The 57,671-nt window shown below is 38.4% G+C and carries 59 protein-coding genes, 1 rRNA gene and 1 riboswitch; of the genes, 22 read left to right on the forward strand and 38 right to left on the reverse strand.

The genetic code is table 11. The features are described from left to right. Positions 1–279 (reverse strand): 16S ribosomal RNA (locus AC1ECF_RS05580); the annotation flags it as partial. Positions 280–796: 517 nt separating this feature from the next. Here AC1ECF_RS05580 and AC1ECF_RS05585 point away from each other — a divergent pair. Both AC1ECF_RS05585 and AC1ECF_RS05590 read left to right on the forward strand, forming a co-directional pair. Then, positions 797–1,519, forward strand: coding sequence for an MgtC/SapB family protein (locus AC1ECF_RS05585; protein WP_480388424.1), 723 nt, complete (start codon positions 797–799; stop codon positions 1,517–1,519). A 27-nt stretch (positions 1,520–1,546) separates the two neighbouring features. After that, positions 1,547–2,545: a cation diffusion facilitator family transporter gene (locus AC1ECF_RS05590; RefSeq protein WP_480388425.1), complete on the forward strand. Its 999-nt coding sequence runs from the start codon at positions 1,547–1,549 to the stop codon at positions 2,543–2,545. A 307-nt stretch (positions 2,546–2,852) separates the two neighbouring features. Here AC1ECF_RS05590 and AC1ECF_RS05595 read toward each other — a convergent pair whose 3' ends face one another. The 4 genes from AC1ECF_RS05595 to pruA form a co-directional block, all read right to left on the reverse strand. Continuing rightward, positions 2,853–4,016 carry an iron-containing alcohol dehydrogenase gene (locus AC1ECF_RS05595; protein ID WP_480388426.1) on the reverse strand — a complete coding sequence of 388 codons (1,164 nt, stop codon included), beginning with the start codon at positions 4,014–4,016 and terminating at the stop codon, positions 2,853–2,855. Between the two features lie 72 nt (positions 4,017–4,088). Further along, positions 4,089–5,333: a Glu/Leu/Phe/Val family dehydrogenase gene (locus AC1ECF_RS05600; protein ID WP_480388427.1), complete on the reverse strand. Its 1,245-nt coding sequence runs from the start codon at positions 5,331–5,333 to the stop codon at positions 4,089–4,091. Between the two features lie 82 nt (positions 5,334–5,415). After that, positions 5,416–6,609: an ornithine--oxo-acid transaminase gene (locus AC1ECF_RS05605; protein WP_480388428.1), complete on the reverse strand. Its 1,194-nt coding sequence runs from the start codon at positions 6,607–6,609 to the stop codon at positions 5,416–5,418. A gap of 63 nt (positions 6,610–6,672) precedes the next feature. After that, on the reverse strand, positions 6,673–8,217 hold the full coding sequence (gene pruA, locus AC1ECF_RS05610) for an L-glutamate gamma-semialdehyde dehydrogenase (protein WP_480388429.1): 1,545 nt from the start codon (positions 8,215–8,217) through the stop codon (positions 6,673–6,675). Between the two features lie 133 nt (positions 8,218–8,350). Here pruA and AC1ECF_RS05615 point away from each other — a divergent pair, with 133 nt between their 5' ends. Continuing rightward, complete coding sequence (locus AC1ECF_RS05615; protein WP_480388430.1) at positions 8,351–9,646, forward strand: AAA-type ATPase lid domain-containing protein; 1,296 nt, start codon at positions 8,351–8,353, stop codon at positions 9,644–9,646. 724 nt (positions 9,647–10,370) lie between these two features. On the opposite strand, the gene AC1ECF_RS05620 is transcribed toward AC1ECF_RS05615, so the two are convergent. From AC1ECF_RS05620 to AC1ECF_RS05635, 4 genes are all read right to left on the reverse strand, one after another. Further along, positions 10,371–11,033 carry a hypothetical protein gene (locus AC1ECF_RS05620; protein WP_480388431.1) on the reverse strand — a complete coding sequence of 221 codons (663 nt, stop codon included), beginning with the start codon at positions 11,031–11,033 and terminating at the stop codon, positions 10,371–10,373. Between the two features lie 120 nt (positions 11,034–11,153). Continuing rightward, positions 11,154–11,525, reverse strand: a complete 372-nt coding sequence (gene yugI, locus AC1ECF_RS05625) for a S1 domain-containing post-transcriptional regulator GSP13 (protein ID WP_480388432.1) — start codon at positions 11,523–11,525, stop codon at positions 11,154–11,156. Between the two features lie 75 nt (positions 11,526–11,600). Beyond that, positions 11,601–13,292, reverse strand: a complete 1,692-nt coding sequence (locus tag AC1ECF_RS05630) for a hypothetical protein (protein ID WP_480388433.1) — start codon at positions 13,290–13,292, stop codon at positions 11,601–11,603. After that, positions 13,282–13,836 carry an RNA polymerase sigma factor gene (locus tag AC1ECF_RS05635; protein ID WP_480388688.1) on the reverse strand — a complete coding sequence of 185 codons (555 nt, stop codon included), beginning with the start codon at positions 13,834–13,836 and terminating at the stop codon, positions 13,282–13,284. The genes AC1ECF_RS05630 and AC1ECF_RS05635 overlap by 11 nt, the downstream gene beginning before the upstream one ends. A gap of 131 nt (positions 13,837–13,967) precedes the next feature. Here AC1ECF_RS05635 and AC1ECF_RS05640 point away from each other — a divergent pair, with 131 nt between their 5' ends. Then, the gene (locus AC1ECF_RS05640) at positions 13,968–15,305 is read left to right on the forward strand and encodes a sodium-dependent transporter (RefSeq protein ID WP_480388434.1); all 1,338 of its coding nucleotides are present in this window, start codon (positions 13,968–13,970) and stop codon (positions 15,303–15,305) included. A 219-nt stretch (positions 15,306–15,524) separates the two neighbouring features. Further along, complete coding sequence (locus tag AC1ECF_RS05645; protein ID WP_480388435.1) at positions 15,525–15,737, forward strand: helix-turn-helix domain-containing protein; 213 nt, start codon at positions 15,525–15,527, stop codon at positions 15,735–15,737. Positions 15,738–16,014: 277 nt separating this feature from the next. Here AC1ECF_RS05645 and AC1ECF_RS05650 read toward each other — a convergent pair whose 3' ends face one another. Then, the gene (locus AC1ECF_RS05650) at positions 16,015–16,275 is read right to left on the reverse strand and encodes a DUF1871 family protein (RefSeq protein WP_480388436.1); all 261 of its coding nucleotides are present in this window, start codon (positions 16,273–16,275) and stop codon (positions 16,015–16,017) included. Positions 16,276–16,352: 77 nt separating this feature from the next. Here AC1ECF_RS05650 and AC1ECF_RS05655 point away from each other — a divergent pair, with 77 nt between their 5' ends. Together AC1ECF_RS05655 and AC1ECF_RS05660 are read left to right on the forward strand one after the other, a co-directional pair. Continuing rightward, positions 16,353–17,516: a MalY/PatB family protein gene (locus tag AC1ECF_RS05655; protein WP_480388437.1), complete on the forward strand. Its 1,164-nt coding sequence runs from the start codon at positions 16,353–16,355 to the stop codon at positions 17,514–17,516. A gap of 219 nt (positions 17,517–17,735) precedes the next feature. After that, entirely contained in the window at positions 17,736–18,134 is a 399-nt protein-coding gene (locus AC1ECF_RS05660; RefSeq protein WP_480388438.1) for a hypothetical protein, read from the forward strand. Positions 18,135–18,223: 89 nt separating this feature from the next. Here AC1ECF_RS05660 and AC1ECF_RS05665 read toward each other — a convergent pair whose 3' ends face one another. Then, the gene (locus AC1ECF_RS05665; protein ID WP_480388439.1) at positions 18,224–18,454 is read right to left on the reverse strand and encodes a hypothetical protein; all 231 of its coding nucleotides are present in this window, start codon (positions 18,452–18,454) and stop codon (positions 18,224–18,226) included. Positions 18,455–18,469: 15 nt separating this feature from the next. After that, positions 18,470–19,240 carry a peptidylprolyl isomerase gene (locus AC1ECF_RS05670; RefSeq protein WP_480388440.1) on the reverse strand — a complete coding sequence of 257 codons (771 nt, stop codon included), beginning with the start codon at positions 19,238–19,240 and terminating at the stop codon, positions 18,470–18,472. 141 nt (positions 19,241–19,381) lie between these two features. Here AC1ECF_RS05670 and AC1ECF_RS05675 point away from each other — a divergent pair, with 141 nt between their 5' ends. Next, positions 19,382–20,620, forward strand: a complete 1,239-nt coding sequence (locus AC1ECF_RS05675) for an MFS transporter (RefSeq protein ID WP_480388441.1) — start codon at positions 19,382–19,384, stop codon at positions 20,618–20,620. A 34-nt stretch (positions 20,621–20,654) separates the two neighbouring features. Beyond that, positions 20,655–22,544 carry a transglycosylase domain-containing protein gene (locus tag AC1ECF_RS05680; protein ID WP_480388442.1) on the forward strand — a complete coding sequence of 630 codons (1,890 nt, stop codon included), beginning with the start codon at positions 20,655–20,657 and terminating at the stop codon, positions 22,542–22,544. Between the two features lie 294 nt (positions 22,545–22,838). Here the strand turns inward: AC1ECF_RS05680 and AC1ECF_RS05685 are convergent, their stop codons facing one another. Then, positions 22,839–23,399: a DUF5366 family protein gene (locus AC1ECF_RS05685; protein WP_480388443.1), complete on the reverse strand. Its 561-nt coding sequence runs from the start codon at positions 23,397–23,399 to the stop codon at positions 22,839–22,841. 409 nt (positions 23,400–23,808) lie between these two features. On the opposite strand from AC1ECF_RS05685, the gene AC1ECF_RS05690 reads away from it, so the two are divergent. From AC1ECF_RS05690 to mnhG, 7 genes are read left to right on the forward strand one after another with little or no spacing between them, the layout of a single operon-like run. After that, the gene (locus AC1ECF_RS05690; protein ID WP_480388444.1) at positions 23,809–26,238 is read left to right on the forward strand and encodes a Na+/H+ antiporter subunit A; all 2,430 of its coding nucleotides are present in this window, start codon (positions 23,809–23,811) and stop codon (positions 26,236–26,238) included. Next, positions 26,225–26,647: a Na(+)/H(+) antiporter subunit B gene (locus AC1ECF_RS05695; RefSeq protein ID WP_480388445.1), complete on the forward strand. Its 423-nt coding sequence runs from the start codon at positions 26,225–26,227 to the stop codon at positions 26,645–26,647. The genes AC1ECF_RS05690 and AC1ECF_RS05695 overlap by 14 nt, the downstream gene beginning before the upstream one ends. Continuing rightward, positions 26,647–26,988 carry a Na(+)/H(+) antiporter subunit C gene (locus AC1ECF_RS05700; RefSeq protein ID WP_480388446.1) on the forward strand — a complete coding sequence of 114 codons (342 nt, stop codon included), beginning with the start codon at positions 26,647–26,649 and terminating at the stop codon, positions 26,986–26,988. The genes AC1ECF_RS05695 and AC1ECF_RS05700 overlap by 1 nt, the downstream gene beginning before the upstream one ends. Positions 26,989–27,037: 49 nt before the next feature. Further along, the gene (locus AC1ECF_RS05705) at positions 27,038–28,465 is read left to right on the forward strand and encodes a Na+/H+ antiporter subunit D (RefSeq protein WP_480388689.1); all 1,428 of its coding nucleotides are present in this window, start codon (positions 27,038–27,040) and stop codon (positions 28,463–28,465) included. Further along, entirely contained in the window at positions 28,465–28,944 is a 480-nt protein-coding gene (locus AC1ECF_RS05710) for a Na+/H+ antiporter subunit E (protein ID WP_480388447.1), read from the forward strand. Before AC1ECF_RS05705 ends, AC1ECF_RS05710 begins: the two co-directional genes overlap by 1 nt. After that, entirely contained in the window at positions 28,941–29,222 is a 282-nt protein-coding gene (locus tag AC1ECF_RS05715; RefSeq protein WP_480388448.1) for a Na(+)/H(+) antiporter subunit F1, read from the forward strand. The genes AC1ECF_RS05710 and AC1ECF_RS05715 overlap by 4 nt, the downstream gene beginning before the upstream one ends. Beyond that, positions 29,206–29,571 (forward strand): monovalent cation/H(+) antiporter subunit G, encoded by a 366-nt coding sequence (gene mnhG / locus AC1ECF_RS05720; RefSeq protein WP_480388449.1) that lies wholly within the window; start codon positions 29,206–29,208, stop codon positions 29,569–29,571. The genes AC1ECF_RS05715 and mnhG overlap by 17 nt, the downstream gene beginning before the upstream one ends. A gap of 98 nt (positions 29,572–29,669) precedes the next feature. Here the strand turns inward: mnhG and AC1ECF_RS05725 are convergent, their stop codons facing one another. Further along, a complete protein-coding gene (locus AC1ECF_RS05725; protein WP_480388450.1) occupies positions 29,670–29,909 on the reverse strand; it encodes a hypothetical protein in 240 nt (79 codons plus the stop codon). 58 nt (positions 29,910–29,967) lie between these two features. Next, positions 29,968–31,491, reverse strand: a complete 1,524-nt coding sequence (locus AC1ECF_RS05730) for a leucyl aminopeptidase (protein WP_480388451.1) — start codon at positions 31,489–31,491, stop codon at positions 29,968–29,970. Between the two features lie 119 nt (positions 31,492–31,610). Here AC1ECF_RS05730 and AC1ECF_RS05735 point away from each other — a divergent pair, with 119 nt between their 5' ends. Continuing rightward, a complete protein-coding gene (locus tag AC1ECF_RS05735) occupies positions 31,611–32,087 on the forward strand; it encodes a divergent PAP2 family protein (protein WP_480388452.1) in 477 nt (158 codons plus the stop codon). A 99-nt stretch (positions 32,088–32,186) separates the two neighbouring features. Here the strand turns inward: AC1ECF_RS05735 and AC1ECF_RS05740 are convergent, their stop codons facing one another. From AC1ECF_RS05740 to AC1ECF_RS05770, 7 genes are all read right to left on the reverse strand, one after another. Further along, entirely contained in the window at positions 32,187–32,510 is a 324-nt protein-coding gene (locus AC1ECF_RS05740) for a YuiB family protein (RefSeq protein ID WP_480388453.1), read from the reverse strand. Positions 32,511–32,606: 96 nt separating this feature from the next. Continuing rightward, complete coding sequence (locus AC1ECF_RS05745; protein WP_480388454.1) at positions 32,607–32,735, reverse strand: YuiA family protein; 129 nt, start codon at positions 32,733–32,735, stop codon at positions 32,607–32,609. A gap of 113 nt (positions 32,736–32,848) precedes the next feature. Further along, positions 32,849–33,343: an NUDIX domain-containing protein gene (locus AC1ECF_RS05750; protein ID WP_480388455.1), complete on the reverse strand. Its 495-nt coding sequence runs from the start codon at positions 33,341–33,343 to the stop codon at positions 32,849–32,851. Positions 33,344–33,403: 60 nt separating this feature from the next. Further along, the gene (locus AC1ECF_RS05755; protein WP_480388456.1) at positions 33,404–34,609 is read right to left on the reverse strand and encodes an NAD(P)/FAD-dependent oxidoreductase; all 1,206 of its coding nucleotides are present in this window, start codon (positions 34,607–34,609) and stop codon (positions 33,404–33,406) included. Between the two features lie 351 nt (positions 34,610–34,960). Continuing rightward, entirely contained in the window at positions 34,961–36,013 is a 1,053-nt protein-coding gene (locus AC1ECF_RS05760; RefSeq protein ID WP_480388457.1) for an AlbA family DNA-binding domain-containing protein, read from the reverse strand. Positions 36,014–36,352: 339 nt separating this feature from the next. Further along, positions 36,353–36,715 carry a HesB/IscA family protein gene (locus AC1ECF_RS05765; protein ID WP_480388458.1) on the reverse strand — a complete coding sequence of 121 codons (363 nt, stop codon included), beginning with the start codon at positions 36,713–36,715 and terminating at the stop codon, positions 36,353–36,355. Positions 36,716–36,945: 230 nt separating this feature from the next. Then, positions 36,946–37,179, reverse strand: a complete 234-nt coding sequence (locus AC1ECF_RS05770) for a NifU family protein (protein WP_480388459.1) — start codon at positions 37,177–37,179, stop codon at positions 36,946–36,948. Between the two features lie 170 nt (positions 37,180–37,349). Here AC1ECF_RS05770 and AC1ECF_RS05775 point away from each other — a divergent pair, with 170 nt between their 5' ends. Then, positions 37,350–37,676 (forward strand): YuzD family protein, encoded by a 327-nt coding sequence (locus tag AC1ECF_RS05775; protein ID WP_480388460.1) that lies wholly within the window; start codon positions 37,350–37,352, stop codon positions 37,674–37,676. A gap of 137 nt (positions 37,677–37,813) precedes the next feature. Here AC1ECF_RS05775 and AC1ECF_RS05780 read toward each other — a convergent pair whose 3' ends face one another. Then, a complete protein-coding gene (locus tag AC1ECF_RS05780; RefSeq protein WP_480388461.1) occupies positions 37,814–38,881 on the reverse strand; it encodes an NAD(P)/FAD-dependent oxidoreductase in 1,068 nt (355 codons plus the stop codon). Between the two features lie 126 nt (positions 38,882–39,007). On the opposite strand from AC1ECF_RS05780, the gene AC1ECF_RS05785 reads away from it, so the two are divergent. Continuing rightward, the gene (locus AC1ECF_RS05785; protein ID WP_480388462.1) at positions 39,008–39,244 is read left to right on the forward strand and encodes a YuzB family protein; all 237 of its coding nucleotides are present in this window, start codon (positions 39,008–39,010) and stop codon (positions 39,242–39,244) included. Between the two features lie 166 nt (positions 39,245–39,410). On the opposite strand, the gene AC1ECF_RS05790 is transcribed toward AC1ECF_RS05785, so the two are convergent. Together AC1ECF_RS05790 and AC1ECF_RS05795 are read right to left on the reverse strand one after the other, a co-directional pair. Further along, positions 39,411–40,175 (reverse strand): TIGR01457 family HAD-type hydrolase, encoded by a 765-nt coding sequence (locus tag AC1ECF_RS05790; protein ID WP_480388463.1) that lies wholly within the window; start codon positions 40,173–40,175, stop codon positions 39,411–39,413. Continuing rightward, entirely contained in the window at positions 40,162–40,623 is a 462-nt protein-coding gene (locus AC1ECF_RS05795; RefSeq protein WP_480388464.1) for a DUF86 domain-containing protein, read from the reverse strand. Before AC1ECF_RS05795 ends, AC1ECF_RS05790 begins: the two co-directional genes overlap by 14 nt. A 134-nt stretch (positions 40,624–40,757) precedes the next feature. On the opposite strand from AC1ECF_RS05795, the gene AC1ECF_RS05800 reads away from it, so the two are divergent. Beyond that, positions 40,758–41,024, forward strand: a complete 267-nt coding sequence (locus AC1ECF_RS05800; RefSeq protein WP_480388465.1) for a DUF3055 domain-containing protein — start codon at positions 40,758–40,760, stop codon at positions 41,022–41,024. 459 nt (positions 41,025–41,483) lie between these two features. On the opposite strand, the gene AC1ECF_RS05805 is transcribed toward AC1ECF_RS05800, so the two are convergent. The 7 genes from AC1ECF_RS05805 to AC1ECF_RS05835 all read right to left on the reverse strand — a co-directional run bounded on the left by AC1ECF_RS05805 (position 41,484) and on the right by AC1ECF_RS05835 (position 48,681). Continuing rightward, positions 41,484–41,819, reverse strand: a complete 336-nt coding sequence (locus AC1ECF_RS05805; protein ID WP_480388466.1) for a YutD family protein — start codon at positions 41,817–41,819, stop codon at positions 41,484–41,486. Between the two features lie 13 nt (positions 41,820–41,832). Next, positions 41,833–42,765, reverse strand: coding sequence for a lipoyl synthase (lipA, locus tag AC1ECF_RS05810; RefSeq protein WP_480388467.1), 933 nt, complete (start codon positions 42,763–42,765; stop codon positions 41,833–41,835). A 97-nt stretch (positions 42,766–42,862) separates the two neighbouring features. Beyond that, positions 42,863–44,428 carry a Na+/H+ antiporter NhaC family protein gene (locus tag AC1ECF_RS05815; RefSeq protein WP_480388468.1) on the reverse strand — a complete coding sequence of 522 codons (1,566 nt, stop codon included), beginning with the start codon at positions 44,426–44,428 and terminating at the stop codon, positions 42,863–42,865. Between the two features lie 146 nt (positions 44,429–44,574). Next, positions 44,575–44,751: riboswitch (Lysine riboswitch) on the reverse strand. 50 nt (positions 44,752–44,801) lie between these two features. Beyond that, positions 44,802–45,575 carry a sporulation protein YunB gene (gene yunB / locus AC1ECF_RS05820; RefSeq protein ID WP_480388469.1) on the reverse strand — a complete coding sequence of 258 codons (774 nt, stop codon included), beginning with the start codon at positions 45,573–45,575 and terminating at the stop codon, positions 44,802–44,804. Positions 45,576–45,615: 40 nt separating this feature from the next. Next, positions 45,616–46,989 carry a bifunctional metallophosphatase/5'-nucleotidase gene (locus tag AC1ECF_RS05825; RefSeq protein ID WP_480388470.1) on the reverse strand — a complete coding sequence of 458 codons (1,374 nt, stop codon included), beginning with the start codon at positions 46,987–46,989 and terminating at the stop codon, positions 45,616–45,618. 18 nt (positions 46,990–47,007) lie between these two features. Then, positions 47,008–47,826, reverse strand: coding sequence for a sulfite exporter TauE/SafE family protein (locus AC1ECF_RS05830; RefSeq protein WP_480388471.1), 819 nt, complete (start codon positions 47,824–47,826; stop codon positions 47,008–47,010). A 3-nt stretch (positions 47,827–47,829) separates the two neighbouring features. Further along, complete coding sequence (locus AC1ECF_RS05835) at positions 47,830–48,681, reverse strand: DUF72 domain-containing protein (protein WP_480388472.1); 852 nt, start codon at positions 48,679–48,681, stop codon at positions 47,830–47,832. Positions 48,682–49,139: 458 nt separating this feature from the next. Between AC1ECF_RS05835 and AC1ECF_RS05840 the strand changes: the two genes are divergently transcribed. Further along, the gene (locus AC1ECF_RS05840) at positions 49,140–49,808 is read left to right on the forward strand and encodes a hypothetical protein (RefSeq protein ID WP_480388473.1); all 669 of its coding nucleotides are present in this window, start codon (positions 49,140–49,142) and stop codon (positions 49,806–49,808) included. A gap of 130 nt (positions 49,809–49,938) precedes the next feature. Here the strand turns inward: AC1ECF_RS05840 and sufB are convergent, their stop codons facing one another. The 6 genes from sufB to AC1ECF_RS05870 all read right to left on the reverse strand — a co-directional run bounded on the left by sufB (position 49,939) and on the right by AC1ECF_RS05870 (position 55,725). Further along, the gene (gene sufB, locus AC1ECF_RS05845) at positions 49,939–51,336 is read right to left on the reverse strand and encodes a Fe-S cluster assembly protein SufB (protein ID WP_480388474.1); all 1,398 of its coding nucleotides are present in this window, start codon (positions 51,334–51,336) and stop codon (positions 49,939–49,941) included. Between the two features lie 22 nt (positions 51,337–51,358). Further along, positions 51,359–51,793: a Fe-S cluster assembly sulfur transfer protein SufU gene (sufU, locus tag AC1ECF_RS05850; RefSeq protein ID WP_480388475.1), complete on the reverse strand. Its 435-nt coding sequence runs from the start codon at positions 51,791–51,793 to the stop codon at positions 51,359–51,361. Then, on the reverse strand, positions 51,783–53,015 hold the full coding sequence (locus tag AC1ECF_RS05855) for a cysteine desulfurase (protein WP_480388476.1): 1,233 nt from the start codon (positions 53,013–53,015) through the stop codon (positions 51,783–51,785). Before AC1ECF_RS05855 ends, sufU begins: the two co-directional genes overlap by 11 nt. Next, positions 53,015–54,322 (reverse strand): Fe-S cluster assembly protein SufD, encoded by a 1,308-nt coding sequence (sufD, locus tag AC1ECF_RS05860; protein ID WP_480388477.1) that lies wholly within the window; start codon positions 54,320–54,322, stop codon positions 53,015–53,017. The genes AC1ECF_RS05855 and sufD overlap by 1 nt, the downstream gene beginning before the upstream one ends. Before the next feature lie 18 nt (positions 54,323–54,340). After that, the gene (gene sufC, locus AC1ECF_RS05865; protein WP_480388478.1) at positions 54,341–55,120 is read right to left on the reverse strand and encodes a Fe-S cluster assembly ATPase SufC; all 780 of its coding nucleotides are present in this window, start codon (positions 55,118–55,120) and stop codon (positions 54,341–54,343) included. Between the two features lie 428 nt (positions 55,121–55,548). Continuing rightward, a complete protein-coding gene (locus tag AC1ECF_RS05870) occupies positions 55,549–55,725 on the reverse strand; it encodes a YuzK family famiily protein (RefSeq protein WP_480388479.1) in 177 nt (58 codons plus the stop codon). Between the two features lie 253 nt (positions 55,726–55,978). Between AC1ECF_RS05870 and AC1ECF_RS05875 the strand changes: the two genes are divergently transcribed. After that, complete coding sequence (locus tag AC1ECF_RS05875) at positions 55,979–57,280, forward strand: NCS2 family permease (RefSeq protein WP_480388690.1); 1,302 nt, start codon at positions 55,979–55,981, stop codon at positions 57,278–57,280. Positions 57,281–57,671: the final 391 nt, after the last annotated feature.

Raw genomic sequence — 57,671 nt, forward strand, 5'->3', positions numbered from 1 at the left:
GTAGGCCGTTACCCCACCAACTAGCTAATGCGCCGCGGGCCCATCCTGTAGTGACAGCCGAAGCCGCCTTTCAACATCCCCACATGTGTGGAGATGGATTATTCGGTATTAGCACCGGTTTCCCGGAGTTATCCCAATCTACAGGGCAGGTTGCCCACGTGTTACTCACCCGTCCGCCGCTGAATCAGAAGAAGCAAGCTTCTTCATCATCCGCTCGACTTGCATGTATTAGGCACGCCGCCAGCGTTCGTCCTGAGCCAGGATCAAACTCTCCATAAAAGTTGACCTCTATAATAGAAGTCTTCCAAAACAGATAAGCTTTGATAGCTCATAAATTTTGCTGGCATCATCATAAAATGATGTCATGTTTGTTTTGCGATATGTTTCAATCGCTGTATATCTTGACGTTTTGCATGTTCAGTTTTCAATGTTCATTTTCCGTCGCCTTTCAGCAACTTTATCAGTATAACTTCTTTCGGATATTAAGTCAAGCGTTTTTTTATTTCGTTTGAAAGTTTTTTTCGCTTGTTCCGAAGGACAAGTATTAATATACTCCTTCTTCTCTAAAAAAGCAATACCTTTTTTAAAAAAAGTTGTTTAATAGTATAATATCCTTTGTTAAATGCATCTGAGCGTTCCATAACTGCTCTATTTAAGTTCTATTAATATTACTCTGACTTATAAATGCCACTCTTAAAAAAGATATATTTAATTTATTGAAAAGCGGGTATGTGAGAGTATAAGAATCAAAAATAAACATATGGTGAAATATCCAATAAGAAAGGAGGATTAATGAATGGATTGGTTAACAGATTTAGTCCTTCATAAAGAAGTCATGATCAAACTTTCTTTCGCTGCTTTTTTAAGTTTGATAATAGGAATTGAAAGGGAACTCAAAAAAAAGCCAGTGGGTCTTAAAACAAGTGTGGTAATTGCAACTTTCAGCTGCTTACTTACATACATATCTATTGAATCTGCTTATAAAGCACACGAAGGACAAATAGGAGTAAACATTACAATGGATCCTCTCCGCTTAGCTGCCCAGATTGTTAGCGGAATTGGTTTTTTAGGGGCAGGAGTGATACTGCGCAAAGGTAATGATAGTATATCCGGACTAACTACCGCAGCAATGATATGGGGAGCTGGCGGAATTGGTATCGCCGTAGGAGCAGGGTTTTACATAGAAGCAGCTACATCTGTGTTAATTGTTCTTATAGGAATAGAACTGATTCCTCCCCTCCTCACAAAATTCGGTCCAAAAAGATTAAGATCAAAAGAACTTGCTCTAAAAGTAATTGTTCCTCATTTAGAAGATATCCAAAAGGTTCACGACTATCTAATAGAAAATCGCTTCTATATAGATAACATACGTATAAAGGATATTTGGATCGACGAGAAGGAAATTAAACACGAAATTCAACTCCGTTTGTCTATACTAACCAAGAAGAATACGGTAGAATTTTATCAATCTATTATAGAGTTAGATTTTATAGAAACAATTGAACTAGAATCTATTTAAAACTTAAAAGAAGAAGGAGCAACTATTATGGGAGATATTTTTAAACTATTGAAAAGCGGGAACAAACCATCTTTAATTGCAGCAATCGTAAATACTTTCATTGCTATTTTAAAAGGGGTTGCTTTTTTTATTACTGGAAACGTGGCAATGTTCGCTGAAATGATGCACTCTATCGGAGATGCGGCTAACCAATTCTTTGTATATATCGGTTCAGCGCTTTCTAAAAAAGCACCTACTCCTAAGTTTCCAAATGGATTTGGTCGCTTAGTAAACCTTGTATGTCTCGGTGCAGTTATTTTAGTAGGGATTCTTTCCTACGAAACCATAAAGGAAGGCTGGCACCACATTCAACATCCTGCGGAGTCAGAAGGAGTAGCAATAAGTTTAATCGTATTAGGAATAGCCATCCTATTAGAATTTGCTGTTTTGTATAAAGCAGGAAAGGAAATCCTACATGAAGCAGGGATAAAAGGCTCCTTGATGGCCCCTTTAACTACAAGCTTTGCTCATTTAAATAGAGCAAAACCTGCAACTAAACTCGTATTTATGGAGGATCTAGTTGCAACATTAGGAGGTATACTTGCTTTTGTGGCAGTGTTAATCTCCTACTTTACAGGCTTTTTACAAGCTGAGGGTATTGCTTCTATCATCATCGGGGTAATGATGTTCTACGTAGTAGGAAAAGTATTCTTGGATAATGCAAGAGGTGCTCTTGGCGAAACGGATGAACAAATGCTCGTACATATCTCTCATATCGTATCAGAGGTTAACGATATAAGGGATATCCAAGAACTAGAGGTTATTAAAGAAGGAGAATACCTGCATGTAAACCTAAGAGCAGAAGTAGACAAATCACTTTCTTTTGAGCAAGTCGATGATATCCATGACGTGGTAAAAGAGTTGATACTAAATCAACCTGGAGTAACGGATGTCTCCATATCATTCGATGAGGATGACGGAATAAGAACCTGGACGCATCATAAAGACCAGCACACTGTGTTGAAGACAAGTAACAAAGTAGAATAGTAGAAAGATATTACTATTCCTTTCTTATGAATTGTGTTCTTATTGGAATTTATAATCGAACCCATGTTTCAAGTAGGAAACTCTATAGGCTCGTAGCAGTATCGACGCCTCCTATGGGAGCATGGTAGTAGGTATGACAGGACTGCCACGTGCATTAACGATGGGTGCCAGCTTACCATAAGAAGGGAAAAATAAAGTATTAAAACTAAGAAAGCACTTATGATTCTAAAATATAATTAGAATCATAAGTGCTTCTTGTTTATTTTACTTAGCCCCTATCACTTATATAGAGAATTTACTAACGCACTTATAAGCAGGCAGTTAAAATAGCTTTTGTATCTTCTGCATTTAGCTTATTAAAATTACCATATTCCCCTCTTGCCATTGCTTTTTCTACCATTAAATCAAGCTTTGTGTCATCAATCTCATAATCTGCTAGTCTTGATGGCGCGCCTAAGGATGCCCAAAATTCAGCTAAACGATCGATTCCTTCTTGTGCAACCTGCTCTTCTGTCTTGCCAGAAGGATCTACTTCAAACACCTTAATCGCAAGCTTTGCAAATCTAGAAGGATTTACATGTAGGTTATGCCTCATCCAACGAGGGAAAATAATCGCTAAACCACCTGCATGCGGAATATCATATACAGCCGAAACTGCATGCTCTATATTATGACTACCCCAATCTCCGTTGTAGCCCATTTGCAAGAAACCATTTAACCCTAAAGTTCCTGCGAAAAGAATTGTTTCGCGAAGTTCATAATTATGAAGGTCCTTTACAAGCTTTGGTGCAACCTCTATTACCGTTCTAAGCGCCCCTTCTATCATTTCATCCTGAAGAGGAGTGTTAGTTGCATTATTATAATATTGCTCAAACATATGAGACATCATATCTACAATTCCGTATACAGTTTGGTCTAACGGCACTGTAAATGTATTTTCCGGATCTAAGATAGAGAATTTAGGGAATGTTAATGGGCTTCCCCATCCATATTTCTCTAGCGTTTCTTCATTGGTAATTACAGAACCTGAATTCATCTCTGAGCCTGTAGCAGCCAGGGTAAGAACTGTACCAAACGGAAGTGCTTCCTTGACAGGAGACTTACGTAAAACCAAATCCCATGGATCCCCATCATATTTTGCACCAGCGGCAATAAGCTTCGTACAATCAATGACGGAACCACCGCCAACAGCTAGAATAACATCTATGTTTTCTTTCTTACACAGCTCTGCCCCACGTGTAGCTGTGTAAAGTCTAGGATTAGGCTCTACACCTGCCAATTCAAAAATCTCCATATCCGCTTCTTGAAGCAAGTCTATTACCTTATCATATAAGCCATTCTTTTTGATACTTCCTCCACCGTATACTACCAGCACTTTCTTGCCATATGTAGAAAGCTCAGTAGGTAGCTTCTCAATCTGCCCTTTTCCAAAAATTAATTTAACCGGATTATAAAATGTAAATGAATTCAACTAAATTCCTCCCTTACCTGTTAAAGTAATCATAATAAAAACCGCTTGTAAAATACAAGCGGTTCAACTTGGTTATACCCAGCCACGGAAACGAGACGCTTCTGCAGTTCTACGTACACCAACCATATAAGCAGCTAATCGCATATTAATGTTACGCGTTGTTGCTACTTCATAAATATTGTCAAATGCATCCACCATTTTTTTCAATAGCTTCTCATTTACTTCTTCTTCTGTCCAGTAATAGCCTTGATTGTTTTGTACCCATTCAAAATAAGATACCGTTACTCCTCCTGCACTTGCTAATACATCAGGAACTAGTAAAATATCTCTCTCATAAAGAATACGAGTAGCTTCAGATGTGGTAGGTCCATTTGCTGCTTCCACTACAATTTTCGCTTTTATATTATGAGCATTTTCAGAGGTAATTTGATTTTCAATAGCAGCAGGCACTAAAATATCACATTCTAATTCTAATAATTCTTCATTAGATATTGTATTTTCAAATAGAGTTGTAACCGTACCAAAACTATCACGACGATCTAATAAATAGTCAATATCTAAACCGTTTGGATCATACAACGCTCCATAAGCATCAGAGATACCTATCACTTTAGCACCCTGGTCATTTAGGAACTTAGCCAAGAAGCTACCTGCATTACCAAAACCTTGAATCACCACGCGAGCGCCAACCATATCAATTCCACGTTTTTTAGCAGCTTCATTGATAACAATTGTTACTCCTTGTGCAGTCGCACGGTCGCGGCCTTGTGATCCACCAAGAACTAGTGGTTTACCAGTAATAAATCCTGGAGAGTTGAATTGGTCCATACGACTGTATTCATCCATCATCCATGCCATAATCTGCGCATTAGTGAAAACGTCTGGAGCTGGGATATCTTTCGTTGGACCAACAATTTGTCCAATTGCACGAACATAGCCACGGCTAAGTCTTTCAATCTCTCCCATAGACATTTCACGAGGGTCACAGGTTACTCCACCTTTTCCCCCACCATAAGGTAAATCTACAATTCCACACTTCAGTGTCATCCACATTGAAAGCGCTTTAACTTCCTCATCTGTTACGCCTGGATGAAAACGCACTCCACCTTTAGTTGGGCCAACAGCATCATTGTGTTGAGCTCTATATCCAGTGAATACCTTTACTGTGTTGTCATCCATTCTTACCGGGATTCTTACTTCCATCATTCTGATTGGTTCTTTAAGTAATTCATACATCGCTTCATCATAACCAAGTTTTTGCAAAGCCTCTTTAATTACTGCCTGCGTTGAAGTGAACAGGTTTAAATTTTCAGCCATATAATTATTTCGCCTCTTTAATTCATAATTATTTCTTCGCACTCATTGTATCACATGTCCAATGGAATTTGTCTAAGAATTGTTAATTCGTGAATACTTTTTTAATTTTATCCAATGCCCAATCTAATTCTTCTTTGGAAATTACTAGTGGAGGAGCAAATCTGATTACTGTATCATGTGTTTCCTTGCACAATAAGCCAAGGTCTTTTAGTGCTTCACAGTATGGTCTTGCCTGTTCGGTAAGCTCCATTCCTATAAATAATCCACGTCCTCTTACTTCTTTAATGGAAGGATGCTTAATTTCTCTTAGCGCTTCCATAAAGTAGTTCCCGAGCTCTAGTGATTTTTCCGCAAGCTTTTCATCAACTAAAACGTCTAAAGCAGCGTTAGAAACTGCACAAGCCATAGGATTTCCACCAAAAGTTGAACCATGGGATCCAGGGTTGAAAACGCCTAATACATCCTTATTAGCAACGATACAAGAAATCGGGAATACCCCGCCTCCTAGTGCTTTGCCCAGGATATACATATCAGGCTCAATGCCTTCCCATTCACAAGCAAACATCTTACCGGTTCTTCCTAAGCCTGCTTGAATTTCATCAGCGATAAATAGAACGTTATTTTCTTTACACAGGTCTAGAGCAGCTTTCATAAACCCTTCAGGAGGAATAATAATTCCTGCTTCTCCTTGAATCGGTTCAATTAAGAATGCCGCTGTGTTTGGCGTAATCGCTTCTTTTAAAGCCTCAAGATCTCCGTAAGGAATCAGTTTAATCCCTGGAAGCATTGGACCAAATCCTCTTTTATATTCAGGATCAGAAGATAAGGATACTGCTCCCATCGTACGTCCATGGAAATTTCCTGTACAAGCAATTATTTCCGCTTGATTGTCTGGAACACCCTTTACATCATACGCCCATCTTCTAGCAGCCTTGAAAGCTGTTTCAACTGCCTCTGCCCCTGTGTTCATAGGTAAAACCATCTCTTTACCTGTAAGTGAGTTAACTTTCTCATACCATGGTCCTAATTGGTCATTATGAAATGCACGGGAAGTTAAAGTCACTCTATCCGCTTGATCCTTAAGCGCTTGAATAATCTTAGGATGACGATGCCCTTGGTTAACTGCAGAATAGGCTGATAGCATATCCATATACTTATTTCCCTCTGGGTCCTTCACCCAAACCCCTTGTGCTTCAGAAATGACGATTGGAAGCGGATGATAGTTGTTTGCACCGAACTTTTCTGTTAGTTCAATTACTTTACCTGTAACTGTCATTAATAATCCTCCTATAAAAACAGGCAGGACACTTCAAAAATGTGCCTGCCCATTTGTAATTAATTAAAACATTTCAGAAGTAGTTTTTGCTTGCATATGAAGTTGGATGTAATCTGGTCCACCAGCTTTAGAGTCTGTACCAGACATATTAAAGCCTCCGAATGGTTGGTAGCCAACAATTGCACCCGTGCATCCACGGTTAAAGTATAGGTTACCTACGTGGAAATCCTCACGTGCTTTTTCAAGATTCATACGGTTAGTCGAAATAACTGCACCAGTTAGGCCATATTCTGTATTATTTGCAATATCAATTGCCTCATCAAAATCTTTTGCCTTCGTAATTCCTAATACTGGCCCAAAGATTTCCTCCTGCATGATACGTGCTGTTGGAGAGACATCTGCAATAACAGTCGGTTGAATAAAGTAACCTTCTGAATCATCACCAGTACCACCAGTGATTAAACGGCCTTCTCCTTTACCAATTTCAATATAGTCCATAATTTTCTTGTAAGCTGCTGCATCAATTACTGGTCCTACATAATGCTCGTCATTATCAGGAATACCAACAGATAGAGAGTTCGTTACTTCTTCAACTCGCTTCAATACTTCATCGTATACGTCCTTGACAATTACAGCTCTTGAACCAGCTGAACATTTTTGACCGCTGAAGCCAAAAGCAGAACGAACAATAGCTTGTGCAGCTAAATCAAGATCTGCTTCCTTATCAACTACGATTGTATCTTTTCCGCCCATCTCAAGGATTGTACGTTTGATCCAGATTTGACCTTCTGATAACTTAGAAGATTTCTCTACGATTCCTAAACCAACATCACGAGAACCAGTGAAGCTGATTAAGCGAGTACGTGGGTGCTCTACTAAGAAATCCCCAATCTCTGCTCCAGAACCAGGAATAAAGTTAACAACGCCAGCTGGCATTCCCGCTTCCTCTAAAACTTCTATAAATTTATAGGCAATCACAGGAGTTGTAGAAGCTGGTTTAAGAAGAACAGTATTCCCAGCAACCATTGCTGCTACTGTAGTACCCGCCATTATAGCGAACGGGAAGTTCCATGGAGAAATAACAACTGCAACCCCTAAAGGAATGTAGTCATAACGGTTATATTCACCTGGACGACTTTCTACCGGTTGACCGTCTTTCAAACGAAGCATTTGACGACCATAGTATTCTAAGAAGTCAATACCTTCAGCAACCTCTACATCCGCTTCTAGCCACGTTTTCCCTGCTTCTCTAGATAATAATGCAGAAAACTCGAATTTGCGACGGCGAATAATTGTTGCAGCTTTGAATAAAACATCCGCACGAATTTCTGGTTTTACCTTTTTCCAAGTATTAAACGTTTCATCTGCTATTTTAATAGCTTTTTCAGCGATATCTCTGCTAGCCTTCGAAACTTTCCCTACCACTTGTGTCTTTTTAGCAGGATTATATGAAACTATCTTATCTTCTGTCGTAATTCTTTCTCCACCTACAACTAGCGGGAAATCCTGACCAAGATAGGAATCTACAATTTTATATCCATCCTTAATTGCTTTTTTATTTTCTTCTTTAGAAAAATCAGTAAACGGCTCATGCTTATACGGTATCATGAACATCCTCCTTTAGATTAGGTGCAAAAATAATTTGCACTATTAATACATTTCTATATATAATAATGCAAAAGATAATTGCGTTTTTCAAGTAAAATAACTTAAATCTTTCAAATTTCTTGAGGTGACAATAATGGAAGACATCGAAAAAAGGCTGCAGCCATTTTATAAATTTGCAGCAGAACATGTTGGTGTAGGGATTCATGCTGTCGACATACATGGTAAAACGATCATTTATAATGAAAAAATGAGAGAAATTGAAGGATTAAATATAACAGATGTGGAAGATCGCTCTATTTTGGAGCTTTTTCGATTTGAACAACAGGAAAGTACACTTTTAAAGGTTCTACATCAAAAGGAACCCATCCTTCGAGTAAAGCAAACTTACTGGAATCGAAATGGGCAAGAAATTACGACCATTAATGATACTTACCCTGTATTTGAAAAAGAGGAGCTCGTTGGGGCAATTGAATTTTCCAGAGATATTACTACAATGGAGAAGCTTCTTTACCAGCCATTCAAACGACACGATGAAGAGATCTCCCTTTCTACTATTATTGCCAAATCTAATTTAATGAAGGAAGTAAAGGCACAATCCTTAAAAGCATCTGAAATAAGGATGCCTGTTTTGCTCATAGGAGAAGCTGGAACAGCAAAGGATTTCCTAGCAGAGGCTATTCATCGCCAATTATCACCGCCCAATCAATATTTTTTGAGTTTGCACTGTAACATGGCCGATTTTCATTTTATCCAAAAATTTCAGCAAGAAATTTCCGCTGTCTCCGATTGCACCATCTATTGCGAAAGAATTGACTTGTTATCTGTAGAGCTACAGATAACGCTGTATGAAATACTGCAGAAACATAAGACAAGTAACCTTTTTATCGCAAGCATCGGGGAAGATCCAATTGATTTAATTAATAGAGGAAAGCTGATAAAGGAACTGTATTATCATTTCGCTACAATTACTATCCGCATCCCACCTTTAAGAGATCGCCCTGAGGATATTCCCCTTTTTGTGGAAGACTATTTTAAGAGATACCTTAATCGTTATGGCACGTCTATTCAGCATATTGAAGAAGATGTGATGGATGCTTTTCTTTCTTATACATGGCCTGGCAACCTAAAGGAGCTTGAGCTGCTCCTTGATGAAATTTGTTCGATGAGCACTAATGAGACCAAGCTTCGATTTGATATGCTGCCTTTGCACTTTAAATTCAAAATACAAAATGCAGGAAAGCGAGCAGAAGATTTTATTTTAGCTTCTAAAAAGGTTTTCTTACCTCTTGATGAATATCTGAGAGAAGCAGAGAATTATTATTTACAAAAGGCTCTAGAGAAACACGACAACAATATTACGAAAGCTGCAGAGGCTCTAGGTATGAGCAGACAAAACCTACAGTATCGCTTACGAAAAATGAAAAAATAAAGAGAATAGGGAAACTGAATGAGAAGAGGCTGGGACAAAACAAAAAAACAGTACTTGCGATTATATTTTTTAAGAAATCGTAAGTACTTTTTTATTTTTAAAACGTGAGGTTCTTCACTGCGTCGGATGCTTTCCGCGGAGGCCAACAGGATGTTGGTCAGGAAAACGTTGTCACACGATGTGACGTTTTTAGTTTTCCTTCCTTCTCTCCCTCGGTGCTCCTGTCGCTCCGCTTTCGTCGCAAATAAATTTGCTGTTCCCGCAGGAGTCACCGACGCTGTTCCGAACCATTGGGGCTAACTTCTTATAAATAAATCTTGATAATAATCTTGTGAAAAAATGGGTAACAGGTCATAAATAATTTTTGTGTTTTCTCTTTTATTTAAGAATTCACTTTTGTCCAAACCCCTTCTTAATTTTTGTCTCAGGTTCTCCGCTGCGTCGGACGCTTGGAGTGGAGGCCAACAGGATGTTGGTCAGGAAAACGTTGTCACACGATGTGACGTTCTTAGTTTTCCCTCCACAAGGTAAGCCAGCACCCATCGCTCCCCGCATGGCTGTGCTGTCTTACCTACCACCCTGCTCCCGCAGGAGTCGCCGACGCTGCTCCGAACCATTCGTGTTACCTGTTTAAAAATAAATCTTAATAAATAAATATCTTATAGAAGAACATACATAACCCATCAAGAAAAACGTTGAAGTACTCAACAGTCCTCCTATCATTTTACTCATTTTTTAAGTTAGTCACATAAGCTTTTAGTTCTTCTATATGACTCGTTTGAAAAATCAGTCCTTCCTCATCAAAAACAAGCAAGGCAGGGAATTCTTTGATGTCCAGCTCTTTCTGAAAATCTACAATGTAGTCTTTGTCATATTCCATCCATGAAGCGTTGATTTTTGGTTTTAAACTCAACATATCTAGAATAGAAACTTCTTCTTCCACAGATATGATTCCCCCCTTTTGCTGCATCACTACAATTCGGTAGCCATCACTTGGAAGTAAGCCAGCATATTTTTCTTCAAAGGTCATGTCTAATAAGATTAGTTCTTTTGGGGAGCCTTCGATTTCCTTACGCCGTGGTGGATTGACCAACACCTTTTGACCAGTTTTGACATCCTCCATTGTAGCGTTTGTCCCATCCTCAAACCTAATAACTGTCTCATCAGTTATTTTAGCTGTATAAAAGATGCCTTCGTCTGTATTGTAGCTGGACATCCAACCACGCTTCTCCCATTCAGAAATGTCAATGAGAATTGTCTTTTCGTCCTGTATCTCAAGGACATTTCCTATCATTTCATTGTCTTTATAATGCCTGTATGGATTTTCACTATTGCAAGCAGAAAGAAAGAATAAAGTAATTGTGATGAAGAGAATCCACTTCCTCATGTCCACGCCCCCTTTTACCATTAGACATATCCACCCACCTAAAAGTTACCAATATTTATTAGATACAAAAAAAGAGAAGCGATTTTTCCAGTCGCTTCTCCTCCTAAACCTTATTGTTTCTTACCTGATTGACTGTTTAATCCAGTCTGCCAGTTTTTCTTTTAATGTGTTAAAGCCTTCCTCATCATTTTCATCAATACGTGCTTGTAAGGATTTTCGAGGCTTCTCTTCTTTTTTTACTGGTGGTTTTTCTTGCAGTTCTCTGATGGAAAGGCTAATTTTTCCTGCTTCTTCATCAACCTCTAAAACCTTCACTTCTACCTGCTGCCCCACCATCAAAAAATCCCCGACTTCTTTTACATAGCCATACGTGATTTCTGAAATATGCACTAAGCCTTGGGTCTCTTCATCTAGACTAACGAAAGCTCCATATGGTTGAATCCCTGTTACCTTACCAGTTACAACATCTCCTACCTTGTATGTGTTTGTCATGTTGCCTTTCCTACTTTCTTATATACGTATTGGTCATGTTAAATTATAGCATAATAGAAAGTGGACGGGCAAAATTCACTGTGTTGGCATAAACCGGGGTCTCCAGCCATTTTCTGTTTTGTTTAATTGAAAGCCAATGGATTCCTCTTCTTTATACATATTCCCTCCTTTTTGGAGAGTCAACATTACAACCGTTTTATCCTCATTCACCGGCCTAGAAAGAAAGGAAGAAAATTCTTTTCGTATATCCTCTATCTGTACATGGTTTCCTTCCATATACTCATCTTTCGGGATTTGTATAGCACCGTCCTTCAGATAGAGAGAGTATACAGTGTCATAATCCTTTAATTGGATGGAGTAATAGTACAACCCAACTATCTCTTCTGGAGTTGCTTCCTTCAATAAAGCTGGATCCTTGGAATCGGCGTATATTTTATATAGCCCATGAATCTTTTGAACAAAATCGTCATCTATCAAGGTAGCCTGATCATCTTCCCTAGTAAGCTCGCCAACCATAAACTTTTTCAAGTTCGCTGTGATATCATCTCTTGAGAAGGCTTCCCACGAGGAAGATTCTGTCCACCCGCTTGCCATAAATTCCTCTACGATTGGCTTGATGATAAACGCAGCAAGGGAATCAGGGTATTCGTTTAATGCTGTTACCCAAATATCTTGATATTTTTCATCCACAGTTCCATTTGAGTTTAGAACCTGTTCTCCTTTTATTAATTCATATAATATCCTTCTATAAGTTAGCTCTCTATCTCCTATTACATCAGCGCTATAGTGATCATATTGATCCTTCACAGCCATGATGCTCTCTAGGTGGATTAATGGCTCCATCGTATCTTCAAATGTATATTCCATAGGATCTTCATTAATTGGATAGCCCTTCATCCACATCATATAAGAATTAGCTAGTGGGGAGAGCAACTTTTCAATATGTGGAGTAAATACGTTATCCCTGTTAAATCTCACCTCTAATCTTTTTTCTTCGTTAGTGGCGACTAAATGTAACCCCTGCGATTCAATAATCCTCAAAATATTTTGTAGCTCTACTGGTAGGTTCTCTCTCTGGGCCTCTAAGTTGTATAAATGATACTTTTCATTTACCTTCAGCTTTTCAAGCTCTTCCTGGTACTTCTCCAGTCCATAGTTTCCGTATTGCTGATAATTATTAATAGCTCGATGATATTTCTCCAAGAATTCATATGCTTCTATTTCGGGCATCACCTGATTTTTGTCCACTAATTCATTTATCAAGTCCATTGGGAGCACAAAGAAGTAATCTATAATCAAGTTCTTAATAAATTCTTCAGGATCCTCTTGGCCAGAAAGCTGTTGGATTTTAGAATTATTTTCAATGAACATGTCGGCATTTTGTACAAATGGAATAGCTGAAAATTCTTCTTCAGGTAGATCTAATTTTTTTCGAAAGCTTTCACGTTCCCTTTCATAAATTATTAGTATTTGTTCAGAAATCTCTTCTTTTGTCAATTCACTCTGCTCTAGGTTTGCTTCACTTTTATCCTCTGTCAGCAGAAAACTTGCTCCTATGAACCCGAAAATAACAATACTAGCTACACCCACAGCCCAAACGCCGAGCTTTTGCCATTTCGTCTTTCTGGTGCTCTGGCCCTTTTGCTGTTGCTCCTGGTCTTGTTCAGCTATTCTCTTCATTACATCCTCCGAATGATCTTCAGAGGGAATGCGATCATAACTCTTCTTTAAAAATTCAAATCGATCTTCAAGTTCTTTATTGTCCATTTTCAGCCCCCCTATCTTGAACCAGTAGTATTTTTAGTTGACCTTTAGCTCTCAGCATTCTCACCTTTACAGTGGAAATAGATATACTTAGTACTTCTGCTATTTGCTCGTAAGTAAGGTCATGAAAATAAAAAAGGATAATCGGAAAACGGTAATTTTCATCTAATTGTTGTATCGATTGATGCAAGGCACGATCCTCTTCAAAAACTAATACCTTAGCTTCTGGCGACTTAACGAATTGATTGTTTCCAAAAGTTTGTACTTTCTTTTCCTTTTCCGCTTCCTTCCTTTCCTTCCGATAATAATCTCTTGTTGTATTGAGAATTATTTTATATAGCCATGTTGTAAATCGATCCTTTTGAAACTGATGAAGAAATCTGTATAGCTTTATAAAAACTTCTTGCTTCACATCAGGAATGTCTTGTATTTGTACGCCGCATTGGAACGCAAACTTCTCTACAGTTCGCTGATGCATTCGGATAAGGTCTGAGTAGGCCTCTTTATCCCCAGCTTGAGCCCTAGCAATTAAATCAGATTCTTCCATACTTCCCCCTCGCTCTCTCTGTTGGTTATAAGTGGTACGAAAGTTTATTAGCATTTGTTACATTTCCCCCTATACTTTTTGAAAACTCCTTTGTACAATAAAGAAATCCTTAATAAGGAGGACAAATTTTTATGGAAAAAAGAGATCATTTTGGTTCGAAAATTGGATTTATTCTTGCAGCTGCAGGGAGTGCCATCGGACTGGGGGCAATATGGAAATTCCCCTATATGGCAGGCACAAATGGCGGGAGCGTCTTTGTTGCTTTATTTATCCTCTGTACTTTACTAATAGGTCTGCCTATATTATTGGCTGAGTTTCTTATCGGGAGAAAAGGACAATCTGACGCTGTTACTGGATTTAAACGATTAGCGCCAAACCAGCCTTGGTTTTTAATTGGATGGTCTGGCTTTATATTCTCATTTATTATTCTATCGTTTTATAGTGTAGTTGGTGGTTGGATCCTTTCCTACCTGGCTCGTTCTATTACTCTAAGCTTAAACCACTCGGGTGAATCCTTCTATGAGAATCTTTTTAATTCTGTCATTTCTAATCCCTGGGAGGTCTTAATAGGACAGGGAGCTTTTATTCTCCTAACAGTCCTTATCGTTTCAGGAGGAATTAAAGGAGGCATTGAAAAGGCAAGCAAATGGATGATGCCGATGCTTTTCATCTTTTTCATTGTGTTAGCAATTCGTTCATTAACACTTCCAGGGGCATGGGAAGGGGTAAAGTTTCTATTTGTTCCTGACTGGTCTTATTTCACCTGGGAAACTGCCTTACTTGCTCTCGGACAAGCATTTTTCTCTTTAAGTGTAGGGGTATCTGGAATGATTACCTACGCTTCATACATGCCAAAAGAAACCAATTTAGGCAGCTCGGCTGTTAGTGTTTCTGTGTTAAATATCGTCATCTCTATCATGGCTGGCCTGGTTATTTTCCCAGCAGTATTTGCTTTAGGCTTTTCTCCTGATGCTGGTCCTGGGTTAGTATTCATCATCATTCCGGCTGTATTTGAACAAATTATCTTTGGAGAATTTTTCTTAATAATATTCTTTGTCTTATTATTGTTTGCTACGCTAACATCCTCTATCAGTATGTTAGAAATTGTAGTATCTATTGGAATCAAGTCAAAATACGAACGACGTAAAAAGGCTGCTTGGCTTTTTGGCTTTTTGATTTTCCTAGTAGGCATTCCTAGTGCACTATCATTCGGTGTATTATCGGATATTAAAATACTAGATATGATACTATTTGATTTTGCTGACTTCCTAACAAGTAGTATCGGTCTGCCATTAGGCGCGTTATTTATCTCCATCTTTGCAGGCTACAAGTTCTCCAAAAAAGAACTATTGGAAGAGCTTAACGTCACTAATCGAGTGATGAATATATGGCATATCATTGTAAGATATGCGGCTCCGTTAGCTATCCTCCTTGTCTTTATACAAGGCTTGTTAAACGTCTTACTATAAGGTGATACTTTGATAGGTGGGGGTCTTTCCTCCCCCACCTATCATTAGTTAAACCAATCGGGCTATCTCCCACTTAGCTGTCTTATTTCTTTTGCCATCTTGAAGCAGGAGCGGGAAAAAATTTGTTCTAGATCTGTCAACACTTAAATATAAATTTCTTAACATACCTGTGCTATACTAGAAGTAAGGATTTTTATATGAAAAGGGGTGGATGGAATCATGAAACAAGAATTACATGAACAGCTTAAGCAATTAAGAGAAGAGAGAAAAATCTCGCTTGAAACACTTTCTTTAAAAACTAGAATTGGTGTTGGTAAGCTAGAGGCATATGAAACAGGACGTGAAATCCCATCTGTACAAACAATCCTCAAGCTTTCTAATGCGTTAGAAGTGCCAGCTTCCAACTTATTAGACGGAATTCAAGAAGCATAAAGAAAAGCGCAGGCCACAATCTATGCCCTTCCAGTCGACAGGGAGACTCTTTCAATTGGAGTTCAATAGACAAAACACATAGAATAAAAGAAATGCGCAGGCGCTTATTTTCTTATAAAAAAGAGCTACCCTTTGGGAGCTCTTTTTTTAGTTCTCTAATTTTTTTGGGGCATTCATACTTAAATCAAACTAGGAACAAGCCTTCGTAAGGATTTGTGCCTTTTGGTTGCCCAAAAAAACTGACCGGAAAGAATATTCTTCCGATCAGTGCCGTTTCTTAAATGATGCATTTCATTTCGTACTTTAAAGCAATTAATTTATAAGAAATTTCCATACATTTTTCTAATGGTATCCACCGTTCAAATGAGTGCTCGTAGATTTCCTGAATTTTTTTAGCAAGGTCAGAGGGGTGGTCAATAGTCTGTAGATAGGCCACTACATCAGCTATTTCTGCATCATATCCGTCTGCTCCTATATTAAAAGGATCCCAGGCTTGTAGGGTCCATACCGCTTTTCTATTCATTTCTATACTATCCATGTAGTTTTTCACCTTACTAGTTTTATTAGTTAGGGTTATAATAACATAATACACGCAAAATGAAAGGGGTATTTGATTTGTCAGACTTTTCTACAATCTATCAAAGGAGAAATACATATTCAGCAAAATGGGACATGCTTGAGCAGGTTTATTCTATAGAGGATGGTTCGGATGTGCTCCCAATGTGGGTAGCAGATATGGATTTTGCCTTAGCTCCTGTTATTCAAAAAGCCTTACATAAGAGATTGGAACACCCGGTATTTGGATATTCTACTACTCCTGAGGAAGTAAGAACGGCACTTACAAACTGGGTATCTAGCAAGCATCAGCTAGAGATAAATAACGATTGGATTTTACTAAGAAATGGGGTTATCCCTGCTATGGCAGAGACCATAGAGGCATTTACAGAGCCTGGGGATAAAATTTTAGTTCACTCTCCTATTTATCCCCCTTTTAAAAGCATACCTACGAGCTTAGAAAGAGAAGTTGTCACATGCTTGCTAAAAGAAGAAGGAGACACACTAGCAATAGATTGGGATAGCTTTGAGACTTGTTTGCATGACGTAAAGGCCTTTATTCTATGTAATCCTCATAACCCAGGTGGCAAGGTATGGAGTAAGGAAGATTTAGCAAAGATGGCCTTATTATGCGAGCGACATCATGTACTTGTTTTATCAGATGAGATACATTCTGATCTTGTTTATAAACCAAATAAGCATGTTCCTATGCTTTCAGTTGCTGGGAAGAAAGAAAACGTTATAACCTTCTTTGCACCTACGAAGACCTTTAATATGGCCGGTATCCAAGCTGCTGCTACAGTCGTCCCATGTAATGAAAAACGACTAGTTTTACAGAACAAAGCGGTACGCCGTGGAGACATGGGCTTAAACGTGTTTTCTCTAACTGCTATGCAAGCAGCATACGAGCAAGGTACTCCTTGGCTAGAAGAACTACTGAAGACGTTAGAAGGTAATATAGATTATGCCATAGAAGAGTTGACAAAGCTGGAAGGCATTAAAGTATCCAAGCCACAAGGCACTTATCTTCTTTGGATCGACTACCGAGAAACCGGACTGGAAGAAAAGGAAATGATGCAGCGACTACTAACAGTAGGCAAGCTTGCATTAGAGCCTGGCACAAAATATGGCGAAGGCGGAGACGGTTTCCTACGCATGAATATTGCTTGTCCATTAGAAACAGTGAAAGATGGAATAGAACGATTCAAGAAAGCATTGAATTGATTTCCTGTTGACCCACAGATAGCGTCCGACGCAACGGAGAACCTGAGACCCTAAATTAGAAAGTACTTTTGATTCTTATCCTTTTATAGAATCAAAAGTGCTTCTTTTTTATTGGCTGTTTTCTAAAATATTTTCCCCAACAACACCTTTTTACAAAAATGTTTCTATTTTATATTTTCTGCGTCTACTTAATAGAAGTATAAACATGGAGGTGGTTATATGAAAAAAACTTTTTTCCTGATATTATTGGTAAGCCTATTATTACTTTCTGCCTGTACTAATGAAAAAACGCACTCATTAGAAGAATTTTATAAAAACGCAAAAATTGAAAATGTAAATGAAGTTATCATTGTAGATGGTTCAAACGGTGCTTCTAAAACGATAACTAAGCAAGAAGATATTGGTGAATTTCTATCTCTTATCAAAGCAATTGAATTTACTCCACAAGAAAATCAAGAAGAACGTGAAGGCTGGAGATACGGTATTACTCTTTTGGATGCCGAAAAGGAATTTAAGTTTACTCTAAATCACATTGACAATACCTATTACGATTCAAATCCAGATATTTATCCGATTGTAGATAACTATTACAAACAATTAGACATGGAAGAAGAATAAAGGCTTTAAAACTATAAGAGCTACACTTCTTAGTTCGTGGGATGCTAACTCTAGCGATATAATATTCTATGAAACGAAAAAACAGCCCCCTATTGTGGAGGGAGCTGTTCTTTGTTCTGCTGTTCTCTTCTTTCTTTCAATACTCTATCTTCAATTTCTTTTGCTTTCAGAGCATCTTTTCTAGATTTTTTTATAAGCCATCTAAACACAAGTATACATACGAGCAATAAAATTAGAAATTCCAATACTACTGGTATATACTCTGTCTTGTCTTCTGGGAAATACAAGTATAGGAACCCTAATTGTAGAAAAGAAAACACGTGTGACACTTCCTTTTATTTTTGAATAATCTCAATTGATTTGATGGATACTTCTACTTTTGGCTTATCGTTAGCGTCCTTCTCTACAGCTGCTATCTCATCCACTACATCCATTCCTTCAATAACTTGTCCAAATACAGTATGTTTTTGGTCTAAATGAGGCGTTCCACCCATTTCCCCATATGCCTTAGCAATTTCCTCAGGCCAGTTACCTTTTATCAGTTGTTCTTCTGTCATTGCTGATTGTTTAGCTTGTACAATGAAGAATTGACTGCCATTTGTATTTGGTCCAGCGTTCGCCATAGAAAGGGCACCACGCAGGTTAAATAGCTGCATAGAAAACTCATCCTCAAAATCTTCCCCATAGATACTTTCTCCACCCATACCAGTACCAGTTGGGTCTCCACCTTGGATCATGAAATCCTCAATAACTCGGTGGAATATAATACCGTCGTAGTAACCCTCTTCCGCATGAGTTAAGAAGTTTTCCACTGTCTTAGGCGCAAGCTCTGGGAAGAGCTTAATCTTAATATCGCCCATTGTTGTATGCATAACGACCAAAGCTTCGTCAGCAGCGATTTCCTCGGAAAGTTGCGGATACATGATTATCTCTCCTGCTTCTTGGGTATCTGTATTACCAGTTGCAGCATTTTCAGTTGGTGTTTCTGTTTCAGCTTGTCCATTTGTTTGTGTATCGGTATTACCCTGCTCTTCATTTTCAGCGGTAGAACCACATGCACTTAAAGCTAGCACGGAAAATAAACCAATAATTATTAGTTTTCTCACGAATTATCACCCCAAGCTAGTTTACCATATTTTGATGTCATATTTCAGTGAAAAAGTTTTCACTCACTTCCTTAGCGTCACGAAATGTTCTATAATAAAAATAATTTCGGGTGAAGTACGCTACAGAAAGAAGGGATTTTTATGAGCGTACAGAAACGTAATTTTATTATTATGTGGATTTCCATCTTTTTTGTTTCCAGTACGATGACAATGATTATGCCTTTTTTATCCCTCTACATAAATACAATGGGGGATTTTACAGATGCCTATGTTCAAAAATGGTCCGGATTAGTATTTGGAGCTACCTTTGTTTCCGCTCTAATCATGTCACCAATCTGGGGAAGAATTGCAGATCGATATGGATATAAACCAATCCTTGTGATGAATGGGTTCGGTATTGCGATAAGTGTTTTTTTAATGGGTTTTGTCAACTCTGTAGAAGCTTTCTTTGTGCTTCGCCTTTTTATGGGTGTAGTTACCGGTTTTATTCCGACTTCCCTTGCTTTTATAAGCTCGCAGACTCCTAAGGAAGTTGCCGGCAGAACGATGGGCACACTGCAAATGGGAAGCGTAGCAGGTACTCTATTTGGTCCAATAATAGGCGGATTCATGGCGGATACTTTCGGCTTCCAATACACCTTCATCATTACCTCTATATCTGTTTCGATTGCAGCACTAATGGTCCTTGTAGGGATTCACGAGGTACGTAAGGTGAAAAAAGAAGGAGACCATGAATATTCTAGAAAAGTGGTCGTATCCGGTATATTCCATCACCGCTTAATACTGAATGTATTAATGATCAGCTCACTTATACAAATTGGCTTATTCAGTATTCAACCGCTCCTCTCCTTATATGTTTCGCATCTAACAAACACGCAGGATGTCGCACTTCTTGCTGGAATAACGTTTAGTGCAACTGGAGTGGGCAGTATCTTGTTTTCTAGAACTTGGGGAAAACTTGGAGATAGTATCGGATATGAAAAAATACTAGGTGTTCTCTTGCTCATGGCCTTCCTATTTATTGTTCCACAGGCCCTTGTAACTGAACTTTGGCAGCTAATCATTCTTCGCTTCCTATTTGGGATTGCATCAGGTGGCCTAATACCAACTACGACCGCCCTTATCAGAAGAGAGGCACCGATTGAAGTACAAGGAGAATTGATGGGCTACAATACCAGCTTCCGATTTTTAGGAAACATAATTGGTCCCATGTTTGGCGGTTTCATCAGTGGGTTCATAGGTATTTCCTCTGTATTTTATATTACTGGAGCACTGTTCTTGATAGCATTCTTTGTCATTTATTTTGCCAACAAAAAGCCATTGAAAGATTTTGAAGATGTATTACATGAAGAAGAGCTTCACGAAGCTCTAAAAAATTAGCACACTTTCCCAGTTGAAAGTGTGCTATTCTTTTATGGAGAAAGTAGAATGGGATGTGCAAACAATGCGTCAATCAATGGGATTTTTACTCATTTTCATATTATTTCCGGTTATTTGGCTATTATATTCCTTTATACAAACTGAACTTTTAGAAGCAGAGGCATTTAAAGAAACAATTCAGGATTCCATCCAGCTATCCTCCCCCTCGTTCTCCTCTCCAGTTATATTGGTAGATCGCCACGAGCAGATATTTTCAGAGGACTACGTAGAATGGCGTCAACCCTTGAACTTAGAGGAAATCCCCCCGTTCGTAAACGAAATCTTTATACAGAGTGAAGATGAAAAATTCTACAACCATATAGGTTTTAATTTCAGTGCAATTGTTCGGGCACTAGTAGCAAATGCCACAGCCCACGAAAAAGAACAAGGGGCCAGTACGATTACGCAGCAGCTTGTTCGACTACGTTACCTATCTACTGAGAAAACGTATGAGCGGAAATTAACGGAACTATTTTACGCTTATGAAATGGAAAAGGAATATTCAAAAGACGAGATTCTGACAAACTATTTAAATGAAATGTATTTCGGAAATCAAGTGTATGGAATTGGAGCAGCTGCCACTTTCTATTTCAATAGACCATTAGCAGAGCTTAATGAGGCAGAGATAGCTTTTATTTGCGCGATACCTAACAATCCCGCCCTATACAATCCATTAGAACACTTTAAGGATACAAAAAAAAGACAAGAACGACTAATAGACGTTCTAGTTAGAAATGAAGTTATCACAAAAGCTCATGGGGAAAAAATAAAAAAAGAGGATATTACCTTACAAATAAAACAAAAAAAGCAATCTTATCCCTCATATAGCACCTATGTATATGAGGAACTGAAGCAGTTGATAGCTTCCCAAGAAGGATATGTGGAAAGAATGCAACAAGAAACAGATCAAAACGCTCTCATTTTGCTACAGAATGAACTTCAATCGAAGATAAACGAAGTCCTTTCACAAGGTATTACCATTTACACAGCGTTAGATCCCTCTAAGCAAGAAAAGGATGAAGCTGCTATAAACCAGCTGTTAGCCAAATCAAACACCGGTATCCAGGCTGCTTCTGTGGTAATAGATAATAATACGAGAGAGATTGTAAGCGTCTACGGTGGATATAAATATAAAAAATTCGACTTTCATCGGGCTTACCAAGCCGTTAGACAGCCAGGCTCCTCTCTCAAGCCACTATTAGTGTATGGACCGTTGTTTGAAACCACTACCTATACTCCTAATAACTTAGTAGATGGAGGCAAGCTATGTATCGGCAGCTACTGTCCCCAAAATTATGGAAGCAGATGGTATGGTCAAGTCACTATTCGTGATGCGTTTAAGCTAAGTCATAATACGCCGGCTGTAAGATTGTTAGAGAAAGTTGGGGTTAACGAGGCATTTAGCAAATTGGATTCTTTTCAATTTCAACATGTGACAGAGCAAGATTTTACTCTTTCTGCTGCTCTCGGAGGGCTTACCAGAGGAGTGACCGTTTTAGAAATGGCTGACGCTTATTCTAGCTTTATAGATGGTATCTATACACCTACATATGCTATTCGTCAGGTGAAAGACAAAGAAGGAAATACGCTATATGAGTGGAACAACGACAAAAAAGAGGTATGGTCTTTTAAAACCGTTCAAACGATGAGAGAGCTATTAGCTTTAGTTGTAAAGGAAGGCACGGGAAGAGGAATTACAGTCCATACTCCTTACGTTGGAGCAAAAACAGGCACAACAAACGATTTTCGTGATTTCTGGGTTGCAGGTTTAACCAATCAATATACATCCGCAGTGTGGGTGGGCCATGATCAACCACAAAACATGAAAAGGATAGAAAATAAAAAAATCCCGCACCACATCTTCAATCTAATCATGCAAGACTAGCTAAAGACTCGCTCAGTAATTATGTATTTGGGGAAACGCTAATTGGTTTGGGCAGAGGCGAACCTAGCCCATCGCAACGGCACGCGTTAGCGTTCGGCGATGGTTTAGTTGAAGGAGGGAAAACTAAGAACGTCACATCGTGTGACAACGTTTTCCTGACCAACATCCTGTTGGCCTCCACTCCAAGCGTTCGACGTAGCGGAGAACCCCTGGTTCTACCAAAACAAAATAGCACTTATAATTCTTATCATCTTTCAGAATTATAAGTGCTTCTTTTCGATTTGTCCCAGGTCTCTACACAAAAGGCAAACTTGCTATTATCCCGTTATAAAGCTTAATCGCAGCATACAACACTAATGCAAGAAGAAAACTCCAGGTAATAATCTCAAACATCACAAGTCCAATGATTCCACCCATACTCAAAGAAGGACTAAGCTTATAAACCACGTATATGAAATAAACAAAGGCGGTCGCTAGAAAGACAAACAACAGCAGCTCTATATACTGAATTCCTATAACCGAAAGAACTCCCCCTCCAAAGAAGATAAGATAGCCTCCCCTTGCTTGCACCAGTGTCTTCCCTTCTAAATCCTTAGAGAAAAATAGCATGCCCAGCTCGTGGATAGTCTCGGCAATCAACTTCAATGCAGAAAAAAGCATAAAATAAACTAAGATAAGGATAATCAAGACAAAAAGCTTAATCTCCATATCGGATAAGAATTCCCTCATCCCTTCATAAACACCAATTACCTCAAATAAACTTATAAGCTGAAACATTGAGTAAGTAGCATAGCTAAAACTAAAAAGAATGATAGTAAATAAGGGCAAAAAGCCAAAAACGTATGGATTCTTCATGAAAGTTCCTCTTAAATTCTAATAATATCCTATGTATCATATCGATAGTTTGAAAAATCTGCAAGATTTAAAATACCCATTCCATTTTAAGTTGGGCTTTAAAATAGCCAATAAGCATAAGAAATCCACTTGTGTACATCCTATTGATATAATCAAATCTTTTTAAAGGGTCAGTGGGTAAAATTAATTCCAAATGTATCCGAAATCAGGAAAAAAATTATTTTTTTATCGGCCTATAAAATATTTTTATTTTTCAGTATTTTAGCCTTTCTTCCTATATATAAAGCAAGAGAAAACAATAGGGTGGGTTAAATTAACATGGTTTTCGTCATGCAAACATGTGTTAATTACGTTATACTTTTATATAAGAAAGTGACATTAAAACTATTTTTTTGAAAGGAGGATTCTTATGTCCTTTGTTTTTGCAATACTGTTACCACTTATTGCAGCATTACTGGTGCCTATCCTTTACAAAAAAATTGGAATCCACACCGGATGGTTTGTATTGCTCGTGCCTCTTGTATTAGTAATTTTTTATGGAACATATATCCCTTCGATAGCCGATGGTAATTATTACATAGACGAGCTTTCATGGGTTCCATCCTTAAATATTTCCCTTGTTGCATACATAGACGGCTTAAGCTTATTATTCTCCCTATTAATAACTGGGATCGGAGCCTTAGTTGTTTTTTACTCTATCTACTACCTAGATAAGAAAAAAGAAAACATCGGAAATTTTTATGTGTATTTATTAATGTTCATGTCTGCAATGCTTGGTGTTGTTCAATCTGATCATTTAATTAGCCTATACTTTTTTTGGGAATTAACCTCTATTTCCTCCTTCTTACTCATTGGTTTTTGGTACACTCGCGATAAATCTCGACTTGGTGCTTTGAAATCTATGATGATTACCGTGTTTGGTGGATTAATGATGCTTGGCGGCTTCTTAATCCTAGGAATAATTGGTGACTCATTCTCAATCAGAGAATTAATCAGTCAAGCAGCCGAACTTGCGAATCATGAATTTTTTGTTTGGGCGCTTGTATTAGTGCTTTTAGGGGCATTTACAAAATCTGCTCAATTCCCCTTCTATATTTGGCTACCAGATGCAATGGAAGCACCTACTCCTGTTAGTGCTTATCTACATTCCGCAACAATGGTTAAGGCTGGATTGTACTTGGTTGCTCGTTTGACTCCTATTTTCGCCTTATCAGAAGTATGGATCTGGCTTGTGACCGGCGTTGGTATTCTTACTTTATTTTGGGGTTCCTTCTTTGCTGTGAAACAAACAGATTTAAAGGCAATTTTAGCTTTTTCAACAGTCAGTCAGCTCGGTCTAATTATGTCCTTACTTGGAATCGGAGGGGTTGCCTATCATGTAACAGGTGACTTGGTGACAACCTTCACCTTCGCAACCTTTGCAGCAGTTTTCCATCTAATGAATCATGCAACATTTAAAGGTAGCCTGTTCATGATTGCGGGAATTGTTGATCATGAGACTGGTACAAGAGACATTCGAAAACTAGGCGGTTTGATGAGCTTAATGCCTGTCAGCTTTACAATAGCCCTTATTGGTGGTCTCTCTATGGCCGGCGTACCCCCGTTTAACGGTTTTTTAAGTAAGGAAATGTTTTTTGAGGCTGCTCTTTCGCTTCAGTACTTTGACCTATATGCAATGGATACCTGGTGGATATTTATCCCAATCGTTGCTTGGATTGCTAGTGTGTTCACCTTTGTATACTGTCTATATTTTATTTTCCATACATTCAGTGGGTCTTATAAGCCAAAGGAATTACCTAAAAAACCACATGAAGCACCATTTGGAATGCTAATTTCTCCTGCTATTTTAGCAGTTCTTGTAGTAGTCATTTTCTTTATTCCTAATGTAGTAAGTAGCTTCTTTATTAAGCCAGCCGTTGCGGCAATTCAACCAGCTTTCTATCAAGCTCCTGCCGACATAGGCTTTAAGATTAAAGCATGGCATGGTTTTGATTCGCCTGCACTTTATATGACGCTAGGCGTTTTCCTAATAGGCTTCCTTTTATATAAAACACTACCAAAATGGTCTGTTGCATATGAAAAGATGCCAGCTAAGATTTCTTTGAATGGACTTTACAATTGGATGACAATGGCTTCAGAAAATGGAGCAAACCGTCTATCCTCTCTTTATATGACTGGTTCCTTGCGCTCCTATTTAATCTATATGTATGCAGGAATTATCATCCTGTTAGGAAGTACTATATGGTTAAAGGATGCGTATCGCCTAGACCTAAGTAATTTAGCTCCTATTGGATTATTTGAGGTCACGATTTCTTTATTAATCATAATCGGAACAATAACTATTTTAGTAACCAACTCCAGACTAACAGCCATTATCGCTCTTGGTGCAGTTGGATACACAGTAGCCTTGTTTTTCGTGTTATTTAAAGCACCTGACCTGGCATTAACACAACTAGTTATTGAAACTGTTTCCGTAGCATTATTTTTAGCTGCGTATTATCACCTGCCTAAGCTTAATAAATACGAAAAACCAAAAGTTGATCGTAAGTTTAAGCTTGTAAACTTCATTATTTCCTTATGTGTAGGTGTTTTGGTAACTATTATTGCCATATCAGCTCATTCTCAAAAGCTCATGGAGTCCATCTCTAGCTACTATGAGGAAACTGTTTATTCTGAAGCTGGTGGAGGAAATATAGTCAATGTTATTTTAGTGGACTACCGAGGATTTGATACATTATTTGAAATTACGGTATTATCTATTGCCTCTCTTGGAATCATTAGCATGATCACACTTCGATTGGCAAGAAAGAAAGGAGATAGAAAAGTTGAAAACAAATGATTTAATTATCCAAACTACAACCAAGGTAGTGTTCTTTCTAATATTTCTCTTTTCTATCCATATCTTTTTTGCAGGTCATTATACTCCAGGAGGAGGATTTGTAGGTGGATTGCTAATGTCTAGTGCAATCGTTTTACTTCTTCTAGCCTTCGATTTAAAAACAGTGCAAGAGATGATTCCTATAAACTACACTATTTTGACAGCAATAGGGCTATTAATTTCGATTGTCACAGCAGCTGGTTCCATATTCTTTGATGTTCCCTTCTTCACCCATGCATATGACTATTTCGATATTCCCTTACTAGGTAAAACCTCGATTCATACGGCTATGTTTTTTGATACTGGTGTATACCTAGTTGTTGTGGGAGTAACAATGACAATTATTCAAATGATAGGAGGAGATGAATAATGGAGATATTAATGTCCATTTTAATCGGCTTTCTATTTATGGCTGCAGTATATCTCATCCTGTCTCGAAGCCTGCTCAGAATTATTATCGGAACTGGTCTTTTGAGTCATGGAACCCATCTATTATTGCTTACTATGGGAGGTCTTTCTGGAGAGTCTGCTCCAGTATTAGCAGATGGAGTCACTGATTATGCCGACCCGCTCCCACAAGCTTTAATTCTTACAGCTATTGTAATCAGCTTCGGTGTCACTGCATTCTCCTTAGTGCTCGCTTACCGTGCATATAAAGAGATTGGAACTGACAATATGGAGCTAATGAAAGGAACTGACGACAATGAGTAACCTATTATTATTTCCCGTCCTCATCCCTTTCCTATTCGCTGCTATTCTTATATTTTTCCCAAAAAGGCTAATAGCACAGCGAGTGGTTTCTATTATTGGCCTTTTAGCTGCATTAGGTTCGGCTATCCTGCTATTAGGTAAAGTAAAAACAGACGGTGTCCAAACGTTAACGCTTGGAAGCTGGGCACCACCCTTTGGAATCTCTATGGTTTCTGATATGTTTTCTGTACTGTTAGTGATATCCTCTTTGGTAATTGCTTTATTTGTAGTATGGTACAGCATAGTGTCACTTGATGAAAAAAGAGAAACCTCTTATTATTATCCAACTATCCTATTTATGCTTACAGGGATAAATGGGGCATTTACAACGGGAGATATTTTCAACTTATTTGTATTCTTTGAAGTGCTGTTGATTTCGTCCTATGTTCTGATTGTTCTCGGTGGAGAAAAAATACAGCTAAGAGAGTCTATCAAATACATAGTAGTGAATATTATCTCTTCCTCCTTATTTGTTATTACAGTTGGTTACTTATACTCTGTAGTTGGAACATTAAATATGGCAGATATATCTGTGAAAATTACAGAAATCGGTGAAACAGGTATTATTACTGTAATCGCAGTGCTATTCTTAATTGTTTTCGGCATAAAAGGTGGTATTTTCCCACTTTTCTTCTGGTTGCCTGGTTCTTATGCTGCTCCACCGGTGCCTGTCCTGGCCCTATTTGGTGCACTCCTGACAAAGGTAGGAGTATATGCGATTATGAGAACCTACACATTGTTTTTCACTACAGATATCGGTTTTACACATGAGCTGCTGATGATCATTTCCATCATCACCATTATTGCTGGATGTATCGGAGCACTTGCTTACTTTGATGTGAAGCAAATCATTATCTACAATATTGTCATTGCAGTTGGCGTGATTCTGTTTGGGGCTTCCCTAATGAATGAAAATGGGATGATGGGCTCTGTTTTCTACTTAATCCACGATATACTTATTAAAGGCGCTTTGTTCCTGTTAATAGGTATTATCATAAAAATCACTGGTACTAGCGACCTTAGAAAAATGGGTGGTTTGATGAAGCGATACCCGATGCTTGCTTGGACCTTCTTAATTGCAGCCTTGGGATTAGCAGGAATACCACCACTAAGTGGATTCATTGGTAAACTTCTGATTGTTCAAGGTGGTTTTGAAGCAGAACTGCTTTGGCAAGGTATCTTCATTCTTGCTTCAAGCCTTGTTGTGTTGCTATCTGTTATTCGAATCTTTATTTATGCTTTTTGGGGAGCGGAAAAAGAGGCGTCAATACCATCGAAAGAGTATAACAAATTGATGGTTCCAGCATTACTGCTTGTATCCATTACAGTAGTTTACGGCCTAGGCGCTGAATTATTAGTACCGTATATGACAGATGCAACTGCTTCTCTAATTGATCCATCTATTTATATAGATGCAGTGTTTGGAGGAGATAAATAATGGCATTTCAAATATTGTTAAATTTTTTTCTTGCACTAACTTGGATGTTTCTATCTGGTTCCTTTAAGCTTACTACCTTTATTGTAGGATACTTACTAGGATTAGTTATGTTGATTATGATGAGGAAATCCTTTTCTAGCCGTTTTTACATGGGCAGAGTATGGGCAGTCATCAAATTAACACTGTTATTCTTAAAAGAATTAGTACTTTCCAACATTTCAGTTTTAAAGTTAATTATCAAACCAAAAATGCAAATCCGTCCGGCTATCTTTGCAATGCCGACTGTTCTCGAAAAAGACTGGGAAATCACCCTTCTTTCTAGTCTAATTACCTTAACTCCGGGTACAATCGTACTAGATATTTCTGATGATAATAAAACCTTATATATCCACACGATTGATTTTGAGGATATTGACGAGGCAATTACTTCGATTAAAGATACTTTCGAGAAAGCAATACTGGAGGTGAGTAGATCTTGAATGCTTTTCTTTGGGCAATTGTTGTCTTAATAAGCCTAGCGCTTATCGGCTTTATTTACCGTCTAGTAAAAGGTCCATCTACTCCTGACCGTGTAATTGCTCTAGATGCCATTGGCGTCGGGTTAATTTCATTAATTGGATTATTCTCCATCATATTTGACACAGTATTTTTCTTAGAAGTTATCCTGCTTCTTGCAGTGCTATCCTTTATCGGAACAATTGCATTCTCCAAATTTACTGAGAAGGGAGAAATCATACGACGTGACCGTGATAGCTAATAGTTTAGTCATTCTATTTATTTCATTTGGAACCATTTTCGTAATAGTTACCGCGATAGGTCTCTTACGTCTCCCAGATGTGTATTCCCGAGCTCACGCTGCCTCAAAAAGCGCAACGCTTGGGGTTATGAGTATTTTAATAGGAGTATTTCTTCACTTCTGGTTAAATGAAGGAATCTTTAACTCCCGCATCTTCTTAGGTATCCTCTTCCTGTTTATTACTGGACCTGTAGGAGGCCATATGATGGGGAGAGCAGCTTATTACTCTGGTATAAAAGTAAGTAAACTAACTGTACGAGACGACTTAGCAGAAGTAGTTGAAAAAAAACGAGAGCACGCGAAGCACTAAGAAAAGCGTATACGCCTATTTCTGCCCCGACAAGCAAATGGGGATTGGTGCATGATAAAAAGCTTTTACAAACAAATTGTTTGTAAAAGCTTTTTTGATTATCTGTAATAGCCTGGGAAATATCCCCTTGGATAATAATTACGGTAATATGGATATGGCGCGTACGGATAAGGTCTATAGCCAGGTCCACCAAATCCTCCAACAATAGAAGAGCCTAATAACCCTCCAACAAAACCACCTAATAACGGACCACCAAAGCCGCCACCAAATGGACCTCCACCATAATAGCCACGGCCATAACCGCCATAACCGCCATAACCTCTTGAAAATCTAGTCATACTGTTCCTCCCTTCCATATAACTTATGCAATTGGGGAATCAGTACCTGTGCTTTTACCTATTCTTCTACTGTTTGCAGTTCTTCTTCGTTAGCCATTCTTTCAACTAAGGTTGCCAACGTACGAACCATGACACCCGTTCCACCTTTTGGACCTAAATCATGGGGAGCACTTGCACCAGATGTACCAGCAATATCTAGATGAATCCAAGGAGTATCCTCTACAAATTCTCCAACAAAGCCTCCACCGAAAATCATATGACCATCCCCACCAGGAGAGTTGTTCAAATCTGCTACATCACTTTTACGGATACGTTTTTTATCATTTTCCGTTAATGGTAGTCTCCAAACAAATTCACCGGTTTCTAGGGATGACTCCATGAAGGTTTCCCAGAATTCCTCATTATTCGTAAGTGCACCTGTTTTATCAAAGCCTAGGGCAGTAATAACGCCACCTGTAAGCGTTGCAACATCGACGATATAATCAGCTCCTTGCTGTTTCGCATATGTTACAGCATCAGCCAGCACTAAGCGCCCTTCTGCATCAGTGTTTAGAATTTCAATAGTTTTTCCACTCATAGACGTAATAACATCGTCAGGCTTAAAGGCATTACCTGAAATCATGTTATCAGTGGATGCAATGACAGCAATGACATTCTTATTCGGACGTAGCTCTCCAATAATTTGCATCGCTCCTAAAACTGCAGCTGCTCCACCCATATCGCCTTTCATACCAACGATACCTGTTTTCGTTTTGATGGAATAACCACCAGTGTCAAAGGTAATTCCTTTCCCGACTAAAGCAATTGCATCTTCCCAATTTTCAGTGGCTTGATATTTCAATGCAATTAGTCTAGGTTCTTCAACTGACCCTTGATTCACCGCCAGGAGTGCCCCCATACCAAGCTCTTCTATTTCTTTTTTTCCAAGGATCTCTGTTTCAAATCCGTATGTTTCACCTAATTCTCTTGCATACTCCCCTAATTGTGTAGAGGTTAGTACATTCCCTGGGGTATTTACTAAAATTCTTGCTTCGTTCACTGCATCCGCATAGATACTGCCAACCTCAAAGAAAGAAACAAGCTCTTCTCCATCTTCGTCAGAAAGCAACTCAACGCCTGCTAAATAATAATCTGGTGTATTAGAGGATGTTTTATATCCTTCATAGACGAAAGATCCCATTCCAATACCTTCAGCGGCTAAATATGCAACATCTCCATCATTTATAGAATCAGAAGTGAAGGAAGGTAACCATATCGCTAAGGTTTCAGGCTTGCTATGTAGAAGTTCTTTACCTACTAAGCCAAAAACTTCTCTAAGGCGGTCCTGTGTTAACTGCTTACGTTCCCCTAGCCCTACAAACAAAATACGTTTGACAACATCATTTCCTGTCAAAGGAACCTTTACTAGCTTCTTTAAGTCAGTAGAAATATCACCGTTTTTTACCCAGTCCAATAAATGCTCACCAAAGGTACTGAGCAGGCTCTCCCATTTCTCTGTATTTTCAGGATGCTTAGGCATACCCACTACTAAAGTCTCTGACTGTACTTCGTTGAACAAAACAGCATTTGTACTAATTATCATTTTGGTCCCCCCTAGTTTATACATACAATATCTATTATATAGGATGAATCTTCATTTTTCGAATTGTATGAATGTGTTATACTAGTGTAAATAAGTTTTAGCGAAAGGCGGTGTCTACTTTGGCAATCCTCCAAAACACCCCATTATGGGCCGCTCTGTTTTCTATCTTCTTTGCACAATTCGTAAAGATTCCCATTCACTATTTAGTAACCAAAAAAATTGATTGGAAGCTGTTTACCTCTACCGGGGGAATGCCTAGTTCTCACTCAGCTGCTGTCACTTCTTTGTGCACTGCCATCGCATTTGAAGCAGGACTAGATTCTCCTTTATTTGCCGTAGCGACCATTTTTGCTGTGATTGTCATGTTTGATGCTACTGGCGTTCGATTCCAAGCCGGCCAGCAGGCAATCATTATCAATCAGCTGCGAATAGATTTTCAATTATTCGTAGATCAAACAAAAGGATGGGCACACAAAAAGAATGAGGAAAAAATGAAAGAATTGAAGACTTTACTTGGCCATAAGCCAATGGAAGTATTTATGGGTGCACTAACAGGAATCCTAATCTCTATCATTATTTATAGTTGGATTCTTTAATAAAAGAACTGCCAAAAAGTCACTTGCATCGACTTTTTGGCAGTTCTTTTGATGGTCCAAGGTTGATGTTTTTATGTTTTCTATAACAATATAAAACTCTTAAAACATTTGATATCCATTTTTTCTAAGCTGTTTAATAACGACTCCTGCAACGATTGCTCCTAATAAGCCGCCGGATAGTATCACTATATCGGCAATATGTAAAGCTACTATTTTATCACCTAAAGCGGAGAATGCAGTTCCTGGTTTCAGAAAATAATCAAAAAACCTTACTTCATCGATAATGAAAACAACAATAAGTGGATATAGAAAAGCCATAAACCAAGTCATACGAAGGAGCATATTTATGAGAAATGCTATTCCGAAAAACATAACAAAAAATATAAGGACTGATAAAATCATTTGTGCAATTGTAAAATCCATACGTAATAACCTCCGTAATATCTCTAGATAAAGTGTACCCTAACAAAGGACACTATTCAATCTACATGGAGGTTGTCACGTATTTGTCATAATTGCCTATTTATTTTTCCCAGATCCCTTGCAGCAGTTACAAGTTTCTGAGCCTCCAAGTCTTAACTGAAAATAGCCTTGCCCTTTGCAATATGGACAGTGAGCTGGATTAACCGTTTTATGAAAGTTTGTCATTGTACATTCTCCTTTTTAGTTTATTTATAATTTTCAGATAATATATCATGTATTTCTTTTTCTGTAAATAAAAAAACACAAAATAAAATTGTGTTTATTTTGTGTCATTTTTTTCATTTTATGAACAATTTATATGCTGTATATCCAAAAACATCTCCTGGATTTATTCCTTCTATTGTGGGAAATCCACCGTCTAATGAGCTCTTCGCTATTTCATAGAGCATAACAGATGCCGCTTCCTCTTTTACTAGATCTTGTGGATGCTTCCAAGACACCTCATATAGCTCTGAAAGCTGAGCTTGCAGTACTGGCCGTTCTTCCGTAGGTTTTAATAAAAAAATTGCCATGTTGTCACTAATCTCATTTTTAATGACGCCACTCCGAAAACCTATCATACTATCAACGATACAATCGACCCCTGTTTCTTCCCTTACCTCTCGCAGAGCAGCCTGATCAATAGTTTCATTAGGATTCACAAAACCAGCTGGTAAAGACCAAACTCCCTTCAACCCACCATACCTCTTTTTTACGACAAGCCATTCACCAAGATTATTGATTACTAACCCGGCTACACCTAACCATACAGTTCCTCTCTCTTTTTTTCCCATTAGAGATCCCCCCTTAAAAAAAGCCCCCACTTATTTAAAGTGGGAGCTAGTATAAATATTTTAGAATTTACCTTTTTTCAGTACTAATGGGATACCACCAATCATATATAGTGCGCGGTTATCAATGATTTTTTTCATAATAGCTGCTTTTTTCCCAGTGATTTTTTTACCCATTACATCACCAATAGCATCATGCTCACCTAAGGAACAAACGGTACCTTTTAAGGCTGGTACAAATTCTTCCGTATTATTTCCGTTTATTAAGGCTACAATGTTTTTAGCAACCGTTACAGCTTGTTGCATGGCAATTTGAGCTGTAGGTGGGTATGGACGATTTGTCTCTTCGTTAATAAGAAGTGCACAATCTCCCACTATAAACACATCTGGATAACCAGGAGCACGCATATCCTTTTCTACCTTAACGCGGGCACGCATGTTTTCAATACCTGAGCTCTCGATCAATCTGTTTCCACGAACACCAGCTGCCCAAACAACCGTGCCAGCTTTGATAAATTCAAATTGTTCTTCACCAGTTTTAATTTTAACACCTTCTGGAGTTGCTTCGACTACAGGAGTACCAATAGAGAATTCAATTCCTTTTGCTTCTAATTGACGCACAGCATACTCCACAAGAGCTGGGTCAAAGCCTGGAAGCACCATTGGAGCTGCCTCTACGCATACTACTCGGATTTTTTCTCTAGGTACATCATATTCTGCACTTAGCTCAGGAATACGATTTCCTAGTTCTCCCAAGAACTCAATGCCAGAGAATCCTGCTCCACCTACCACGATAGTTAGACGGCTGTCGTCACGAACCTCTTCTGTTGACCATGTAGCAAATTGATACTCAATATGATCACGAATTTGACGAGCTGCATCTACGTTTGCGATAGATAAGGCATATTTATCTAATCCTTGAATACCAAATGTTTCACCTTCAAAGCCTAAGCCAATTACAAGGTAGTCATATGTATACTCTCCAGCACTTGTAGACACTTTTTTAGAATTTACATCAATGCCATCTACAGTCGCCTTCACAAACTTCACTTTACTAGTATTAATAACTTTCGTAATATCATAACGAACTTGATCTGGTCTAAGAGTACCAGCAGAAGCCTCATGTAACCATGTTGATTCATAATGGTAATCATTTTTGTTAATTAAAATAATATCTGCTGCATCTGGACCTACCATTTTTTGCAGATTAACTACTGTAGATAACCCACCATAGCCCGCGCCTAATACTAGAATTGTTGGTCTTTTCACGAAGATCGCAACCACCTTTTTGTGTTTTTTAGAAAAACAATACAAGTTCTTTGTCTTTCTTTGTTTGTCATTAAATTTACAAAATTCTTATACACCTTATTTTAGACCTTTTAGATAGGGATTTCAACAGAAGTTTCCTCATATCTATAACGTTAGAAAAAACAGAAAATTTTTCGCTATTAATATAGTGTTTTTCACTTAATTTGTAACAAAATTCTTCCTTAATTTCTCATATTTTATTACTATACAGATAAAGAGACCGTTTGTTCATCCTAACTTTTTAGGTTTTTTGTTTGATTATCAGTAATATGCTAACCGTCTAAAAGCCTATTTGTGAATAGCTGGCTAATGTTATTTTTCTACATCTTCTATGTCCGATAACTTCATATTCTCAATAGTAGTGTTTACCGTATCAATTAGAGTATCTTCGTTCATAAAAGTGTTCCTATCCACTTCATAGGACTCTTTAATCAAGTCGATTATTTTCTTTCTAAAATCGTTTATAATATCCTCTTCACTCGCATTCCGATTATCCCTAATCCTATTTTCTTTCATCATCCTGTAAGAGTCCTTGACTGTTTCAGCGATTTGTTTTTTATACTTAGTTGTATAAGGATGTTCAATTCCAAAATGCTCCAGCAACCTATTTGTTACAAGCTTGGTTTCATATAAATCTTGGTCAATTCCTTTCATTCTATTAATAATTTCATCCACAGTCTGCATGGAATTATTTATTGTTTCTTCCACTAACTTATCAGTGTTTTGAATAATCTCATCTAGATTTTTTTCCACATTACTAGTTAAGTCCTCTAAGCTTTTTGTAATTTCGTCAATGTCGTTACTTAATTCTCGTTGTAAACGTTCTATCGTATTTCCGAATATATCCAACTTTTTGTTAGTTTCAACAATACTTTCACCTAAGTACTCCGTAGCATTTTTAAACCTATTCAGGAAAGTATCTCCTTGTTCATCTAGAAACATCTGTAAAAGCCTATCTCTATTTAAAGCAAGATTACGTCCGTCACCTCGAATCAAATAGGTTCCCTTCGGAGTAGAATACGGTTTAAATTGACCACTAGGAATTTCAATTCTATAAAAAGGATTCTCATCCTCATTTTCTACAAAAATAGTTATGTCAACAGGTGGTCTACATTCATTTGCTTTATTCATAATAATCATTTTTTCATTGTCTCCAACTTTACAACCAACAACTTTTCCTATCTGTCTTCCAATTTCATTTATATCTTCATCTACACCGATAAGTATAGTTCCACCTGTAGGAGAGTTTGCAAAAGCCACTAAGTCATCCACAGTTAACCCTTTTACATGTAATTTAAAATCTACATCATAGCTCTCTTCATTTGCTAGTAAATTTGCACAACGTTTTGTAATATTTTTTGACATATTTGATCCTCCAAATTACAAACCACTTTAAAGTGTATTCATTCTTTCTCTTATTTAATAGCCGATAGGCAAATTTATGTATTTGAACGGAGTATCCTTCTTCTATAATGACATATGACTGAGAATAGCAATCCTAGACAAAGCAACATTTTTAGCACAACATCATCACAAAAAGCCTCCCCGATCCATAATGTTTAGCAACATCATCCATCAAAGAGACTTAGTTATTCACAACCCATCGCAGAGTTGTCACTACTATTTTTCACGATTGTATACACAGTAAATGTGTTCAAGTCATTCCTAATCCCTCTAGGAGACAACAAATGTAAGTAACTTTTATTAACAGCTTTCTGGCGTTCCGGTAACTTTGGCTGTTCTGAATGAAGAGCCACATCCACAAGATGCAATAGCATTTGGATTGTCGATGGTAAATCCGCCACCCATCAAGGACTCTTTGTAGTCAATTACTGTCCCATTAAGAATTGGTGCGTCTTCACTTGAGACGATAATCTCTAGTCCATGCTGATGCAAAAGGACATCATCATCCTTCTTTTCTTTCTCAAAGCCCATTCCATAAGAAAGACCGCTACATCCCCCACCGTTTACTGATACGCGTAGAAAAGAGCCAGCCTCTTCATTATGAGTCATCATCTCTTTTACACGATATGCTGCCGCTTCAGATAAATTTACGATCTCTGTCATCTGAAATCACCCTTTCTTTCTTTTATCATATCAAGGTTTCTACTACCAAGACAAGGAAAACTACTTGGTAATTCAAAACGACATGGCTACTAAAGCACGACCATTTATCTTACATTTAAATGGAGTGTTTCCTTAAAACGTGAACAATATCCACAAAAAAAGAAGCCAAGATAAGGCTTCTTTTAAAAGAACTAAATATAAATCCGTTACGATTTAAAAATGATTGGTAATTAAAATACTTGCTCTACTTCTACTACTCCAGGTACTTCTTCCAATAAAGCACGCTCGATACCTGCTTTTAATGTAATGGTAGAACTTGGGCAGCTACCACAAGCACCAAGAAGACGTAGCTTTACAATACCATCTTCTACATCAACAAGCTCGCAATCTCCTCCGTCACGTAGTAAGAATGGACGCAATTTATCTAGAACTTCTTGAACTTGCTCAGTCATTGTATCAGTCATATCTATCGACTCCTTTCGCTAACAATATTATAAATTATATATTGTGCAATTGGAAGTGTTTAATCCCAAACCACCGCCGGGTCAGAAAGTCTAAGGAAATTTGTATTTTTGACTTTATTTCCAAAAACTTATTATAATGTGAAAGTAACTAAAACTAAGGGGATGGATAGATGACTCACCAACCATTGACAATCGAGGTGTATGGAGCAGATGTTATATGTGCTAGCTGTGTAAACGCGCCTTCCTCCAAGGACACATATGAATGGCTCCAAGCTGCGATTAACCGAAAGTTTCCACAGAACAATATTACTTATACCTACATAGATATCGAAGGTCCACTGAATGAAGAAAAGCAGCAGAATATTGCCCAGCGAATTGCAGAAGACGAGTTTTTTTATCCTCTCGTAATGATCAATGATGAGGTGATAGGCGAAGGATATATCCAACTTAAGCCTGTGCTTACTGCATTGGAAAAGTACGGTTTACGTGAAGAATAGATTGGATTAACACGTACAATTTCCTTATTATCCATTAACATAGTGTCTTTCTAAAAAAAAGAGTTATCCATAAATGGATAACTCTTTTAATAATAGAAGTTATGAGACTTTTTAAAATAAAAAGATACTATTGCTAATTACCCGTTATGTCTCTTATACATCCAAAGTAGCCCTGATTTCATTAAACGAGCGATACGCCCGGTTACAGAGATATCTGCCATGTAAACAAAGCCTTGTTTCTTCCCAAGCGATCCCATAAAGCCCTTCAGCTTGATCTCCGGCATTTTTTCTGGAAGTGGTTGACCCTTCCAACGAGCTTGAAGTACCTTTACAATTTGCTCAGCTTGTTCTTCTGCTAATTGAGCACTAGGAGCAAATGGTAGGGATGCACAATCTCCAACTACATATACACCCTCGTAGCTTGGTAAATCGTGATACTGAGTAAGGATGACACGACCGGATTTATCCTTCTCACCTGGTAGCGCACGTACTGGAGCTGCCGGCTGAATACCAGCTGTCCAAACAACCGCGTCCACAGGAATGATTTCTTCATGGTTATATAATTTATTTGGCTCGACTTTTGTAATGTTTGAATTACTGATTACTTCTACATTATTGGAATCAAACCATTTTTGCACATACTTACTTAAACGTTCTGGAAAATCTCTTAGTACACGTGGGCTTCGGTCAAATAATTTAATTTGCAAATCTTTACGACTTTCTCTTAGCTCACTTGCCAATTCGATACCACTTAAACCTGCTCCTACAATACCAACCACTGCTCCTGAAGGTAATCCGCAGATATACTTAAAGGTTTCCCTAGAGCGACCAATTGTTTGAATACTATAAGTATACTCAGCTGCTCCTGGAACATTATGATACTTATCTTCACAGCCTAAACCTACAACTAGATCATCGTAACGAACGGATTGACCATCCTCTAGCTTTACTTCTTTGTTTTCTACGTCAATTTCTTTAATTTCTCCATACACCTTTTTAAGCTTTTCATTCTCTGGAAATGAAACACGAATATCAGAGTCTGGGGATGTGCCCGCTGCCAATGCATAAAATTCCGTTTTTAGACTGTGGAACGGCGTTCGATCTATTAAAGTGATTTCAACATCATCAGGCAAGTTATTTGGTAGTAAGCGCAGTAATATGCGCATATTACCATATCCGCCTCCTAATAGTACTAATTTTCGCATATAATTCTCCCTCTACTTTGTTATCATCTAAAATTATAAATGATTGTGATGATTTTCACAATAATACTTCTTTATTGACGTATATAAAAAAAAACGGTAGCATGTCGAAGTAGTGAGGTGACAGCTATGAATCCAATGGTCGAATTTTGTATCAGCAACCTTGCAAATGGTTCGCAGGAAGCATTCGATATATTAGAACAGGATCCCGATTTAGATGTATTAGAATATGGTTGTCTCAGCTATTGCTCCCTATGCTCCGAAACACTATTTGCAATAGTAAATGGAGATGTTGTGGAAGGTGACTCCCCATCTGATCTGGTAGAGAAAATATATCAATATATTGAAGAAAATCCTTTATTTTAATCACGAATAAAATAAATGCTTGTCCAACTAGCGTGCCTATTTTACTTATCGAATGTACTAGTTAAATAGATGAAGGGAAAACAAAGGCAAAGGAAGCTAAATCAAATAGAAGCCCTGATGATTCTTTTATATGATTAGAATCATCAGGGCTTTTTCATTTATCTTTCTATTTAATCCAATCACTTAAAGACTCTAAAAAATAGGTCGGCTGTTTTTCCATCATGCGGACCTCTTCTGTTCGATGAACCCCAGAGTTAACATGTGCTGTATCGATACCGAAATGAATGCCAGTTAAAATGTCTGTATGATAGTTGTCTCCAATCATCACCATTTCCTCTTTAGCAAATCCATATCGCTGCTGCATCATTTCCAATATAAATGGCTGTGGTTTCCCCATAAATAGAGCTTCTTTCTCGGTAGAATGCTCTACTAGCTTAGTAAAAGCGCCATTACCAGGTACATAGCCACGTTCCGTAGGGAATGCATGATCACTATTCGTAGAAATAAAAGCTGCTCCATTTCTAATAGATAGACAAGCAGTTGACAGCTTCTCGTAATTGATGGAACGATCGATACCCATTACTACTACCTCTCCTAGATTTTCGGTAATCGTAATCTGTTTATCCAGTAACGCTTCCCTTAAACCAGTTTCCCCAATCATAAAAACCTCTTTGGCTGGAAAATGCTCTGCAATATAATGCGCAGCAACAATGGCAGAAGTAATAATATGCTCCTCCGTTGTATGCACGTCCATTTGTGCAAGCTTCGAACGAATCTGCTCAAGTGTCATGGAAGCATTATTTGTAACAAAGAACGGCTCAATCCCTTTATTCTGCAAATGATGGATAAACTCTACTGCTTCCTTAATAGCAGTATTTCCTCTATAGACAGTTCCATCTAGATCCAAGAAATACGCCCTATAATTGGACATCGCTATCCTCCGGTAAAAATGCAGATACAGGACCAAGCTCATTTTCCAAATAATCTTCTACTCTTCCAGGGAACTGACCTAAATAAACAAGGTTTGATTTTAAGACTTCTTCTAGCTTTGTATGATTTACTGCATAGAAATTTCGAACCAGCTCTTTTCTCAGTTCGATAACCTCTTTCAAAGGACCGTCCATCTCTGAGGTGATAACTTTTTCATCTGTTAAGATATCGATAATATCATCGTAACCACCTGGATCACGCATAATAAAACCATCAATCATTGAATTTCCTACATCTATAACAGCCTCTATCATGTTATGGCCAACTCTCTCTAATGCAAGCTTTGAAAGCTGATCCTTATGCCAGTCTGTATTTCCTTCTAGTAATGCCAGTAATTCCTTCATATGCTGCAAGGAAAGCCCAATTTTTTTTCGATCTACAAAATACATCTTGTTACCTCCTAAAGCAGTATGCCTCTAGTTGATGAGATATCCTTCATCTCGGGCTAGAGACCTTTATATTCATTGATTAATACCTCTGTTCTATAGTACCATAATTCATAGTGGGAAGGAGTGTAGTTAATATGGAACGATTTTTTCTTTATGACGATGTAGAGGATACAAAAACGAGATTCGTAGGTTTTACAGGGGAATCTCAACGATATGACTTAGCAATCCTTCAAAGCACTAGATTTTTCGGAAAAGTACTTGTGATGGATATACAATATGGAAGATCCGCAATTATTGGCTCGGATGACGTGGAGGAGCCAGGTTATTTAGAAGAAGTTTTTAATCGAACTTCTGAAGAAGCAAAGGAATTAAGAGATTACTTAAGAGAGCTTCTTAGTTAGACAGGTGGCTTTTACTGGGGTGAGCGTTACTCTCAGATAACGGCACTTTATTCTCGGTTACGTGGTGGTTACTCTCGTTCAACCTTGGATTACTCTCGGATAGAAGTAATTTACTCTCGTTCAGCTTAGTTACTCTCGGTTAGGCTGCTGTTACTCTCGTTCATCGGGCATTTACTCTCAGTTAAAATGGTGGAAGAACATGGCCTGTGTCGGCTTTAAACCGGTTGAGCGTTACTCTCAGATAACGGCACTTTATTCTCGGTTACGTGGTGGTTACTCTCGTTCGGTGATGTTTTATTCTCGGATAAGGGGAATTTATTCTCGTTCAACCAATTTACTCTCGTTCGGTGACGATTTACTCTCGTTCGGTGACGATTTACTCTCGGATAGAGCAACTTTATTCTCGCTCAACAGCAATTTATCAGATACTTTTTACCAAGCAAAAAACCTTGAACTCGATCATAGCTGATCTTGTTCAAGGTTTTCTTTTTTCTCCAATATAGGTGGAAGCGCTTTTGGAGCTACGCCTGTCTTTTTCACGACGAAATAAGCACAACCAAAATTGCAGTATTCATATATATAGTCCTTGAGTGTACTTATCTTCGTGTCAAAGGTAGCCTTGTTGTTACGATCATCAAAGAAGCCTTTCAGCCTTAATTGACCATATCCCCAGTCTCCCACGATATAATCATACTTCGTAAGTATTTCACTATAGCGCTCTAAAAAAACTTCTTCCTTAAATGCGTCGCGATAGTTTTCTATTATCTCATACGTATAGCCTTCTGCGATTATCATAGCTCACCATCCATCAGCTATTTTGTGCAAGCAAATCTTCCCCTTGGAGCTGCCTTTGCTTAGCTGCCGCGTTCACCTGTTCGTCAGCGTGATAGCTGCTTCTAACCAGTGGCCCAGCCTCACAGTGGGAGAAACCCTTACTCATAGCAATTTTTCTTAATTCCCCAAACTCGTTTGGTGAATAATATTTTTGAACCTTTATATGCTTTTTCGTTGGCTGAAGATACTGCCCCAGCGTTAGAATATCCACATTGTTTGCTCGTAGATCCTCCATCGCTTCTACTATCTCCTCATGTGTTTCCCCTAGTCCCAGCATGATAGAAGATTTAGTTGGAATAGTCGGCTGCATCTCTTTTGCCCTTCTTAGCAGTTCGAGCGATCGATCATACGTTGCGCGAGCGCGGACCCTTGGTGTTAGTCTACGTACAGTTTCGATATTATGATTGAGTATGTCCGGCTTTGCATCCATGATGTTCCGAAGATTTTGTTCAATCCCTCCCATATCAGAAGGTAGGACCTCAATAGTGGTAAATGGATTTTTTCTTCGGATGGCTCGAATTGTTTCCGCAAACACCTCTGAGCCTCCATCCTTTAGGTCGTCACGAGCTACTGCGGTAACTACTACATGCTTCAGATTCATGATGACAACAGAATCTGCTACACGCTCTGGCTCTGCTAAGTCTAGCTCGGTTGGAAGGCCTGTTTTTACTGCACAGAATCTACAAGCTCGCGTGCAAACTGCTCCCAGAATCATGAAGGTTGCTGTACGTCTAGAACCCCAGCATTCATGTATATTCGGACACTTTGCTTCTTCACACACCGTATGGAGATTATTTTCTCTCATTAATTTCTTTAAGCCTTTATACTCGTCATTCGTGTTTAGCTTAATCTTCAGCCAGTCAGGCTTCCGCTCATGCTCCTTCTTTGGCGGCTTACATGATGTCATTTCTTTACCCCATTCCCCAAATAACATACTATTACTTTTGTCAATGTACCATATTATTTGAATTCAAACAACCTTCAGAAAAGCCATAGAGAAACGTTTAAACTAGCTGTTGACTCCTCTTGCCTTTGATGCTCCAATACAGAAACAGAACGATTATGAGGATGATCACAGTAACAAAGCCTGATAATACAGAGCCTGTTAAACCAAGGACCAAATACCCTATTCCTGCGATGATAGCGCAAATAATTGCATATGGGAGCTGGGTCGTAACATGGTCTAATACATTCACGCCTGCACCTGTCGCAGACATGATAGTAGTATCTGAAATTGGAGAGCAATGATCACCAAATACAGCTCCTGCAAGAACAGATGCAAGCACTGGTAAAATCAAATCTGGCTCTACCGCCATAATGATACTTGCCCCAATAGGAAGAAGAATACCAAATGATCCCCATGATGAACCAGTGGCAAATGCCATAAAAGCAGTTACAACAAATAAAATGAGAGGAAGTATACCAGTTGGTACATTATAGTCTGTAACCAATGATGCTAGGTAGTCACCAGTTCCTAATTCGGTAATCAAAAATCCTAATGACCATGCAAAGATTAAAATAAAAACTGCTACCATCATCGATTGGATTCCCTTTGATAATCCTTTTGTAATGTATTTAACATTAGCATCTGGGTTTACTTTAAATTGTCTTGCATAGAGTAATATAGCCAAAATAGAAGCGACAAGACCGCCTATAAATAAAGATAAAGGTACATTTGTGTTTTCAAAAATAGTCAAAAGATTTGTGGATCCTGCAGCTCTATAGCCAGTCCAAACCATACTTATAATAGTTACAACGAGTAGAGAAGCAATAGGCAAGATTAAATCTATTACTTTTCCGTAATTATTTTCCGGGAAATGACCAGCAAGATCACCTGGGTTCACTTTTCCCTTATCATAAAGCTCTCCTTCTACAAGAGCACGAGTTTCATGCTTTTTCATTCCCATAATATCAATATCCGTCCAAGCTACGAAGAAAACAACAGCTAATGCGCCTATAACATAGAAATTCATAGGAGCCATATAAACAAAAGCCTGTAAGGGAGTATACTCCGTAATAGCATGAGTAGAAAATATGAGACCTAATTGAGCTATTAAGAATGCCCCCCAGCTAGACACTGGCGAAATAACACAAATAGGTGCAGAAGTCGAATCGATAATATATGCAAGCTTTGCTCGAGATACTCTGTATGTATCAGTAATTGGTCTTGCAATCTGCCCTACTGCTAAAGCATTAAAATAATCATCAATAAAAATGATGACACCGAGGCATGCAGTTAATAGCTTAGACCCTCTTCTTGTGGTGATTCTCTTTACTGCCCAATTTGCAAAGGCTTTACTACCACCTGAAAGACTGACAAAGGCGGTGATAATTCCAAGAAATAAAATAAATAATAGAATATAAATATTGTACATGTTGAAACCATCATCCCAGAAAGAAACGCTAAAAGATTCCCACAAAAGACGAAGAGAACCTATCAATGAAAATTCTTCGCTCAGGAATGCTGCAGAAACGATTCCAAGCCCAAGTGATAATAATACTCTTTTTGTTAATAAAACCATCACAATCGCAAGTAGTGGTGGTATCAATGAATAAATAGTGCCTTCCATTATTGCTCCTCCTTTTAAACATGTATACTACTGTCTGCCCCAATTAATGGAGTGAGAAACGCTCCTCCAAGCGGGCGATTCAAAAACTAAAAAGACTAACCTAAGTAAATTTAGGTTAGCCTCTACGTTGAATAGTAATATGTTCATCTACGTGTAGCTCCCCATCTGTTTTCCAACAGATGACAGTGTTATTTTTATTCAAAATAACCCCAACTAGATTGCTTGACGACAAATCTAATTTCGGCAATGCTTCCTTTCTTGTACGATCAACGGTGTCACCCTTCTGTACAATACTATTAAGCAATGCAGCCTCTACCTAATGTGTATTTATTTTATTCTATCATAACAGGAAATTTTAAAAAGTGAAGGTTTTTTAATCTTCAGGTAACGGTATTGGCACTTCAACCGAAGGAGCTGCCTCACCATCACCCCCTGTGTAAATATATGGAACCTGACCTTGAACCAATCCCATCGCTACCGGAATATTTTGTTCCACTACACTTATTTTACTTGCCAGTGGAACTATTATCTGTACGCTTACTTTTATGTGGATGGTAACTTCTACATAGGCATTATTGATTCCAAACTCCGTAATCTTCGTTTCTACATTTGACTGGACGTTCCCGATCACATGAAAGCGTATAGGAATCTTTGGACCTAGATTTCCAATTAGAGGTATGTTGGTTGCCTGCCCCATTGGAACAAAAAACACAACCCCTCCTTGATCCTCCATCGTTTGCTTGTCATACTCAATATCATCTAAATAAGGGAGACTGGATAGATTTCCACGCTCTGCCTGCTCCAAATGTGCTTGGACTAAGCTGTTCGTATCCGCCAACACCCTATTAATTATTTCTGTATTAAACTTTGTCGTTACCATTGTCTTACTTTCTGTAGGTACTTGCTCAATGATATCATTCACATCAAGCACGTTTGATGTTCTTGAATTTATTGCCTTACTAATAACCATGGATGCTATCTTGTTTGTTTGAACCTCTGCATAATCGAGATAGGTTGGTGTCAGCTGGGCATTTACATAATAGAATACCCCAGCAACCGATAGGAGAAAACTTGCTAAAAAGATAGCTAGCTTTGTCTGAGTTCTAATATGAAATGTACGTCGCTGTCTTCTTTTGTGATAAAACAAGTAAAAAATCCCCCTTGTTACTTATATGTAACAAGGGGAATCAGTATGAGCGATATTCATAATTGTAATGGGTACCATACCATTTCACGATATCTCGAATAACTTCCGGCATAATGTATCGTTTATCCGAATTTTTCAAGGAAGGAAAGAAGTAACCAAAGGTGAACATATCTAGAGTAGCTAAAGTATAGGTCTTCTCAATTTGTAACGGTTTTCCATTAATAAAGACAGTACCCTGTACATCCTCTAATTGATCAAACAAAATAGTCCCAAGGTATTTCCCCCTAAATCCCAGCCCTTTCACTTCTAAGCGTGGCCATTTTTCATTTTTGGATAACGTCAACACTTCTAAAAGAGCGGCGCCGGTTAAAGTAACCACACACGGATTAATCGGGTGTGGTAGACAGCGATGCAAGTCACTTTCCTTTATCATCCCACTAGGAAGATCGGACAGGAAAATCCCTGCTGGAAACATTGCACAATCCGCTTTTGTATAAGCTAACAAAGCCTCACCAAAAAATTTCGAGAGCGAGGACGGTTTAAACCAATCCTTTTGAAGTTTCTTTTGGTTAAAAAATACGGGTGTGGCAAGCTCCGCATAGCCTTTATCCTGCCAGGACTGTTGTAGGTCTATGTCATCCACTGGTTTAGGCAAATTCTCAACTGGATATAGAACAGCACGTTTTTCCACGATTGTTTTCGTCTCGTGCTCGAAATCAATCGTTACATAGCCGATATAGTTCCCAAACTTCCCTGCGGCTGCTTGCAGCGTATTTCCTATCCATTTCCCTTCCTCAAAGAAATGATGCGTATGAGACCCTAATATTAAATCGATTTCTGGTATTTCTTGCGATAGGATTTCATCCTGAAATTTCCCCAAATGAGACATGCAAATTAACACATCAACCTCTGGTCTTAATTCTCGACTAAGCTGGCTAAGCCTATTAATCGGATCTTGTACATGCCAGCCAAGCTGCTCATAGTAGATACCATAGTCTGCGGTTGCAGCTACAATTCCAATTTTTAACCCTGTCGGAGTAACATGGATTTTATAAGGACGAATCCATGATGGTATCTCCCCATTTGGGTAAACGAAATTAGATACAATCACTTCAAAATTAGCATCCTCATATAAAGTATCCAATTCTTCATGTCCTAGAGTAATTCCTTCATTATTCCCAATCGTTACATAATCATAGTTTGCCTTATTTAGAAGCTGAACGTTCCCTTTTCCAAGGAAGCCTTCTGTAAATACATTGGAGCGATCGAGATGATCTCCAATGTCTAAAGTCAACACTGTCTCTTTAGTGGAATGAGCCTTTTGTCTATCAGAGAGAAATTGATGAATGGTTGGCCAATTTTCTAAATGACTATGTAAATCATTCGTATGATAAATATGGATTCTTTCCATCATCCTATCTCCCCTCCTTAGCTAGAATAATCCATCAATTATAGATCGAATCCCTAAAATCAGCAATACGATACGGAGAGCCGTTACTAGCGCTTCTGAATTCAGCTTTTTATTCAACCTTGCACCAAGCTTTGCTCCAATATATGCTGCAGGTACGACAGGTATTGTATACAGCCATGGAACGTTTCCTAAAGATATATGTGTGGCAGAGTTTACGATAGCCGACAAGAACACCATAAACATGGAGGTACCAACCGCCACATGAGGTGGAAACAAAAACAACAAGATCATGGCAGGAACGATCATAGAACCGCCACCTATTCCGAACAACCCTGAAGCAAAGCCCACTGCGAAGGTGAATATTAAAGCAAACCAGATTGGATATCCATATACAAATGTTTTATCTCCATCTGTAAAGGTGCGCTTCGTTCCATTCTTTACAAACCATTGTACCGGCTTTAGATATTTCCTCACTAGAAGAAGCATGGAAAGGACTACTAATAATATACCAAAATAGAGATTAAAGGACGGTAAATCCAAGCCTTTGTTTACCCATGCTCCCAATATAGTTCCAGGGATGCTTCCGATAAAGAAAATAATGGAGCTTTTAAAATCAACTGTTTTGGTCTTCATGTAAGAAAGGGTAGAAGATAGCCCTATAAAAATCATCATAATAACGGATAGACCCACAACACTTTGTGGCGTGATGTCCGGTACCCAACCAAGGGTGGTACCAAACAAAAGCAGAGCCGGTACTAAAATGACACCCCCACCAAGACCTACAAGCGCTCCTATAATTCCTGAAAATAAACCGCATAATGCTAATATAATCCATTCCATTTGTTAAAATTCCCCTTCAAATAGGTCTAGTTGTTTGGGAGCAAGCCCTTTAAACTCTATATCCAGCATGTGCTGAAAGGCTTTAGCATTTTTAGCTGCATGCCCACCAGAGTTGTTATTAAATAATACTATTACTTCAGATGCCTGTTTATCCAGCTGCTCACATACTTTTTTTATGTAGGTCAGTTCTTCTTTATTATAGTCATAGAGATACCTTACCTCTCTCCACTTTTCCCTGTTTCCAGGGTTTAGCCAGCCAGCTGCATTACGTCCATGCAAGCGTACCAACACCTTCTTAGAGGTAGCCACTGGCACAAGAGGAATACTCCCCTCCCCTATCTGTGGCTCATCACACACACTATGGTGAAACTCATTGTCCCTTAGAAACTCCAGCGTGCCCCTTTCATATTCAGGAGAATACCAGGACTGATGTCGGAACTCAACCGCCACCTCAAAATCCTTTAACTCTTCTCTAATCGTACGAAGGTATTGCACATTTTCTTTCTCACATTTGAACCAAGGCGGGAATTGCGCAAGCACCATTGATAGCTTTCCTGCCTCTTGAAAAGGGAGAATTGATTTCCGGTAAGCTTCAAACATCTCTTCAGTCGTTTTGAAAGGAATTTCCCCACGCTGATGACCTGTCATCCCTTGATATGCCTTTACGACAAATTGAAAATTATCTGGTGTCTCTCGAATCCATTTTTGAATGTTCTTTTCAGGCTGTATGGCATAAAAAGCTGCGTCCAATTCTACAACTGGAAAGTTAGCGCTATAATCTTTTAATTTCTCTTTGGCCGAGGACACATACAAGTCAGGATGATCCCCCCACCCTGTCAAACCAATCTTAATCATTTGACCACCTCTTCTATGTATACCCATATGATACCACCAGCTAGACATTACGACAAAAAAAGCGAGCGTATTTGGAGCTTGTGAGTAGAATTGATTGGTTGGTGTGTAAATGAAGGGTTATGGTCTGAAAATGATTCAACATACGGGAATCCTTAGGCTTTTGGGAGTAATGTTGTAAAACTTAGGGCTTATGTTGTAAAAGTTAATGACTATGTTGTAAAAATGGCCAGTAATGTTGTAATTCTTCACAGGCCGAGAAATAATGTTGTAAAAATGAGGACTTATGTTGTAAAAACCAGGCACTATGTTGTAAAAATGGCCGGTAATGTTGTAATCCTACCCAGGAATTGGTTAAAGAACTCAAACCAAAACTAGCTGAATAAAAAAACAGGAAATGTCCAATCCTTTTAACAAAGAGCTCCCTAGAGAGTCTCTATAACATAAAGGAGGAATTTCCTTTGGAGGAAAATAACAAGCCATTCTATACAAGATGGTGGTTCTGGTTAATAGTCGTAATCATTATTATCATCTTTGCTACAAGTGGAAGCGATGATACAGATAACACTAATAATACGAACTCAACAAATGAGGAGAACCAAACAGATACCACGAACAACAACAACAATAATAATCAGAATGCGACCTCAGATAACCGCATTAAATCAGGTACCTATAAGGTTGGAACAGATATCCCAGCTGGTGAATATCTGGTGTTTGCTGATGAGACGGGATATATCGAAAGCGCTAAAGATAGTACAGGGAATCTGGAAAGCATCATATTTAACGATAATCTTGATGACTCCCATTCCTTTGTAACACTTCGTGACGGAGAATACTTTAAGCTTCAAGGAGCTTATATGTATCCGGTAGATAAAGCACCATCCGTTATCCCGAAAGATGGAGAGTATGATGATGGGATGTATCGCGTTGGGGTGGATATTCCAGCAGGTGAATACAAGATGATTTTAGATAGTGATACCGACATGGGCTATTATGAGGTTTCAAAAGATAGTACACACCAGCTAGATTCCATCATTACAAATGAAAATGTTCAAGCAGATACGTATTTAACTCTTTCTGACGGACAATATGTAAAGCTACAGGATGTAGAAATTCACACCAAATAAATAAGAGGAAGAGGAGATGGATGTCGTCCATCTCCTTTTTATTGACCAAATTGTTCAATTACCTCAGCAAATTTCAGTCTAACATTAAAAAAGAGACGAACTAGTAAAGTTCGTCTCCTCTATCAATGTCTTAACCAATAGAACCTTCCATCTCGAACTTAATCAAGCGGTTCATTTCTACTGCATATTCCATTGGAAGTTCTTTTGTGAATGGCTCGATGAAGCCCATTACGATCATTTCTGTTGCTTCTTCTTCACTTAATCCACGGCTCATCAAGTAGAATAATTGTTCTTCAGATACTTTCGAAACTTTTGCTTCATGCTCTAAAGAAATATTATCGTTCAAGATTTCGTTGTATGGAATTGTGTCAGAAGTAGACTGATTATCCATGATCAATGTATCACACTCGATATTTGCACGAGCACCAGTTGCTTTACGTCCAAAGTGAACGATACCACGGTATGTTACTTTACCACCTTGTTTCGAAATAGACTTCGAAACAATAGTAGAAGACGTATTAGGAGCCAAGTGCATCATTTTCGCACCAGCATCTTGGTGTTGCCCTTTACCAGCGATTGCGATAGATAATGTCATACCACGAGCGCCTTCACCCTTCAGGATAACAGCAGGGTATTTCATTGTTAATTTAGATCCGATGTTACCGTCAATCCATTCCATCGTTGCGTTAGCATCACAAACAGCACGTTTTGTAACTAAGTTATACACGTTGTTTGCCCAGTTTTGGATTGTCGTATAACGGCAATAAGCATCCTTTTTAATAATAATTTCAACTACCGCACTATGAAGTGAGTTAGTTGTGTAAACAGGAGCTGTACATCCTTCAACGTAATGTACGGAAGCACCTTCATCCACAATGATAAGTGTACGTTCGAATTGACCCATGTTTTCTGAGTTAATACGGAAGTATGCTTGAAGTGGAGTATCCACTTTTATACCTGGTGGCACATAGATAAATGATCCGCCTGACCAAACTGCTGAGTTAAGTGCAGAAAATTTGTTGTCAGAGGAAGGGATTACTGTACCAAAGTGTTTTCTGAAAAGATCTTCGTTTTCACGAAGGGCAGAGTCAGTATCTTTAAATACGATTCCCATATCTTCAAGCTCTTGTTTCATGTTATGGTAAACAACCTCTGATTCATACTGTGCAGAAACACCCGCAAGGTATTTTTGTTCTGCCTCAGGAATACCTAATTTATCAAAAGTAGCTTTGATTTCTTCTGGTACTTCATCCCAAGATTTTTCTGTTTGTTCAGATGGTTTTACATAATATGTGATTTCATCAAAATTTAATGGCTCTAATTCTCCACCCCATTGTGGCATAGGCTTAGAGTAGAAAATTTCTAATGCTTTTAAGCGATAGTCTAACATCCATTGTGGTTCATTCTTCATACGGGAAATTTCTTCAACGATTTCTTTCGTTAAACCACGTTTTGAACGGAAAATGGATACGTCTTTATCGTGGAAGCCATATTTATAATCACCAATTTCAGGCATTTTTTTTGCCATCGTATTTCCTCCGTTCTTGCTATTATTTTTCTTCTGAAACGCCTTTTTCCATAGCCTTCCATGCAAGTGTTGCACACTTGATACGAGCTGGGAACTTAGAAACTCCAGCTAGGGCTTCAATATCACCCAAGTCTATGGAGTCATCATAGTCTTTTCCAAGCATCATATCAGAAAAGATTTCTGAAAGCTTTAGCGCCTCATTCACACTCTTTCCTTTAATCGCTTGAGTCATCATAGAAGCGGAAGACATGGAGATAGAACATCCCTCTCCGTCGTACTTTGCATCTTTTACTTTTCCGTCTTCTATTTGAAGGGTTAAGTGAATGCGGTCTCCACAGGTAGGGTTATTCATATCTATTGTCAGTGCTCCATCCTCGATACTTCCTTTGTTTCGAGGATTTTTATAATGATCCATAATCACCTGACGATAAAGTTGATCTAAGTTATTAGAAGACATCTCCAAAATACTCCTTTGCAGTACGTAAGCCAGCAACTAGCAAGTCAACATCTTCCTCTGAGTTATATACATAGAAGCTTGCTCTAGCCGTTGCAGTAGCTTTCAGCCATTTCATCAATGGCTGTGCACAGTGATGTCCTGCACGAATAGCAATACCATTCATATCTAGGACTGTTGCAACATCGTGAGGGTGTACTTCATCTAAATTGAATGTTACAATGCCAGCTCTTGCCTTCGGGTCTTGTGGACCGTAAATAGTTAGGCCATCAATTGTAGACATCTTATCCATGGCATAAGCAGCTAACCGATGTTCATGCTTCTCAATCTCTTCTAGGCCAATTTCCTCCAAAAAGTCGATTGCAGCAGATAATCCGATTGCTCCTGCGATGATTGGAGTACCACCTTCAAATTTCCAAGGAAGCTCCTTCCAGGTAGACTCTTGCAAGCCAACAAAGTCAATCATCTCTCCACCAAATTCAATTGGTTCCATTTTTTCTAGCAAGGCTTGTTTACCATAGAGCACACCGATACCGGTAGGTCCACACATTTTATGACCTGAAAAAGCTAGAAAATCGCAATCGAGATCCTGTACATCCAGTTTAAGATGCGGAGCGGCCTGTGCCCCATCAACTACCATTACAGCACCATGCTGGTGAGCAATTTGTGTAATTTCCTTAATAGGGTTCATCGTTCCAAGGACATTGGAAACATAAACAACAGACACAATTTTTGTGTTATCCGTTATTGTAGCACGAACCTTCTCAAGTGATAAAGTGCCATCCTCTTCAAGGTCAATATACTTTAATGTCGCACCAGTTTCCTTAGCAAGTTGTTGCCAAGGAATAATATTTGAATGGTGTTCCATATAAGTGATAACAATTTCGTCACCCTCTTGAAGATTAGCTAGCCCGTAGCTACGAGCAACAGTGTTGATACCTGTAGTCGTGCCGCGAGTAAAAATAATTTCTTTCGTGCTCTTTGCATTGATGAAGCGGCGAACGTTTTCACGCGCCCCTTCATAGCTTTCCGTAGCACGATTTCCAAGTGTATGCACACCTCGGTGCACGTTGGAGTTATCAAACTCATAGTACTTTCTCAAAGCGTCAATTACTTGAATTGGCTTTTGAGAGGTTGCTGCACTATCTAAATATACCAATGGATGACCATTGATTTCTTGATTAAGGATGGGAAAATAGCTTCGAATCTCTTTAATATCGATCATTAGCGAACTTTCCTTTCAATTACCTCCGTCAGCTGTTTCTTAACGCCTTCGATTGGTAGTTCATTTACTACTGGTGCTAGGAATCCGTGAATTACTAGGCGCTCAGCTTCTTGTTTAGAAATACCACGGCTCATTAAATAATACAACTGAAGTGGATCTACGCGTCCTACAGAAGCTGCGTGACCTGCTGTTACATCGTCCTCGTCAATCAATAGGATTGGGTTAGCATCTCCACGGGCTTTTTCGCTTAACATAAGTACACGAGACTCTTGCTCTGCATTTGATTTTGTAGCACCGTATTCAATTTTCCCAATACCATTGAAAATTGAAGATGCTTCATCTTTCATTACACCGTGTTTCAGAATTTGACCTTCTGTATGTTTGCCCCAGTGAATTACTTTCGTCGTGAAGTTTTGTTTTTGTTTTCCACGACCTACCACTACCATCTTTACATGTCCTTCTGAATTGTCTCCAACTAAGTGGGTAACATTTTCAGAAATCGTGTCGCTGTCGTTCATCATGCCAAGTGCCCACTCTATAATCGCGTCACGGCTCGTTACACCACGACGGTTCACATAAGTAGTAAAGCCTTCTGCTAGAACGTCCACAGTACCGAATGTCACTTTAGCGTTATCCTTCACGATAACCTCAGAAATTATGTTCGCTAAGCCATTTGTCTTTTCTACTGTTGAAAGATAGTTTTCTACATAAACAACAGAGCTATTCTCATCTGCTACCAATAATGTATGGTTGAATAAAGAAGCTGTATCGTTGTCATGTAGGTACACAACTTGAATTGGCTCTTCAATCACGACATTTTTAGGAACGTAAACAAACACCCCACCATTTAATAGCGCCGCATGTAAAGCAGTAAGCTTATGCTCGTTTACTTTTACGCCATCAGTCATGAAATATTGTTGTACTAGTTCTCCATGCTCACGCGCAGCCGTGTGGATATCTGTAAGAATAACACCTTTTGCTTTTAACTCTTCTGTAAGAGCTACATATGCTGGTGTGTTATTGCGTTGGATGTAAATATTTTTTTGTTCTTCTGTATTTACAATAGCTTTCACTTCTTCAGGAAGTTCATCTAAGGAAGCATAAGCTTGGCTCTCTACAGAATGTGTTGGGAACTCTAAGAAGTTCCATTTATCAATTTTCGTTTTATCTGGAGTTGGCATTGCAAGTGTTTCCAATTGACCGAATGCTTGTAGACGTAGCTCCGTCATCCAGCTTGGTTCTTGGTGACCTTCTGAAAAGGAGCGAATATCCTGTTCGGTTAATGCCAATTTTGTTTCAACCGTCATTTGTATGCGTCCCCTTTCTTATGCTTCTTGTCCAACTGTCTCGTCTTCGATGCCTAACTCTTCTTTAATCCAGTCATATCCTTGTGCTTCAAGTTTATGAGCAAGCTCAGGACCACCAGATTTAACTACGCGACCTTGCATCATTACGTGTACATGGTCAGGCGTGATGTAGTTAAGTAGACGTTGGTAGTGAGTGATAATCAAGCTACCAAAGCCTTCTCCTCGCATTTCGTTGATTCCTTTAGAAACAACTTTAAGTGCATCGATGTCTAGACCGGAGTCAATCTCATCAAGAATCGCAAATTTTGGTTGAAGCATCATTAATTGAAGAATCTCGTTACGTTTCTTTTCCCCACCAGAGAATCCTTCGTTTAAATAACGCTGAGCCATGTCAGTATCCATTTCTAGGAATTCCATTTTGCTATCTAGCTCACGGATAAATTTCATAAGAGAAATCTCATCGCCTTCTTCACGACGAGCATTGATTGCTGAACGTAAGAAGTCTGCATTTGTTACCCCAGTGATTTCACTTGGATATTGCATTGCTAAGAATAGACCAGCTTTTGCACGCTCGTCCACTTCCATTTCTAATACATCTTCTCCGTCAAGAGTAACGGAACCTGAAGTTACTTCATATTTCGGATGACCCATGATTGCTGAAGCCAAAGTAGATTTACCAGTACCATTTGGACCCATTACAGCATGGATTTCGTTTGTATTAATAGTTAAATTAACACCTTTTAAGATTTCTTTACCGTCGATAGCAACGTGTAAATCTTTTATAACTAAAGTCGACATTTAATAACCTCCATTTTTTAACTCTGAATGTAAACCATTCTAAATTATTATCATTCTAATCTTAACGCAAACAGAGGAGCCTTGCAATTCTTTTGGATTAGTTTCTTTTATATAATGTAAGGCAAATAGATTTCTTGCTTTTTCCCATAAAAAACCTTGATTTTTTATACAGCATCTATTACAAAGCATTTTCAATAAGGTGGACCTAATTGAGAATAGATGTCAGTATAACAATAAAAATGTTCACATCCACGTCTTACCCGTCAGGCAAAGCGCCAATGATTTCTTACTATTCAATCACAGTATATAAAAGTGGTTTTCATATGAGCTTGAATGAATACCAAGCTCATATCGTAGAATCTAAAACGGTTCTAACGGATCATTAAATAAAAAAATCCGGAAATATACTATTTCCGGATTTTTTACTTCTATAAGCCTCTGAAGGCTTGTGCATCTATTTTAGCTGCAATTTGCATACTTTTTTCATGGTCCTCTTGTCTTCTTTGCTCAACCTTTGTCCTCAACTCTTGACTGTTCCTTAAATCGTCATACCCAAAGCCATGTACTCCTCTAAACGCATTGTCCATTCTCTGTGTATAAGGCAATCCTTCGGTACTGATAATGAATCATCCCTTTCCATTTTTTAGTGTTCAGAACACTGATACCCTCCTCTCAATAATTAAAACATTTTATGGATAAATCATTACTATTATCCTAAAAATAAGATAAAGGCTTTATAAAATTAGAAATAATTTTTTTTTGGTAAAAAGCATTGAAATTTACCTCAAAAACGAATAATATTTGTAATGTCCTAAAAAATGTTCGTGTTTAAGAAAGAAGGTATGGAAAGAAATGAATATGTTTCGTATGAAAGAACATGGTACAAATGTAAAGACTGAGCTTTTAGCTGGGATGACTACATTCTTGACCATGGTATATATTGTAGTAGTTAACCCAATTATATTATCTGATGCAGGTGTGCCACTTGACCAAGTATTTATGGCAACAATTATCTCTGCAGTAATCGGTACATTGTGGATGGCACTGTTCGCCAACTATCCAATTGCAATCGCTCCAGGAATGGGGTTAAATGCATACTTTACTTATGCGGTTGTTTTAGCCTCAGACGGAAAAATAGATTATATCACTGCATTCTCCGCTGTCTTCGTGGCAGGTATCATTTTTATTATCTTGTCATTGACACCACTAAGAGAAAAGCTAATAGCTGTAATTCCTTCTAATTTAAAGCATGCGATTACGGCTGGAATTGGTTTATTTATCGCCTTTTTAGGACTTCGTATGGCGGAAGTAATTGTAGCAAACGAAAGCAATCTTGTTGGGCTAGGAGATTTAACTTCTCCTGGTGTTCTGTTAACCTTATTCGGTTTACTAATTACGGTTATTTTGATGATCCGCAATGTTCATGGTGCGTTATTTATCGGTATGGTTATTACAGCAATTGTAGCTATCCTGACAAATCAATTACACATTGAACAAGTAGTTGCTGTTCCAAGTCTTCCAGAGGGTATTTTAGTTTGGAATCCAATAGAAGCTATCGGAGAAGTTATCTCTTATAGTTTATATGGTGTTGTATTTTCATTTGTGTTAGTAACATTATTCGATACAACAGGTACAATGGTTGGTGTTGCAAAGCAAGCTGGCTTAATGAAAGATGAGAAGCTGCCACGTGCTCGCCATGCTTTACTAGCAGATTCTGTTGCTACAACAGTAGGTTCTATGTTTGGTACAAGTCCAACAACGGCATATATCGAATCCTCCTCAGGAGTAGCAGCTGGTGGACGTACTGGTTTAACAAGCTTAACGGTAGCTATTCTATTTATCGTCGCTTCCTTCTTCGGCCCATTAGTGAGCTCCATCTCAGGTGTAGCAGCTATAACATCACCTACATTAATAATTGTAGGTGCGTTGATGATAGGATCTGTGAAGGAGATTGACTGGAGCAAGTTTGACGAAGCATTCCCAGCATTCTTAGTTATCCTAACTATGCCGCTTACGTCTAGTATTTCAACAGGTATCGCATTTGGATTTATTCTCTACCCAATTCTAAAAATAGTAAAAGGGGAAGCGAAAAAAGTTCATCCAATGCTTTATATCTTCGCTATCCTGTTTGCAATCCAATTAGTATTTTTACCTCACTAATATACAAGTGACTGGGATAAATTGAATGAGAAATGCTTATGATTCTTTGCACGTATAGAATCATAAGTGTTTTTTATTGTGTTGAACCTTTCGTTCTCCGCATCGTCGGACGCTTGGAGTGGAGGCCAACAGGATGTTGGTCAGGAAAACGTTGTCACAGGATGTGACGTACTTAGGTTTCCCTCCCCCCGGTAAGCCAGCACCCATCGCTAACGCGCGTGGTTGTGCTGTCTTACCTCCCACCTTGCTCCCACAGGAGTCGCCGACGCTGCTACGAACCAATTAATGTCTCCCCTTATAAATATATTTCAATAAGAACTAACCCTTTGGAAGAATCTATTTTCAAATAACGGCCGTCTCCGTTACTAGATATAAATAAGAAGAGGTACCT

The sequence above is a fragment of the Psychrobacillus sp. Z3-81 genome (genome assembly GCF_056620325.1).

Bases quoted from the DNA above. Each gene is read 5' to 3' on its own strand.
- AC1ECF_RS05600 (WP_480388427.1), bottom strand. From the start codon at position 5,333: ATGGCTGAAAATTTAAACCTGTTCACTTCAACGCAGGCAGTAATTAAA.
- AC1ECF_RS05660 (WP_480388438.1), top strand. From the start codon at position 17,736: ATGAAAAAAACTTTTTTCCTGATATTATTGGTAAGCCTATTATTACTT.
- AC1ECF_RS05750 (WP_480388455.1), bottom strand. From the start codon at position 33,343: ATGGGAAAAAAAGAGAGAGGAACTGTATGGTTAGGTGTAGCCGGGTTA.
- AC1ECF_RS05830 (WP_480388471.1), bottom strand. From the start codon at position 47,826: ATGGAATGGATTATATTAGCATTATGCGGTTTATTTTCAGGAATTATA.
- AC1ECF_RS05710 (WP_480388447.1), top strand. From the start codon at position 28,465: ATGGCATTTCAAATATTGTTAAATTTTTTTCTTGCACTAACTTGGATG.
- AC1ECF_RS05635 (WP_480388688.1), bottom strand. From the start codon at position 13,836: ATGGAAGAATCTGATTTAATTGCTAGGGCTCAAGCTGGGGATAAAGAG.
- AC1ECF_RS05645 (WP_480388435.1), top strand. From the start codon at position 15,525: ATGAAACAAGAATTACATGAACAGCTTAAGCAATTAAGAGAAGAGAGA.
- AC1ECF_RS05630 (WP_480388433.1), bottom strand. From the start codon at position 13,292: ATGGACAATAAAGAACTTGAAGATCGATTTGAATTTTTAAAGAAGAGT.
- AC1ECF_RS05620 (WP_480388431.1), bottom strand. From the start codon at position 11,033: ATGAGGAAGTGGATTCTCTTCATCACAATTACTTTATTCTTTCTTTCT.
- AC1ECF_RS05730 (WP_480388451.1), bottom strand. From the start codon at position 31,491: ATGATAATTAGTACAAATGCTGTTTTGTTCAACGAAGTACAGTCAGAG.
- sufU (WP_480388475.1), bottom strand. From the start codon at position 51,793: ATGTCTTCTAATAACTTAGATCAACTTTATCGTCAGGTGATTATGGAT.
- AC1ECF_RS05825 (WP_480388470.1), bottom strand. From the start codon at position 46,989: ATGATGGAAAGAATCCATATTTATCATACGAATGATTTACATAGTCAT.
- AC1ECF_RS05875 (WP_480388690.1), top strand. From the start codon at position 55,979: ATGTTTCGTATGAAAGAACATGGTACAAATGTAAAGACTGAGCTTTTA.
- sufC (WP_480388478.1), bottom strand. From the start codon at position 55,120: ATGTCGACTTTAGTTATAAAAGATTTACACGTTGCTATCGACGGTAAA.
- AC1ECF_RS05650 (WP_480388436.1), bottom strand. From the start codon at position 16,275: ATGGATAGTATAGAAATGAATAGAAAAGCGGTATGGACCCTACAAGCC.
- AC1ECF_RS05790 (WP_480388463.1), bottom strand. From the start codon at position 40,175: ATGTCCAATTATAGGGCGTATTTCTTGGATCTAGATGGAACTGTCTAT.
- AC1ECF_RS05675 (WP_480388441.1), top strand. From the start codon at position 19,382: ATGAGCGTACAGAAACGTAATTTTATTATTATGTGGATTTCCATCTTT.
- AC1ECF_RS05770 (WP_480388459.1), bottom strand. From the start codon at position 37,179: ATGACTGATACAATGACTGAGCAAGTTCAAGAAGTTCTAGATAAATTG.
- lipA (WP_480388467.1), bottom strand. From the start codon at position 42,765: ATGACATCATGTAAGCCGCCAAAGAAGGAGCATGAGCGGAAGCCTGAC.
- AC1ECF_RS05690 (WP_480388444.1), top strand. From the start codon at position 23,809: ATGTCCTTTGTTTTTGCAATACTGTTACCACTTATTGCAGCATTACTG.
- AC1ECF_RS05585 (WP_480388424.1), top strand. From the start codon at position 797: ATGGATTGGTTAACAGATTTAGTCCTTCATAAAGAAGTCATGATCAAA.
- AC1ECF_RS05640 (WP_480388434.1), top strand. From the start codon at position 13,968: ATGGAAAAAAGAGATCATTTTGGTTCGAAAATTGGATTTATTCTTGCA.
- AC1ECF_RS05805 (WP_480388466.1), bottom strand. From the start codon at position 41,819: ATGATAATCGCAGAAGGCTATACGTATGAGATAATAGAAAACTATCGC.
- yugI (WP_480388432.1), bottom strand. From the start codon at position 11,525: ATGACAAACACATACAAGGTAGGAGATGTTGTAACTGGTAAGGTAACA.
- AC1ECF_RS05605 (WP_480388428.1), bottom strand. From the start codon at position 6,609: ATGACAGTTACAGGTAAAGTAATTGAACTAACAGAAAAGTTCGGTGCA.
- AC1ECF_RS05765 (WP_480388458.1), bottom strand. From the start codon at position 36,715: ATGACAGAGATCGTAAATTTATCTGAAGCGGCAGCATATCGTGTAAAA.
- AC1ECF_RS05590 (WP_480388425.1), top strand. From the start codon at position 1,547: ATGGGAGATATTTTTAAACTATTGAAAAGCGGGAACAAACCATCTTTA.
- AC1ECF_RS05700 (WP_480388446.1), top strand. From the start codon at position 26,647: ATGGAGATATTAATGTCCATTTTAATCGGCTTTCTATTTATGGCTGCA.
- AC1ECF_RS05760 (WP_480388457.1), bottom strand. From the start codon at position 36,013: ATGTCAAAAAATATTACAAAACGTTGTGCAAATTTACTAGCAAATGAA.
- AC1ECF_RS05780 (WP_480388461.1), bottom strand. From the start codon at position 38,881: ATGCGAAAATTAGTACTATTAGGAGGCGGATATGGTAATATGCGCATA.
- AC1ECF_RS05815 (WP_480388468.1), bottom strand. From the start codon at position 44,428: ATGGAAGGCACTATTTATTCATTGATACCACCACTACTTGCGATTGTG.
- AC1ECF_RS05785 (WP_480388462.1), top strand. From the start codon at position 39,008: ATGAATCCAATGGTCGAATTTTGTATCAGCAACCTTGCAAATGGTTCG.
- AC1ECF_RS05855 (WP_480388476.1), bottom strand. From the start codon at position 53,015: ATGATCGATATTAAAGAGATTCGAAGCTATTTTCCCATCCTTAATCAA.
- sufB (WP_480388474.1), bottom strand. From the start codon at position 51,336: ATGGCAAAAAAAATGCCTGAAATTGGTGATTATAAATATGGCTTCCAC.
- AC1ECF_RS05835 (WP_480388472.1), bottom strand. From the start codon at position 48,681: ATGATTAAGATTGGTTTGACAGGGTGGGGGGATCATCCTGACTTGTAT.
- pruA (WP_480388429.1), bottom strand. From the start codon at position 8,217: ATGATACCGTATAAGCATGAGCCGTTTACTGATTTTTCTAAAGAAGAA.
- AC1ECF_RS05800 (WP_480388465.1), top strand. From the start codon at position 40,758: ATGGAACGATTTTTTCTTTATGACGATGTAGAGGATACAAAAACGAGA.
- sufD (WP_480388477.1), bottom strand. From the start codon at position 54,322: ATGACGGTTGAAACAAAATTGGCATTAACCGAACAGGATATTCGCTCC.
- AC1ECF_RS05745 (WP_480388454.1), bottom strand. From the start codon at position 32,735: ATGACAAACTTTCATAAAACGGTTAATCCAGCTCACTGTCCATATTGC.
- AC1ECF_RS05615 (WP_480388430.1), top strand. From the start codon at position 8,351: ATGGAAGACATCGAAAAAAGGCTGCAGCCATTTTATAAATTTGCAGCA.
- AC1ECF_RS05680 (WP_480388442.1), top strand. From the start codon at position 20,655: ATGGAGAAAGTAGAATGGGATGTGCAAACAATGCGTCAATCAATGGGA.
- AC1ECF_RS05725 (WP_480388450.1), bottom strand. From the start codon at position 29,909: ATGACTAGATTTTCAAGAGGTTATGGCGGTTATGGCGGTTATGGCCGT.
- AC1ECF_RS05685 (WP_480388443.1), bottom strand. From the start codon at position 23,399: ATGAAGAATCCATACGTTTTTGGCTTTTTGCCCTTATTTACTATCATT.
- AC1ECF_RS05775 (WP_480388460.1), top strand. From the start codon at position 37,350: ATGACTCACCAACCATTGACAATCGAGGTGTATGGAGCAGATGTTATA.
- AC1ECF_RS05795 (WP_480388464.1), bottom strand. From the start codon at position 40,623: ATGTATTTTGTAGATCGAAAAAAAATTGGGCTTTCCTTGCAGCATATG.
- AC1ECF_RS05740 (WP_480388453.1), bottom strand. From the start codon at position 32,510: ATGGATTTTACAATTGCACAAATGATTTTATCAGTCCTTATATTTTTT.